This is a genomic window from Pseudonocardia sp. ICBG601 (genome assembly GCF_020496245.1).
Genome location: NZ_JAHLJA010000044.1, coordinates 1 through 56,856 on the forward strand (window position 1 = coordinate 1; position 56,856 = coordinate 56,856).

Annotated in this window: 53 protein-coding genes and 5 pseudogenes (1 of these 58 only partly in view); 33 read left to right on the plus strand and 25 right to left on the minus strand. The window is 72.8% G+C overall.

Translation table 11 applies throughout. The features are described from left to right. From KPL57_RS15975 to KPL57_RS16025, 11 genes are all read right to left on the minus strand, one after another. Positions 1–237: MlaD family protein (locus KPL57_RS15975; protein WP_226352225.1), on the minus strand; the 237-nt coding region annotated here is incomplete at its 3' end. A 184-nt stretch (positions 238–421) separates the two neighbouring features. Next, positions 422–1,762 (minus strand): MlaD family protein, encoded by a 1,341-nt coding sequence (locus tag KPL57_RS15980; protein ID WP_226352226.1) that lies wholly within the window; start codon positions 1,760–1,762, stop codon positions 422–424. Beyond that, positions 1,759–3,123, minus strand: a complete 1,365-nt coding sequence (locus KPL57_RS15985) for an MlaD family protein (protein ID WP_083695460.1) — start codon at positions 3,121–3,123, stop codon at positions 1,759–1,761. The genes KPL57_RS15980 and KPL57_RS15985 overlap by 4 nt, the downstream gene beginning before the upstream one ends. Beyond that, complete coding sequence (locus KPL57_RS15990) at positions 3,123–4,511, minus strand: MlaD family protein (RefSeq protein ID WP_226352227.1); 1,389 nt, start codon at positions 4,509–4,511, stop codon at positions 3,123–3,125. The genes KPL57_RS15985 and KPL57_RS15990 overlap by 1 nt, the downstream gene beginning before the upstream one ends. Continuing rightward, a complete protein-coding gene (locus KPL57_RS15995) occupies positions 4,508–5,794 on the minus strand; it encodes an MlaD family protein (RefSeq protein ID WP_226352228.1) in 1,287 nt (428 codons plus the stop codon). Before KPL57_RS15995 ends, KPL57_RS15990 begins: the two co-directional genes overlap by 4 nt. 3 nt (positions 5,795–5,797) lie before the next feature. Then, complete coding sequence (locus KPL57_RS16000) at positions 5,798–6,544, minus strand: ABC transporter ATP-binding protein (RefSeq protein WP_226352275.1); 747 nt, start codon at positions 6,542–6,544, stop codon at positions 5,798–5,800. Positions 6,545–7,015: 471 nt separating this feature from the next. Beyond that, on the minus strand, positions 7,016–7,897 hold the full coding sequence (locus KPL57_RS16005) for an ABC transporter permease (protein ID WP_226352229.1): 882 nt from the start codon (positions 7,895–7,897) through the stop codon (positions 7,016–7,018). 16 nt (positions 7,898–7,913) lie between these two features. Further along, positions 7,914–8,783 (minus strand): ABC transporter permease, encoded by an 870-nt coding sequence (locus KPL57_RS16010; RefSeq protein ID WP_020623112.1) that lies wholly within the window; start codon positions 8,781–8,783, stop codon positions 7,914–7,916. Then, on the minus strand, positions 8,780–9,433 hold the full coding sequence (locus tag KPL57_RS16015) for a hypothetical protein (protein ID WP_226352230.1): 654 nt from the start codon (positions 9,431–9,433) through the stop codon (positions 8,780–8,782). Before KPL57_RS16015 ends, KPL57_RS16010 begins: the two co-directional genes overlap by 4 nt. A gap of 41 nt (positions 9,434–9,474) precedes the next feature. Beyond that, positions 9,475–10,731: a LuxR C-terminal-related transcriptional regulator gene (locus KPL57_RS16020; protein ID WP_226352231.1), complete on the minus strand. Its 1,257-nt coding sequence runs from the start codon at positions 10,729–10,731 to the stop codon at positions 9,475–9,477. A gap of 453 nt (positions 10,732–11,184) precedes the next feature. Then, the gene (locus tag KPL57_RS16025) at positions 11,185–12,222 is read right to left on the minus strand and encodes an alpha/beta hydrolase (protein WP_226352232.1); all 1,038 of its coding nucleotides are present in this window, start codon (positions 12,220–12,222) and stop codon (positions 11,185–11,187) included. Positions 12,223–12,399: 177 nt separating this feature from the next. Between KPL57_RS16025 and KPL57_RS16030 the strand changes: the two genes are divergently transcribed. Next, on the plus strand, positions 12,400–13,239 hold the full coding sequence (locus KPL57_RS16030) for an SDR family oxidoreductase (protein WP_226352233.1): 840 nt from the start codon (positions 12,400–12,402) through the stop codon (positions 13,237–13,239). Between the two features lie 70 nt (positions 13,240–13,309). Further along, entirely contained in the window at positions 13,310–14,971 is a 1,662-nt protein-coding gene (locus KPL57_RS16035) for an NAD(P)/FAD-dependent oxidoreductase (protein WP_226352234.1), read from the plus strand. A gap of 139 nt (positions 14,972–15,110) precedes the next feature. Here the strand turns inward: KPL57_RS16035 and KPL57_RS16040 are convergent. Continuing rightward, positions 15,111–16,020: pseudogene (locus tag KPL57_RS16040) on the minus strand (IS5 family transposase); the annotation flags it as partial. Between the two features lie 72 nt (positions 16,021–16,092). Between KPL57_RS16040 and KPL57_RS16045 the strand changes: the two are divergent. The 6 genes and pseudogenes from KPL57_RS16045 to KPL57_RS16070 all read left to right on the plus strand — a co-directional run bounded on the left by KPL57_RS16045 (position 16,093) and on the right by KPL57_RS16070 (position 23,486). Further along, complete coding sequence (locus KPL57_RS16045; protein ID WP_226352235.1) at positions 16,093–17,403, plus strand: MFS transporter; 1,311 nt, start codon at positions 16,093–16,095, stop codon at positions 17,401–17,403. A 69-nt stretch (positions 17,404–17,472) separates the two neighbouring features. Next, positions 17,473–18,384, plus strand: coding sequence for a LysR family transcriptional regulator (locus tag KPL57_RS16050; protein ID WP_226352236.1), 912 nt, complete (start codon positions 17,473–17,475; stop codon positions 18,382–18,384). Positions 18,385–18,485: 101 nt separating this feature from the next. After that, positions 18,486–19,418 (plus strand): annotated as a pseudogene (kdgD, locus tag KPL57_RS16055) (5-dehydro-4-deoxyglucarate dehydratase). Between the two features lie 188 nt (positions 19,419–19,606). Then, positions 19,607–20,620 (plus strand): annotated as a pseudogene (locus tag KPL57_RS16060) (mandelate racemase/muconate lactonizing enzyme family protein); the annotation flags it as partial. Positions 20,621–20,652: 32 nt separating this feature from the next. Next, a complete protein-coding gene (locus tag KPL57_RS16065; RefSeq protein ID WP_226352238.1) occupies positions 20,653–22,161 on the plus strand; it encodes an aldehyde dehydrogenase (NADP(+)) in 1,509 nt (502 codons plus the stop codon). Beyond that, positions 22,158–23,486, plus strand: coding sequence for an enolase C-terminal domain-like protein (locus KPL57_RS16070; protein WP_308187902.1), 1,329 nt, complete (start codon positions 22,158–22,160; stop codon positions 23,484–23,486). The genes KPL57_RS16065 and KPL57_RS16070 overlap by 4 nt, the downstream gene beginning before the upstream one ends. Positions 23,487–23,558: 72 nt before the next feature. Here KPL57_RS16070 and KPL57_RS16075 read toward each other — a convergent pair whose 3' ends face one another. The 3 genes from KPL57_RS16075 to KPL57_RS16085 all read right to left on the minus strand — a co-directional run bounded on the left by KPL57_RS16075 (position 23,559) and on the right by KPL57_RS16085 (position 27,045). Continuing rightward, complete coding sequence (locus tag KPL57_RS16075) at positions 23,559–24,818, minus strand: acyl-CoA dehydrogenase family protein (RefSeq protein ID WP_226352239.1); 1,260 nt, start codon at positions 24,816–24,818, stop codon at positions 23,559–23,561. A 39-nt stretch (positions 24,819–24,857) separates the two neighbouring features. Further along, positions 24,858–25,880 carry a helix-turn-helix domain-containing protein gene (locus tag KPL57_RS69745; RefSeq protein WP_226352240.1) on the minus strand — a complete coding sequence of 341 codons (1,023 nt, stop codon included), beginning with the start codon at positions 25,878–25,880 and terminating at the stop codon, positions 24,858–24,860. A 205-nt stretch (positions 25,881–26,085) separates the two neighbouring features. Continuing rightward, positions 26,086–27,045 (minus strand): LysR family transcriptional regulator, encoded by a 960-nt coding sequence (locus KPL57_RS16085; RefSeq protein ID WP_226352241.1) that lies wholly within the window; start codon positions 27,043–27,045, stop codon positions 26,086–26,088. A 136-nt stretch (positions 27,046–27,181) separates the two neighbouring features. Between KPL57_RS16085 and KPL57_RS16090 the strand changes: the two genes are divergently transcribed. The 7 genes from KPL57_RS16090 (at position 27,182) to KPL57_RS16115 (ending at position 32,196) form a co-directional block, all read left to right on the plus strand. After that, positions 27,182–27,958 (plus strand): MBL fold metallo-hydrolase, encoded by a 777-nt coding sequence (locus KPL57_RS16090; RefSeq protein WP_308187903.1) that lies wholly within the window; start codon positions 27,182–27,184, stop codon positions 27,956–27,958. 267 nt (positions 27,959–28,225) lie between these two features. Further along, entirely contained in the window at positions 28,226–29,161 is a 936-nt protein-coding gene (locus KPL57_RS16095; protein WP_226352242.1) for a fumarylacetoacetate hydrolase family protein, read from the plus strand. Further along, positions 29,158–30,297, plus strand: a complete 1,140-nt coding sequence (locus KPL57_RS16100; protein ID WP_226352243.1) for an FAD-dependent monooxygenase — start codon at positions 29,158–29,160, stop codon at positions 30,295–30,297. Before KPL57_RS16095 ends, KPL57_RS16100 begins: the two co-directional genes overlap by 4 nt. After that, entirely contained in the window at positions 30,294–31,079 is a 786-nt protein-coding gene (locus KPL57_RS16105) for an amidohydrolase family protein (protein WP_374203732.1), read from the plus strand. The genes KPL57_RS16100 and KPL57_RS16105 overlap by 4 nt, the downstream gene beginning before the upstream one ends. Next, the gene (locus KPL57_RS72210; RefSeq protein ID WP_374203733.1) at positions 30,965–31,306 is read left to right on the plus strand and encodes an amidohydrolase family protein; all 342 of its coding nucleotides are present in this window, start codon (positions 30,965–30,967) and stop codon (positions 31,304–31,306) included. Before KPL57_RS16105 ends, KPL57_RS72210 begins: the two co-directional genes overlap by 115 nt. Continuing rightward, positions 31,306–31,782, plus strand: a complete 477-nt coding sequence (locus KPL57_RS16110) for a VOC family protein (protein ID WP_226352244.1) — start codon at positions 31,306–31,308, stop codon at positions 31,780–31,782. The genes KPL57_RS72210 and KPL57_RS16110 overlap by 1 nt, the downstream gene beginning before the upstream one ends. A gap of 87 nt (positions 31,783–31,869) precedes the next feature. Continuing rightward, positions 31,870–32,196, plus strand: coding sequence for a VOC family protein (locus KPL57_RS16115; RefSeq protein WP_264198181.1), 327 nt, complete (start codon positions 31,870–31,872; stop codon positions 32,194–32,196). 28 nt (positions 32,197–32,224) lie between these two features. Here KPL57_RS16115 and KPL57_RS16120 read toward each other — a convergent pair whose 3' ends face one another. Then, positions 32,225–33,022 (minus strand): transposase family protein, encoded by a 798-nt coding sequence (locus KPL57_RS16120; RefSeq protein ID WP_226350737.1) that lies wholly within the window; start codon positions 33,020–33,022, stop codon positions 32,225–32,227. Between the two features lie 163 nt (positions 33,023–33,185). Here KPL57_RS16120 and KPL57_RS16125 point away from each other — a divergent pair, with 163 nt between their 5' ends. Further along, on the plus strand, positions 33,186–33,350 hold the full coding sequence (locus KPL57_RS16125; RefSeq protein WP_226352245.1) for a hypothetical protein: 165 nt from the start codon (positions 33,186–33,188) through the stop codon (positions 33,348–33,350). Between the two features lie 25 nt (positions 33,351–33,375). Here KPL57_RS16125 and KPL57_RS16130 read toward each other — a convergent pair whose 3' ends face one another. Together KPL57_RS16130 and KPL57_RS69750 are read right to left on the minus strand one after the other, a co-directional pair. Further along, entirely contained in the window at positions 33,376–34,083 is a 708-nt protein-coding gene (locus tag KPL57_RS16130) for an AAA family ATPase (protein WP_308187899.1), read from the minus strand. Further along, entirely contained in the window at positions 34,035–34,310 is a 276-nt protein-coding gene (locus KPL57_RS69750; RefSeq protein ID WP_226352247.1) for a hypothetical protein, read from the minus strand. The genes KPL57_RS16130 and KPL57_RS69750 overlap by 49 nt, the downstream gene beginning before the upstream one ends. Positions 34,311–34,434: 124 nt before the next feature. Here KPL57_RS69750 and KPL57_RS16140 point away from each other — a divergent pair, with 124 nt between their 5' ends. The 9 genes from KPL57_RS16140 to KPL57_RS16180 all read left to right on the plus strand — a co-directional run bounded on the left by KPL57_RS16140 (position 34,435) and on the right by KPL57_RS16180 (position 43,189). Continuing rightward, positions 34,435–34,851 carry a hypothetical protein gene (locus KPL57_RS16140; RefSeq protein ID WP_226352248.1) on the plus strand — a complete coding sequence of 139 codons (417 nt, stop codon included), beginning with the start codon at positions 34,435–34,437 and terminating at the stop codon, positions 34,849–34,851. 19 nt (positions 34,852–34,870) lie between these two features. Then, a complete protein-coding gene (locus tag KPL57_RS16145; RefSeq protein ID WP_226352249.1) occupies positions 34,871–35,260 on the plus strand; it encodes a hypothetical protein in 390 nt (129 codons plus the stop codon). 157 nt (positions 35,261–35,417) lie between these two features. After that, positions 35,418–36,962 carry an acyl-CoA synthetase gene (locus KPL57_RS16150; RefSeq protein ID WP_226352250.1) on the plus strand — a complete coding sequence of 515 codons (1,545 nt, stop codon included), beginning with the start codon at positions 35,418–35,420 and terminating at the stop codon, positions 36,960–36,962. 172 nt (positions 36,963–37,134) lie between these two features. Beyond that, the gene (locus KPL57_RS16155) at positions 37,135–37,542 is read left to right on the plus strand and encodes an SCP2 sterol-binding domain-containing protein (protein WP_075308978.1); all 408 of its coding nucleotides are present in this window, start codon (positions 37,135–37,137) and stop codon (positions 37,540–37,542) included. A gap of 37 nt (positions 37,543–37,579) precedes the next feature. Next, entirely contained in the window at positions 37,580–38,635 is a 1,056-nt protein-coding gene (locus KPL57_RS16160; RefSeq protein ID WP_226352251.1) for an alcohol dehydrogenase catalytic domain-containing protein, read from the plus strand. Then, positions 38,632–40,155, plus strand: a complete 1,524-nt coding sequence (locus KPL57_RS16165; protein ID WP_226352252.1) for an aldehyde dehydrogenase — start codon at positions 38,632–38,634, stop codon at positions 40,153–40,155. Before KPL57_RS16160 ends, KPL57_RS16165 begins: the two co-directional genes overlap by 4 nt. Before the next feature lie 191 nt (positions 40,156–40,346). After that, positions 40,347–41,690 carry a cytochrome P450 gene (locus KPL57_RS16170; RefSeq protein WP_226352253.1) on the plus strand — a complete coding sequence of 448 codons (1,344 nt, stop codon included), beginning with the start codon at positions 40,347–40,349 and terminating at the stop codon, positions 41,688–41,690. Further along, positions 41,690–41,890 (plus strand): ferredoxin, encoded by a 201-nt coding sequence (locus tag KPL57_RS16175; protein WP_020627742.1) that lies wholly within the window; start codon positions 41,690–41,692, stop codon positions 41,888–41,890. Before KPL57_RS16170 ends, KPL57_RS16175 begins: the two co-directional genes overlap by 1 nt. 81 nt (positions 41,891–41,971) lie before the next feature. Beyond that, on the plus strand, positions 41,972–43,189 hold the full coding sequence (locus KPL57_RS16180; protein WP_226352254.1) for an NAD(P)/FAD-dependent oxidoreductase: 1,218 nt from the start codon (positions 41,972–41,974) through the stop codon (positions 43,187–43,189). Here KPL57_RS16180 and KPL57_RS16185 read toward each other — a convergent pair. Then, complete coding sequence (locus tag KPL57_RS16185) at positions 43,186–43,878, minus strand: TetR/AcrR family transcriptional regulator (RefSeq protein WP_075308972.1); 693 nt, start codon at positions 43,876–43,878, stop codon at positions 43,186–43,188. The two genes, KPL57_RS16180 and KPL57_RS16185, sit on opposite strands and share 4 nt — an antisense overlap. A 191-nt stretch (positions 43,879–44,069) precedes the next feature. Here KPL57_RS16185 and KPL57_RS16190 point away from each other — a divergent pair, with 191 nt between their 5' ends. Both KPL57_RS16190 and KPL57_RS16195 read left to right on the plus strand, forming a co-directional pair. Next, complete coding sequence (locus tag KPL57_RS16190) at positions 44,070–44,474, plus strand: hypothetical protein (protein WP_226352255.1); 405 nt, start codon at positions 44,070–44,072, stop codon at positions 44,472–44,474. Between the two features lie 51 nt (positions 44,475–44,525). Further along, positions 44,526–45,338 carry a GntR family transcriptional regulator gene (locus KPL57_RS16195; RefSeq protein WP_226352256.1) on the plus strand — a complete coding sequence of 271 codons (813 nt, stop codon included), beginning with the start codon at positions 44,526–44,528 and terminating at the stop codon, positions 45,336–45,338. A gap of 6 nt (positions 45,339–45,344) precedes the next feature. On the opposite strand, the gene KPL57_RS16200 is transcribed toward KPL57_RS16195, so the two are convergent. Continuing rightward, positions 45,345–46,496: a TDT family transporter gene (locus tag KPL57_RS16200; RefSeq protein WP_226352257.1), complete on the minus strand. Its 1,152-nt coding sequence runs from the start codon at positions 46,494–46,496 to the stop codon at positions 45,345–45,347. Between the two features lie 70 nt (positions 46,497–46,566). Here KPL57_RS16200 and KPL57_RS16205 point away from each other — a divergent pair, with 70 nt between their 5' ends. Further along, entirely contained in the window at positions 46,567–47,457 is an 891-nt protein-coding gene (locus tag KPL57_RS16205) for a LysR family transcriptional regulator (protein WP_308187898.1), read from the plus strand. Positions 47,458–47,529: 72 nt separating this feature from the next. Here KPL57_RS16205 and KPL57_RS16210 read toward each other — a convergent pair whose 3' ends face one another. Beyond that, positions 47,530–47,943: an STAS domain-containing protein gene (locus KPL57_RS16210; protein WP_020627735.1), complete on the minus strand. Its 414-nt coding sequence runs from the start codon at positions 47,941–47,943 to the stop codon at positions 47,530–47,532. Between the two features lie 174 nt (positions 47,944–48,117). On the opposite strand from KPL57_RS16210, the gene KPL57_RS66585 reads away from it, so the two are divergent. Together KPL57_RS66585 and KPL57_RS16215 are read left to right on the plus strand one after the other, a co-directional pair. Next, a complete protein-coding gene (locus KPL57_RS66585) occupies positions 48,118–48,243 on the plus strand; it encodes a hypothetical protein (RefSeq protein WP_255677151.1) in 126 nt (41 codons plus the stop codon). Positions 48,244–48,297: 54 nt separating this feature from the next. Beyond that, positions 48,298–49,263 carry a TIGR03557 family F420-dependent LLM class oxidoreductase gene (locus tag KPL57_RS16215; RefSeq protein ID WP_149663612.1) on the plus strand — a complete coding sequence of 322 codons (966 nt, stop codon included), beginning with the start codon at positions 48,298–48,300 and terminating at the stop codon, positions 49,261–49,263. A gap of 125 nt (positions 49,264–49,388) precedes the next feature. Here the strand turns inward: KPL57_RS16215 and KPL57_RS16220 are convergent, their stop codons facing one another. The 3 genes and pseudogenes from KPL57_RS16220 to KPL57_RS16230 form a co-directional block, all read right to left on the minus strand. Further along, on the minus strand, positions 49,389–50,801 hold the full coding sequence (locus KPL57_RS16220; RefSeq protein WP_043282049.1) for an APC family permease: 1,413 nt from the start codon (positions 50,799–50,801) through the stop codon (positions 49,389–49,391). 400 nt (positions 50,802–51,201) lie between these two features. Continuing rightward, a pseudogene (mscL, locus tag KPL57_RS72215) lies at positions 51,202–51,573 on the minus strand (large conductance mechanosensitive channel protein MscL); the annotation flags it as partial. A 128-nt stretch (positions 51,574–51,701) separates the two neighbouring features. Continuing rightward, positions 51,702–52,472, minus strand: a complete 771-nt coding sequence (locus KPL57_RS16230; protein ID WP_226352258.1) for a FadR/GntR family transcriptional regulator — start codon at positions 52,470–52,472, stop codon at positions 51,702–51,704. A 49-nt stretch (positions 52,473–52,521) separates the two neighbouring features. Here KPL57_RS16230 and KPL57_RS16235 point away from each other — a divergent pair, with 49 nt between their 5' ends. The 3 genes from KPL57_RS16235 to trpA all read left to right on the plus strand — a co-directional run bounded on the left by KPL57_RS16235 (position 52,522) and on the right by trpA (position 55,982). After that, positions 52,522–53,766 carry an MFS transporter gene (locus tag KPL57_RS16235; RefSeq protein ID WP_020623503.1) on the plus strand — a complete coding sequence of 415 codons (1,245 nt, stop codon included), beginning with the start codon at positions 52,522–52,524 and terminating at the stop codon, positions 53,764–53,766. A gap of 159 nt (positions 53,767–53,925) precedes the next feature. Beyond that, positions 53,926–55,188, plus strand: a complete 1,263-nt coding sequence (gene trpB / locus KPL57_RS16240; RefSeq protein WP_226352259.1) for a tryptophan synthase subunit beta — start codon at positions 53,926–53,928, stop codon at positions 55,186–55,188. Then, positions 55,188–55,982, plus strand: a complete 795-nt coding sequence (gene trpA, locus KPL57_RS16245) for a tryptophan synthase subunit alpha (protein WP_226352260.1) — start codon at positions 55,188–55,190, stop codon at positions 55,980–55,982. The genes trpB and trpA overlap by 1 nt, the downstream gene beginning before the upstream one ends. Before the next feature lie 230 nt (positions 55,983–56,212). Here the strand turns inward: trpA and KPL57_RS16250 are convergent. Next, positions 56,213–56,856 (minus strand): annotated as a pseudogene (locus KPL57_RS16250) (IS5 family transposase); its annotated part runs 266 nt beyond the window's last position; the annotation flags it as partial.

Genomic DNA, 56,856 nt, shown 5'->3' on the forward strand with positions numbered 1-56,856 from the left:
TACATCTCGTTGAGCGGGCTCTTGCGGCCGCAGGACCACGGTGGCGTTGTCGTAGACGGGGCCGTCGTAGTCGTTGCGGTCGATCGCCAGGAGCACCCGGGCGGTGCCCTCCGGCGTGAGCTCGGAGGAGCGGATGTCGCCGACCGGGACGCCGGACATCCGGACCTCCTGGCCGCGGCCGGGAGCGAGCGCCGGGGTCTCGGAGAAGGTCGCGTAGACCATCCGCCGTTCGCCCACGGCGGCACGAACCGCTGCTGGGACAGGATGTAGCCCCCGCAGACCAGGCCGAGCACCATCACGACGCCGAGGGCGATCACGTTCCGGCCCAGACCGGGCTCGTTGCGGACGCGGTCCAGTCCGGACCGGAACCTGGCCCGGAACCCACGGGGGGCCTCCGGTGCAGGTGTGGGAGTTGCCGCCATCACCGACCACCCGTCCCGTGGAAGATCTGCTGGAACATGTTCTCCAGGCTCACCGAGCCCAGGCCGGGCACGGTGCCGAGGCCGGGACCGGGGTGGAAGGACACCGCGTGCCCGTTGGGGTCGACGTAGGCGCCGGTCCTGCTGAGGTTCGAGAACATGTGACCGACCTCGTCCTTGAGGGGGACACCGCGGCTGTCGACCGCGGAGTACGGGCCCTCGCCGACGAACGGGGTGTTCAGCGAGTCGAGGACCGGTCCGCCCAGTCGCTCGAGCGGCGCCGGCAGGTCGTCGAGGACCCGCGTCGCGCCCTCGCTCGCCGGGACCAGGCCCTCGACCAGCGGGCGGGCGTCGACCAGCGCCGCGCGCAGGTCGGACACCAGCGGGCGGGCGTCGGCCAGCACCGGCTCGGCACGGCCCAGGAGCTCGTCCAGCTCCTGGACGGTGGGCCGGGCCGGGCCCGCGGTGTCGCGCAGCTTGTCCAGCGACACGTTCAGCCGCTTCAGGCCGGCGTCGGTGGTGTCGAGGACGCCGGGCAGCCTGGAGACCGCGTCGGCGACCGGACCGGAGGTCTCGGCCAGGACCTGCGTGGTGTCCTGCAGGTTCGCGACGATGCCGTCCAGCTGCCCCGGCTCGCGGTTCAGCGTGCCGGTGGTGCGCTGCAGGCCCCGCACGACCTCGGTCAGGTCCCTCTCCGGCTGGGTGCCGCGCAGCGACTCGACGACCCCGGCGGCCGGACCGAGGGTCCCCGGCGCCGTGGCGAGGAGCTCGTGGAGCGCCTCGTTGCCGCCGGCGTTGCCGAGGGTCTCGTCGAACTGGGTGACCGCGGCCTTCGCGCCCTCGAGGGCGTCGGGCTGGAGACGCTCGGCGACGTCGTCGACCTCGGTGGGGAGCCGGGTGCGGTCCACCGGGATCTGCTCGGTCCACTCCGCGGAGCGGTCACCGCCCGGGACGAGGTCGATGTAGAACAGGCCGGACAGCAGGGTGGTGGGCCGCAGCCGTGCCGACGGCTGGTCGCCGACGGTGTCCACGACCTCCGGGTCGACGACGACGGTCACGATCGCGCCGCCGTCGGGCGCCGGGTCGACCGAGCTCACGACACCGGAGTCGACACCGGCGACCTTCACCTTCGAGACGTCCTCGAAGAGGAACTGGTTCGCGGTGAAGTGCACGGTCCGGGTCGAGGCGCCGGTCAGCTTCATGAGCAGCGTCGTGACCTGCGGCTTGAGCAGGCCCAGGACCAGCGACAGCAGCATGATCCCGATGACCGCGAGAGCGGCCACCCAGAGCGGGAGCCGCCGGCGCAGCCGTGGCGTGCCGGTGCCCTGTGCGGGGGCGGTCATCGGTTACCTCCCAGAAGGCCGCCGCCGGCGGCGCTGTCGCCCTGGCCGGGCTGCTCCTGGGGCGTCCGGTTGGACGGGCCCGGGGCGGGCAGCAGGCCCAGCGATGCGTCGTTCGGTGCCTGGCCGGGGGCCGGGTACGGGTTGCTCGCCGCGGTCGGGTCGGGCAGACCCGCCGCTCCGACGAAGGACTCCGGCCGGACCATCAGGGTGAACCGCAGGTGGTGGCCCGCGGCGTCGCCGTCGGACAGGCCGGACGAGGCGCTGGTGAACCACTGCGCGATCTCCGGCGCGTAGGGCGCCAGGACCTGCAGCGGGGTGTTCGCGAAGCCGACTCCCTGGGTCACCTTCGGCGCGACGGGGCGCGCATCGGCGACGGCGGGGGTCAGCGAGCCGAGCGCGGGCTCGGCCGAGTCGGAGACGCCGGGCAGCTTGTCCAGCGGCTGCGGGGCCTCGACCAGCACGCCCCGCAGGTCCGGGGTGGCGTCGCCGAGCGAGCGGGACCCGGTCTGCAGCTGCGTCATCGCCGAGTTCGTCGACGCCAGCGGCTGCTGCAGGTCCTCCAGGGCCTTGCGGGCGGCCGGCAGCGCCTCGGGGGCGATGTCGAGGGTGTCCCCCAGCGCCGTGCCCTTGTCCGCGTCGATCGCCGCGAACGTGGTGTCGAGCTGCCCGACCAGCGAGGAGATCTCCTGCTCCCGTCCGGCGAAGCGCGAGGACAGGCTCTCCAGCGACTGCAGCATCCCGGTCAGGTCGCGGCCGCCGTCGACCGACAGCGACCGGGCGGTCGTGCCGAGCGAGGGCAGGATCTGCGGGCCGGCCTTCGCCACGTCCGCCAGGTCCTGGCCGTGTCCGGCCGCACCGTTGCCGAGCTGCTGCAACGCGGAGCGGGTGGAGTCCTGGGTGGCCGGGTCGAAGACCTTGGCCAGGTCCAGCAGCTGCACCGCGCCGCGGGAGCGCTGGACCGGGAGCACGTCGTCCTCGCCGAGGACGCCGGCCTGCTCGGTGCCGATGTCGAGGTCCAGGTACTGCTGACCGAGACCGGACCGGCCGGTCACCGCGGCCGAGCCGTCCTTGAAGACCTTCGTGGCGGCGTCGTCGAGCTGCATCCGGACCTGCGGGACGCCGTCGGCGAGGGTGATGTCGTCGACGCGTCCGACGCGGACCTGGCCGACCCGGACGTCGTTGCCGACGGCGAGGTCACCGGTGTCCGAGACGGCCGCGGTGCGGAACTCGTGCTGGGCGAAGGGCAGACCCTTCTGGGCGGTCAGCGCGACGTAGAGGAAGAACCCCGCCGCGACGAACATCAGCAGGCCGATCACACCGGATCGGAAGCGCGCGCCGCGCTTGGGCTTGGCACTCGCCATCACTGGCCTCCCAGCAGGGTTCCGAGCGCGCCCTGCTCCTGCTCCGGGCTGAGCCCGGTGGCGCTGCTCTCGGGGGTGGGCTGGCTCTGCAGCAGGGTGTTGGAGTCCTGGCCCGGCTGGGCCGCGGTCCCCGGCCCCGGCTGGGACGGGGCGGGCTCGTTCACCTGCGGGTTCGGGCTGGCGTCCGGTCCGGGCGCGGGCGCGGAGTCCGGCACGCCACCCGGCAGGAATCCGGTGACCGGGTCACCGTTGAGCACGTAGCTGGCCCGGAAGTAGTGGGACAGCCCGTCCTTCTGGTTGGTGGTCAGCGCCCAGTTCCGGATGAAGCCGAGCACGTTGCCGAGGTTCCCGTTGAGCTCCCGGACGATCGGCTCGGCCCCGGTGACCGTGTGCTGCAGGTCCGGGCCCGCGGCCCGGAGCTCCGCGGCGACCGGCCGGGCCTGGTCGAGCAGCTCGCTCGCCCGGTCCAGGACCGGGTCGGCCGAGGCCAGCGCCGGGTCCGCCGAGTCGGCGAAGCGCTGCAGCTCACGGCTGATGTCCACCAGGTTGTCGGTGGTCGGCCGCAGGTTGCCCAAGGTGACCGCGGTGGACTGCGCCGTGCCGGCGAGCTCGCCGAGGGTGGCGCGGGCAGCGGCCAGGGTGCCGGGGAGCTCCTGCAGGGTGCCGCGCAGCTGCGCGTCGCGGGCGGCGGTGGTGTCGAGCAGCGACGTGGTCGAGGCGACCAGGCCGTCGAGCCGCCTGCCCTGGTCGACGGCGAGTGCGCCGGTGACCGGCTCGACCTGGTCGATGACCCGGCCGAGCAGCTCGTTCTGGTCGGACAGGACGCCGACGAGCTGGTGGGTGTCCTTCATGGCCGGGGCGAGCGCGGCGAGTGTCTTCTGGATGTTCTCGCCGTTGTTCGCGGTGCCCTGGCCCAGCGTGGTGACCAGTGCGGCGAGCGCGCCCGCCGTCGGGTCGTCCAGGGTGTCGAGGATGTTCTGCAGGTCGGCCTCCTGGCCGGTCCGCTCCACCCCGATGGGCTGGTTCATGGGCAGCTCGGGCGAGCCCGGGGTGCCGGTGTTCAGGTTGAGGAAGCGCTCCCCGAGCAGCGACACCGGGGCGACGGTCACCTTCGCGTCGGCGTGGATCGGCAGGGCGCGGGCGTCGACGCGCAGCGGGACCTCGGCGACCTTGCGCTGCGGGTCGAACTGGAGCTGCCCGACCTCCCCGACCGTGACGCCGTTGATCTTGACCTGCTGGCCGGCGAGGATCGGGCTGACGTCGGCGAACTCCGCGATCAGGATCCGGCCGGACTCGGCGTTGGAGAGGCCGGCGGCGGCACCGGTGCCCGCGAGCAGCGCGACCAGGCCGACGGCGAGGACCCGCCAGCGGGAGACTCCGAGACTCATCGCGGACCCTCCCCGCTGGCGTCGCCGAGCTGCGGCAGCAGCGGGGCGCCGGGCCCCTGCTCCCCGTTGCCCGAGGTCTGGTCGGCGGAGCCAGGGGCCGGGTTCAGGTTCGGGACGATCCCCGGCGGCGTCACGCCCGGCGGGTAGATGACCGGCGTGGCGGGGCCGGCCTGCGCGAAGATCCGCATGTAACGGCCGTTCGAGTCGAAGTTCTGCGCGGCGGATCCCCAGGTAGAGAGGAATCCGACGACATCGGGGGTGTAGGGGCGCAGCGCCTCGAGCACCGGCGCGTAGCCACCCACGGTCTCGGCGAGGCCCGGCAGCGCCCGGTTCGACGAGTCGAGGAGGCCGGGGGTGCGGTCGAGCAGCGCCGAGGCCGCCTCGAGCGTGGGCTTGAGGTCGGCGACCAGTGGCCGCAGGTCCTGCAGCAGCGGGGCGAGCTGCTCGGACACGCCGGGAAGCTTCTCGGTCGCCGGGCGCAGGTCCTCCAGCAGCGGCAGGGCCTCGTCGGTGACGCCGGGGACCTTGTTCAGCGTGCCCTGGGCGGTGCGCAGCGTCGGGGGCAGCTTGGCCAGCGCGGAGCGGAGCTGCTCGCGCTGGGCGGCCGGCGCCCGGGCGCTGGTGCCCAGCTCGTCGACCACCGAGCCGAGGTCCTGCTGGCGCCTGGCCAGGGTGTCCACCGTGCCGTTGAGGTCGGTGACCAGCTTGGAGATCGCCGGACCGTCGGTGCCGATGCCGCGCAGCACGTTGCCGACCGCGGCGAGCGCCGGTCCGGCGGTGTTCACGGTGGCGTTGAGGTCCTGCTCGTGCCCGGTGACCGTGTTCTGCAGGGTGCCGACCAGGCTGGTCAGCCGCGCCCGGGTGGGCTCGTCGAGGGCGGCGAGCACGTCCGCGACCTCGGTCGGCTTCGGGAAGTCGCCCTGCACCATGCCGCCGCTCGGGATCTCGGCGTAGTCCTTCGGGCCGTCCTGCACGAACAGCAGGCGCTCACCGACGACGGCCTTCCACTGCACGTGGACGAACGCGCCGGCGTGCAGCGGGGCCAGTCCGTCGTCGACGGTGAAGTCGACGACCGCGTGGCCCTCCTCGGGCCGCACGGACCGGATCTCGCCCGCCTGGAAGCCGTCGATGTAGATCGGTGCGCCGGGGATGAGGTTGGGGTTGCCGGCGGGCAGGACCGCGCTGACCGTGTACGGCTGCGTGCCGCCGACGGCGACGAACACACCGCCGACCACGAGCAGCGCCACCAGACCGGCGGCGATCTTGCCGAGGAGTCCGCTCATCGCTCAGTCCATCCCGAGCGGGCCGGCGGACTGTCCCGCGAGGAACTGCTTGACGAACGGGTCCTGGTGCTCGAAGGCCTCGTGCGCCGGTCCGTAGTGGACGACCTCGCCCTTCCAGATCAGGCCGACGTAGTCGCTGACCTTGCGGGCGGTCTTGATGTCGTGCGTGACCAGCAGGTACGTGCCGCCGTGCTGGTTGTGGACGTCCATGATGATGTCGCAGAGCAGCGAGGTGCGGACCGGGTCGAGACCGGAGTCCGGCTCGTCGAACAGCACGATGTCGGGGTTCATCACCAGCGCGCGGGCGAAGCCGGCGCGCTTCTTCATGCCGCCGGAGACCTCGTTGGGCGCCTTGTGCGCGGCCTTGGCCAGACCGACCTCGTCGAGTGCGGTCATGACCGTCTTCTCGACCTCCTTCTCCGACATCCGCGTGTGCTTGCGGAGCGGGAAGGCGACGTTGTCGTAGAGGTTCATGGAGCCGAACAACGCGCCGTCCTGCCAGCAGACGCCGAACCGGGTCCGCATGTCGTAGCGCTCGTTCTCGCTCATCGACCAGATGTCGACACCGCCGACGTAGACCGCGCCGCGGTCCGGGGCGAGCAGCCCGACCAGGTGCTTGATGAGCACCGACTTCCCGGTGCCCGACGGGCCCAGCACGGTGGTGATGGCGTCGTGCTGGAAGTTGAAGTTGATGTTCTTCAGGATCTGGGTGCTGCCGAACGACTTCACGAGGCCCTCGACCTGCAGGATCGGGTCCGTTCCGTACCGGAACTCCCGGGTCTCGGTCGACCAGCCGGGTCCGCGGGTGGCCGCGGCCTGGGTCCCCCCGTCGTGGACGGGTGGAATCTGCTGGGTGGGGTACTCGGAGCCCGGTCGAGTGTGCCGGGGCTGGTTCGGCGAGGTCACTGATCCTCCTGGACGACCTGGCGCGTGCCGGCGCGGGGGAACCGGCACGCGGATCACGTGCTGAGGGGAGCGGCCCCGGAGGCTTCCGGGGACCGTGGACGCGGGGGACGCGTCCGGCGGGACTGCGAGCGGGCACCTCGGTCCCGGGGAGCGGGCGCGGTGCGGCGGACCGGGCGGCGGGGAGCGACGTCCGGACCGTGGCCGGCTGGGGAGGGCCGGGACCGTGGCGGGGGGCTGTCGTCGGGGTTCGGGGGTTGTCGGGGCGGGGAACTCCGGGGCCGGCCGCCGGGGATGAGCGGCACGACCCCGGAGAGGTCAGTTGGCGATCGGAGAGTTCGTCTCGAGCCCCCAGAAGGCCAGCGTGCCGATGGTCCCGATGACCGAGATCAGCACCAGGTTGATGATCATCGACTTCGCGGTGGCACGGCCGACGCCGACCGGCCCGCCGCTGGCGTTGTAGCCGTAGTAGAGGCCCACGCCGACGATCACGATGGACTCGGTCATGATCTTGACCATCACCGCGAACATGTCGTACGGGCTCTGGTACAGCCAGAACAGGTAGAGGAACCCGCCGGGTGAGACACCGCCGAGGTTCACCACCGTGACCAGGTACATCGCCACGTAGAGGATGGCCAGGCCGACGAAGTACATGAACGGCACGGCGATCACGGTGGCCGCGATCCGGGTACCGACCAGGAACGACTTGGACTTGATGCCCATGACCTCCATGGCGTCGATCTCGTCGGAGATCCGCATGGAGCCGATCTCGGCCACGTAGCCGCAGCCGACCTTCGCCGCGAGGATCCAGCCCCACATGTAGACCGAGAGCTCACGCAGGCCGCAGTAGGCGTCGAACACCGCGGAGTACAGCGGGGCGCCGATCTGCTTGAGCGTGTAGCTGGCCTCCAGGCCGCACTGCCCGCCCATGATGAACATCATGAACCAGATGATCAGAGCGGAGCTGAAGATCAGGATGCCCGCCTGGCGGAACACCTCGGGCACGTAGCGGCGGAACATGTCCGGGAAGTCCCGGACGACGTCGGCGGTGAACCGGCCGATGTCGCCGGCCTCGGTGAGGCCGGTCTTCAGCTTCGCGGTGATCGAGGAGAAGCTGACGTCCACGCCCTGCTTCTCGGGTGCCCGGAGTTCGGTGCGGTCGGGGTCGCCCTGCGGCCCCCGGTCGTCGAGCTGCGTCATGTCCGTGACACCTCCCTTACTTGTAGACGCTCATCTGCGGGTTCAGGCCGAGCATGGTCAGCGTGAACACGAAGTTGATGACCCAGATGCCGGCGAAGGAGATGACGACGGCCTGGTTGACCGCCTTCCCCACACCGATCGGACCGCCCTTGGCGTTGAGCCCGACGTAGCAGCAGACGACGCCGATGATCAGCCCGTAGATCGCGCACTTCACGACGCTGCCCCACAGGTCGACCGTGTTGAGCAGGTCGAACAGGGAGCCGTAGTAGCCCGCGTAGCTGGCGTCGAAGATCGGACCTGCCGCGACGTAGCCGCTGACCAGACCGACGACCAGCGCCAGGATGTCCAGGACGGCGGTCATGATCGTGCAGGCCAGGACCCGCGGCAGCACCAGCGTCCGCATCGGGTCGACGCCGAGGACCTCCATGGCGTCGATCTCGTCGCGGATGCGGCGGGCTCCGAGGTCGGCCGTGATGGCCGTTCCGACGACACCGGCGACGACCATCCCGTTGATGAACGGGGCGAACTCGCGGACCGACGCGAACTCGAAGAACGCTCCGAGCCGGTACGGGATGCCGAAGGTGTAGAAGATGGCGCCGCCGGTGAGCCCCGGCGCACCGAACCCGAACCCGAACGCCGCGAGGGACATCGGGAGCCAGGTGAGCTTGAGGATGTCGAAGCACTGGTCGCGGGTGTCGGCCCAGAAGCCGACCGGCTTGCGGACGGCAAGGACGAACACCTTGACCATCAGCTGCCACATCTCGCCCGCGGTGACGAACGGGTCGGCGACCTGACGCAGCACGCCCGCCCCGCCGGAACCCGCCGTCCTGCGCGGTACCTCGACGGTCTCGTCGGGCGTCTGGGTGAGGGTCCCAGGCGTGGTCATAACTCTCCTTCGAGTGCGGGGCCGGAACAGTCCGGGTCCACCGAGCTGAAGTCTCGCTCCGCGGAGGCGGGGGTCACACCTCCCGTGGGGGGCGGATCACCCTCCCCCTGGGGGGGATCGGTGGTACGGGCGACCGGCTCCGCGGCGTGCTCCGTACGGATTTCCCTGCGCTGGGCCCGGCGCTGGATCAGCAGCACCGCACCGAGGACGAGCGCGGCCGTCGGGGCTCCCGCTCCGAGGCCGCCGAGCAGTGCTCCGGCGGCCGGGTGGATCCCGGTCACCAGGGGAAGTGCGACGGCACCGGCCACCACCAGGACGGTGGCGGTCAGCGCGTCGCGGACCGGCCAGGTCGGCGAACGCCAGACCCGGACCAGCCCGATCAGCCCGGTCACCCCCACGGTCAGCAGGGAACAGCCGAGCAGGTGCACGACCGCGGGGTCGCGGGGGGCATGCGGGGCACCCCCCACGGGGGAGGGCACGAGGGCCTCGGGCGGGCCGAGGCGTTCCAGGGCGCGGACGAGCTGCTCCTCGGCCGGCGCGGGACCCGCCGTGCGCGCCAGCTCGGTCCAGACGTGGGACCGCAGGTCCTGGCGGGCGGTGAACGTGAGGTGGCGGGTGGCCGCGTCGAGCCGGCCCAGGTAGTCCCGCAACGGCGGGGGCAGCGCTCCGCGGGACGAACCCGCGCGAGCGGTCACCGGTAGCCGGCCGGACCCGCGGGCGTCCGGACCGCCCGGTCGTGCTCGGCCCGCAGCCAGTGCGAGACGGCCTCGGCGCGGTTCGCGGCGCCGAGCTTGCGCAGGATGTGCTTGACGTGCGACTTCACCGTGCCCTCGGAGATCACCAGGCGGGTGGCGATGCGGGCGTTGGTGTCGCCGGTGGCCATCAGCCGCAGGACCTCGACCTCGCGACGGGTGAGCGACGGGTCGACCGGCGCGGAGCGCAGGAACCCGTCGACGATGCTGCGCTGCGGACCGGTCTGTCCGCCCGGGACCCCCTCGGTGACCCGGCCGTTCTCGCCGTGGCCCCACCAGCCGTCGCCGAGGTCGCCTTCGCGGGCGTCGGTGATCCGGCGGGCGAGCCGGTCGGCGTCGGCGCGGATCTGGTCCATCTCGTCGAGGACCATCGTGCGGGTCAGCGCCTGGCCGAGTCCCTGCGCGTAGAGGGTGAGCAGCTGGCGGTCGAGCGGGTCGACGTTGCGCTGCTGGTAGTAGCAGTCGGCGTGGACGAACCCGGCGACGACGCCGTGCACGAGGATCGGCGCCGCGCAGTAGCTGCGCGACATCGAGGCGTCGGCGATCGGCCGGTTGACGCCGGGGCGTTCCTGCACCTCGTCGACCAGCAGCGAGGTGCGGCGCCGGACCATCTCGGTCTCGACGATCCGGCCGTCGAGGGTCTGCGGGTGACAGCGCCCCAGCTCGAGGATCTCCTCGGCCCAGGCCGGGTCGCGTTCCACGTGCACGCGCTCCGGGATCCACAGCGAGTCCGCGACCCGGGAGATGATCGAGCGGTCGAAGCCGAGGCTGCAGGCGGTGGAGGCGGCGGTGTCCAGCAGGGTGGTGCTGGTGCGGGCCTCACCGAGCTGGGCGAGCGCGGTGCGGACGCCCTGCAGCGCACGGTCGGAGTGGGCGAGCTCGTCGAGCAGGAGCTGCTCGTCGAGCTCCTTGACCTCACCGAGCATGCTCACCAGGTCCGGCGACGGGACCGAGCCCGACCCGAGCGAGGACATGGCCTCGGCCCACACCGTCCGCAGCACCACGCGGGCCGACCCCAGGTCGACGACGTGCTCGGGGTGCGGGAGGCGACCGTCGTCGAGGAGGCGGCGAGCGGCCAACAGCAGGTCCACGACGCGTGAGGACTGGGCCCGCGGCATCCGGCGCCCCTGGCCGGGCCAGCGGCCGCCGGTGTCGCAGCGACGCATGAACGCCACGCGGCTCGTGCTCTCGCCCATACCGTCCTCCTCCTCGTTGAGGCGGTGTCGACGTCACCATCGACCCCGGGGTGTGTTGCTCTCCCCTGCAACGAGGTGGGGACGCCCGGGTTGCGACCGCCCGGATCCTCGGATCCGCCTCACTTACGGTCATCATTGACTGTTTTACAGTGCGACAGAAGTCACGTCCACCGCAAATCAACCGGGGTGCTGCCACCCGAACACGCAGGTGAATGCCCCTCCCGGAGGCATGATTCGGTCACGAAGAGTGCAGATTCCGAGCGGTCGGACCGTTTTCGGTCGTGGCGCGCTCAGGCCGGTCGCGCGCCGCGAGGTTCACCCGATGGGACTAGTCAGCGAGGACGCCGTCGAGCCAGTCGAAGACGACCTGGTGGAACCGCAGGGTGGCGCCCTCGTGACAGTGTTCGCCGCCGCCCTCGTCCTCCGGGAACAGCACGAGGTCCTTGGGGCAGGTCAGCGCGTCGTGGACCCGCTGTGGCTGGCCACGGAAGAACTGGTCGTTCTCGGCTTCGAGCACCAGCGTGGGGCAGGTGATCCGGTCGGCGACGCCGTCGAGGGTGTAGGCCCTGGTGGCCTCGAGCAGGTCGTCGAAGGTCGCCACGCCGTAGGTCCAGCGCCCGTTGTCGACCAGCCAGCGCGCCGAGGTGCTCGTGGCCACGAGTGCCTCGATCCCACCGGCGTCCGCTGCGGCGGCGGCCACGCCTGCCACGGTCTCGTACATGTCCCAGACGCCGTCGTGGAGCACGCAGGCGGCGAGGCGGTGCTCGAAGGCGGCGGCGCGGGCCGCGAGGTAGCCACCGAGGCTGGTGCCGACCAGGGCGATCTTCGCGGTGTCGACCTCGGCAGGGTGACCGCGACGTCGACCACCGGGGTGACCACGGCCTCCCAGTCGGGGCGGAAGTGCAGCCCGGCGCGCACGGTCGCGCCCTGGCCGGGGCCGTCGAAGGCGAGCACGTTGTAGCCGCGCCGCAGCGCCCCGGCGGCGAGGGCGAAGTAGTCCTCCTCCAGGGTGGAGTCGTAGCCGCCGTGGTAGATCACGGTCGGGCGCGGGACGCCCGAGCCGTCGACGGTGAACAGGTACGCGGGCAGCGTGGTGCCCTCGTAGGGGATCTCCAGGGCGCGGGCCGGGGTGTCGAGCAGCGCGGCGGCGTCGGCGAAGGTCCGGCGCGACGCGGTCTGCAGCCGGACGGACTCCTGGTCGCGGGCCGGGTCCTCGCGGCGGTAGAAGTCCGCGGTCCGGTAGTAGTTCGAGGCCCGCAGCAGCGCCTCACGGGCACTGACCCGGTGACCGTCGGCCAGTGCGTCGCGCCCGATGCGCTCGACCCGCGCGGCGGTGGCGGCCCACCGGGTCGACCACGCCACCTCGTCGCCCTCGGGGATCGCCCGGCAGGTGACCAGGACCTCCCCCAGCTCGGCGCCGCCGTAGGGGGCGTAGCCCGCGGCCCGCAGCGCCTCGAAGGAGAAGGACTCGTCGTCGTAGAGGAACTTCATCGGAACCTCCCAGTTGAACGAGACGGAACCGTTCCGTCTCGTTCGAAGCTAGCAGACGGAACGGTTCCGTTCCGTGGGCTCGGTCGCCCGGTGGGTGGTGCCGATCACCCGGACCTGAGGAGTCGGCCGTCGTCGGATTAGGGTCTCCGGCACACCCGTAGGAGGGGGAGCTCGACGATGAAGTCCTTCACCGGTCGTACCGCCGCGATCACCGGAGCCGGGTCCGGCATCGGGCGCGCGCTGGCCCTGCGCCTCGCGGGCGACGGCTGCCACCTCGCCCTGGCCGACCGGGACGCCGCGGGCCTCGCCGAGACCGCCGCGCTCGCCGGGCCGCAGGTGCGGGTCACCACCGCCGAGCTCGACGTCGCCGACGAGAAGGCCGTCTACGGCTGGGCCGACGCCGTCGTCGCCGACCACGGCGCGGTGCACATGATCGTGAACAACGCCGGGGTCGCGCTGTCCGGGACCGTCGGGGGCCTGTCCCTCGAGGACTACCGCTGGATCATGGACATCAACTTCTGGGGCGTGGTCCACGGGACCAAGGCGTTCCTGCCGCACCTGGAGGCCGCCGGGGCGGGGCACGTCGTCAACCTGTCGAGCATCTTCGGCGTGGCCGCGCAGCCCCTGATGAGCGGCTACAACGCCTCCAAGTACGCGGTCCGCGGGTTCACCGAGTCGCTGCGCCAGGACCTCGAGCTCACCGGCTCCCCGGTGTCGGCGACCTGCGTGCACCCCGGCGGGATCCGCACCAACATCGCGAAGGCCGCCCGGGTCGACGACAGCGTCGCCACCGCCACCGGCAAGCCCGCCGCCGCGGCCACCGCGGAGTTCGAGCGGATGCTGAACACGACCCCCGACCGGGCCGCGAAGACCATCCTCGACGGCGTGCGGCGCAACCAGCGCCGCGTCCTCATCGGACCGGACGCCTGGGCGATCGACTCCATGGTGCGGCTGCTGCCGACCACCTACCAGCGGATCGTCACCGGGGCCGTGCGCTCGCGACGCGGAAAGGGCTGATTCCCCGGTGGGCCCTGACTAGGGTCGTAGGGCCGGGTGACCCCCGGCACACGACCCGAGGAGCCCACCCATGAGCCCCGAGCAGCCACCCCTCACCGCGTTCGGCCCGGACTTCCCCTTCCCCTACGACGACTGGCTGGCCCACCCGGCCGGTCTCGGCCGGGTCCCACCGGACCGGCTGGGGTCCGAGGTCGTGGTCGTCGGGGCCGGGATCGCCGGGCTCGTCGCCGCCTACGAGCTGATGCGCATCGGGCTGCGGCCGGTCGTGTACGAGTCCTCGCACCTGGGTGGACGGCTGCGCTCACAGCCCTTCGAGGGGGCCGACGGGATCGTCGCCGAGCTGGGCGGGATGCGCTTCCCCCGCTCCTCGACCGCGTTCCACCACTACGTGGACCTGCTCGGGCTGGAGACTGCGCCGTTCCCGAACCCGCTGACCGAGGCCGCCGGCAGCACGGTGATCGACCTGCACGGGCGGACGTACTACGGCCGGACCCTGGCCGACCTGCCGCCGTTCTTCACCGAGGTCGCCGACGCCTGGGCGAGCGCGCTGGAGGAGGGCGCGGGCTTCAGCGACCTGCAGCAGGCGATCCGCGAGCGCGACACCGCGCGCATCCGGGCGCTGTGGGCGGAGCTCGTCGAGGTGTGGGACGACCGCACCTTCTACGACTTCGTGTCCACGTCGAAGGCGTTCTCCGACCTGTCCTTCGCCCACCGCGAGGCGTTCGGCCAGGTGGGGTTCGGAACCGGTGGCTGGGACTCGGACTTCCCGAACTCGATGCTGGAGATCCTGCGGGTGGTGCTGACCGGCTGCGAGGACGACCAGCAGCTGGTCGTCGGCGGGGTGGAGCAGGTGCCGCAGGGACTGTGGACGCGCACCCCCGACGACCTGGTGCACTGGCCCGCCGGGACCAGCCTGTCGTCGCTGCACGGGGGCGGGACCCGCCCGGGCGTCGCCCGGCTGCACCGGCTCGACGCGGACACGATCCGCGTCACCGACGTCTACGGCGGCATCCGCGACGTGTCCGCAGTGCTCACCACCTGCCAGAGCTGGCTGTTGTCCACCCAGATCGACACCGACGAGTCGCTGTTCGGCCAGGACGTGTGGATGGCCCTGGACCGCACCCGCTACATGCAGTCGACCAAGACGTTCGTGATGGTGGACCGGCCGTTCTGGCGGGACATCGACCCGTCGACCGGCCGCGAGGTCATGTCCACCACGCTGACCGACCGGCTCACCCGCAGCACCTACCTGTTCGACAACGGACCGGGCCGGCCCGGGGTGATCTGCCTGTCCTACTCGTGGATGAGCGACTCGCTGAAGATGCTGCCGTACCCGGTGGAGAAGCGGGTCGAGCTGGCGCTGGGCGCGCTGCGGCGGATCTACCCGTCCGTCGACATCGGGGCGCACGTCATCGGCGACCCGATCACGGTGACCTGGGAGTCCGACCCGCACAGCCTGGGTACGTTCAAGGGCGCCCTGCCCGGCCACTACCGCTACAACCGGCGGATGTACTGCCACTTCGTGCAGGACGACCTGCCGGCGGCCGAGCGCGGGATCTTCATGGCGGGCGACGACGTGTCGTGGACCCCGGCCTGGGCGGAGGGTGCCGTGCAGACCGCGCTCAACGCGGTCTGGGGGATCGTCGCGCACCTGGGCGGGGCGACCCCGCCGGAGAACCCCGGCCCCGGGGACCGGTTCGCCGAGCTCGCGCCGCCCGCGCTGCCCGGCTGATGCGCGTCGCCCCGCCGGGCCCGGACCGGGCCCGATACCCCGTGGGCATCACGTGATGCCGTAGTGGTGTTGGACCGGTATCGGTGCGGGTTCCTACCGTCTCCGGCAACCCCGCCGGAGGAGGACACCGATGTCTGAGAGCGTGTTTGGAAATTCTAGTGGGTTGAGGGTGTCGTGTGTTTCTGCTGGCGGGTGGCGGGGTATCCACGGGCGATGCGGCGGGTGATGGTGTTGATCGCGGCCCAGCGGATCATGGCTTCGGATGTGGTGGGGTGGCGTTCGTAGTCTCGGGCCAGGCGTCGGTGTGCGGTGAGCCAGGCCAGGGTCCGTTCGACCACCCACCTTCGTGGGAGGACGGTGAATCCGCGCTGCTCGGGTGGCTTGCGGATGATCTCGATCGTTGTCTGCAGGATCGTGGCGGCCCAGTCGAGCAGTCGCCCGGCGAAGTCGGCGTCGGCGTAGACGAACCGCACCCTGGTGCGCAGGTAGAGGTTGAGCAGGATCGGCTTGGCGCCGTCGCGGTCCTGTACCGAGGCCGAGCACACCATCGTGGTCAGCAGCAGACCGAGGGTGTCGGTCACGATGAACCGTTTCCGTCCGCCTGTCTTCTTCCCGGCGTCGTAGCCGCGGGAGTCCTGGCCGACGGTGTCGGCGCCCTTGACCGACTGGGAATCGATGATCCCCGCACTCGGCTCCGGATCACGGCCCTCGGCGATACGTAACTGCCCCCGCACGACCGGGAGGATCTTCTCGGTGACCTTCTGCTGTTCCCACTGGTTGAAGTACCAGTAGACGGTCTGCCAGGGCGGGAAGTCCACCGGCAACGCCCGCCAGGCACACCCGGTCCGCACGACATACAAGATCGCGTCCAGCACGTCCCGACGAGCATGAGCAACAGGCCGCCCCCGCCGCGCGAGCGGCGGTAACAACGGCTCGATCACCACCCACTGGGCATCACTGGTGTCCGAGGGGTACCGGCGCGGTCGTTCCTGCATGCCGACCACGATGGAGCACCCCAGCCGTGTCGACCATCCCGACACACCCACCATTTCCAAACACGCTCTGAGAGCGACCTGGCCCCGAGTACCGGGAGGACCCCGACCCGCGCGGCCGGGCGGCGCGTGCCGACCCGCTTCCTCGTGCTCGGGCTGATCTTCATCATCACGGCGGTCAACTACGCCGACCGCAGCAGCCTGTCGATCACCGGCAGCACCATGCAGGACGAGCTCGGCTTCGACTCCGTGCAGCTCGGCTACATCTTCTCCGCGTTCAGCTGGGCCTACGTCGTCGGCCAGCTGCCCGGGGGGATCCTGCTGGACCGCTACGGTGCCCGGCGCATCTACGCGGTCAGCATCGCGCTCTGGACCCTGGTGACGTTCTCGATCGCGTTCGTCGGCCTGGTCAGCATGTCGGTGCTCGCCGTCGTCTCGGTGATCTTCGGCCTGCGGGTGCTGCTCGGGCTGTTCGAGTCGCCCGCGTTCCCGGCCAACGCCCGGGTGGCGACGACCTGGTTCCCCACCGCCGAGCGCGGCCGCGCCTCGGCGGTGTTCAACTCCGCGCAGTACTTCGCGACCGCCCTGTTCGCCCCGCTCATGGGCTGGGTGACCTCGGAGTTCGGCTGGCGCTGGGTGTTCGTCGGGCTCGGGGTGCTCGGCTTCGCGCTGGCACTGCTGTGGCTGCGCTGGATGTTCCCGCCGGCGTCGCACTCGCGGGTCACCTCCGACGAGCTGGCCGTCATGCGCGACGGCGGCGCCCTGGTCGACCTCGACCGCGCGACCGACGACACCTCCCCGCGCGCCCGCTCCGCGCTGAGTCCGGCGACCATCCGGGAGATCTTCTCCTCCCGTGCACTGTGGGGCGTCTACGTCATGCAGTACGCGGTCAACGCGCTGACCTACTTCTTCATCACCTGGTTCCCGGTCTACTTGATCCAGGGCCGCGGACTGTCGCTGCTCGAGGTCGGGTTCGTCGCCGCGCTGCCCGCGCTCTGCGGCCTGCTCGGCGGCCTGGCCGGCGGGTTCCTCTCCGACGGCATGCTGCGCCGCGGCCGGTCCCTGACCACGGCCCGCAAGCTGCCCTCGGTCGTCGGGATGGCGCTGGCCACCGCGATCGCGCTGTGCAGCCTCACCGACAGCACCGTACTGATCGTCGCGCTGATGACGATCGCGTTCTTCGGCAAGGGCCTGGGCGCCCTGGGCTGGGCGATCACCACCGACATCGCGCCGCGGGAGGCGTCGAGCTTCGTCGGCTCGACGATGAACGCCTTCGGCAACATCGCCGGGATCGTCACCCCGATCGTCATCGGCTACACCGTCCAGACCACCGGCTCCTTCGACGTCGCGCTCTGGTTCGTCGCGGCACACGGCGTCGTCGCGTTGGCCGGGCTCGCCCTGATGGGCACCATCCGGCGCATCCACCTGACGACCGTCTGAGCAGGGCACCCGGCCGGGGCCCGCTGCGCGTGCGGCGGGCCCCGGCCGCGTCGTTGCTACCTTCCGCGCATGGCCTTCACGCTCGAGCAGCTGCGCGGCTTCGTGACCGTCGCCGACGAGCTGCACTTCGGGCGGGCCGCGGCCCGGCTCTCGATGACCCAGCCACCGTTGAGCCGCCAGATCCAGAAGCTGGAGCGCGCCGTCGGCGCCCAGCTGCTCGACCGTGACAACCGCAGCGTCGCCCTGACCCCCGCCGGGGCCGCGTTCCTCACCGAGGCCCGCCGGCTGCTCGCCCTCGCCGAGGCCGCACCGGGTCTGGCACGGCGGGTGTCGTCGGGGTCGGCCGGGCTGCTGCGCATCTCCTTCACCGCCGCGTCGGCCTTCGGCGGGCTCGGCGCGCTGCTCAACGCGTTGTCCGGGCACCTGCCCGACGTCGAGCTGGTCCTGTCCGAGCGGGTCACCCGCGACCAGGTCGCGGCCCTGCACAACGAGGAGATCGACCTCGGGATGGGCCGCCCGCCCGTCGACGCCGACGTGTTCGACTCGCGCCTGCTGTCCCGCGAGGCGGTGCTCGTCGCACTCCCGGCGGGGCACCCGCTGCTCTCGGCCGGGCGGCCGCTGACCGGCGCCGACCTCGCCGGCGAGCCGGTGATCATGCACTCGCCGCTGGAGGCGCGGTACTTCTACGACCTGGTCGTCCGGCTGGTGCACCTCGACCACCAGAACGTCGTGCACACCGTCAGCCAGATCCTCACGATGCTGTGGCTGGTCGAGGCGGGGCGCGGACTGGCGTTCGTCCCGGCCTCGGCGCGGCGGCTCGGCATCGACGGTGTCGGGTTCGCCGAGCTGGCCGTCCCCGCCGACGTGCCCGCCGACCCGGTCGAGCTGCACCTCATCTGGCGGCGGGACTCCCGTAACCCGGCCCTGTGGTCAGCCCTGCGCGCGCTCGGCGATGTTCCTGAAGCATCACGCGATGCCTAAGCAGTCCTGTACAGGCATCACGGGCCGTTCCTAGCGTGGGTCTCGCCGTTCCGTGCCGCCGCCCTCGCGGCGCGGCCGCCGAGACACGAGGACGAACCACCGTGGCGACGATGCACCCCGACGAGCTGGCCGGCCGCCTGGCCGCCGGCCTGCTGTCCTTCCCCGTGACCCACTTCGACGACGCGCTGGCCGTCGACGAGGAGCGCTACCGCGCCCACCTGGCCTGGCAGGCAGGCCACGACGTGGCCGGGCTGTTCGCCGCGGGTGGCACCGGGGAGGGCTTCTCCCTGACACCGGCCGAGATCGACCGCGTGGTGCGCGTCGCCGTCGACGAGGTCGGCCACCGGGTGCCGGTGCTGGCCCGGCGACCGGGGGCACCGCCGCGGCCGTCGCCCAGGCCCGTGCCGCGCAGGAGGCCGGCGCCGCCGGAATCCTGCTGTTGCCGCCGTACCTGACCGAGGCGTCCCAGGAGGGGCTGGCCGCGCACGTCGACGCCGTCTGCGCCGCCACCGACCTGGGCGTGATCGCCTACAGCCGGGCCAACGCCGTCCTGGAGGACGTCACCGTCGCCCGGATCGCCGACCACAACCCGAACCTCATCGGACTCAAGGACGGCGTCGGCGACATCGAGCGGATGACCCGCACCTACGCCCGCCTCGGCGAGCGCCTGATCTACATCGGCGGGCTCCCCACCGCCGAGACGTTCGCGCTGCCGCTGCTGCAGCTCGGCGTGTCCACCTACTCCTCGGCGCTGTTCAACTTCCTGCCCGAGTTCGCCCTGCGGTTCTTCGCCGCGATACGCGCGCAAGACCGGCCCGAGGTCTACCGCCTGCTCAACGCCTTCGTGCTCCCCTACACCGAGATCCGGGACCGCCGGAAGGGCTACGCGGTGTCCATCGTCAAGGCCGGGCTGAGCGCCGTCGGCCGCGACGGGGGGCCGCGTGCGCCCCCCGCTGACCGACCTGACCACGGACGAGCGCGAGGAGCTCACCGCGCTCGTCGAGAAGGTCGCGCCGGTCGCGACCGCAGCCTGAGCAGCCACACCCGCACCGTTCGCGAAGGAGCAACCGTGTCCGCAAGCCTCGCCCTGCCCGCATCCGCCCCGGCCGTCCTCGACCGGATCTCCTCGGTCACCCTGTCCTCGGTCACGCTGCCCCTGCCGAACCCGATCTCCGACGCCAAGGTCTTCACCGGCCGCCAGCGCCCGATGACCGAGGTGGCTTTCCTGTTCGCCGAGATCCGCACCGAGGCCGGGTACGAGGGCATCGGGTTCGGCTACTCCAAGCGCGCCGGCGGCCCCGCGCAGTTCGCGCACGCGAAGGAGATCGCCCCCGACCTGATCGGCGAGGACCCCAGCGACATCGGCCGGATCTGGACCCGGCTCGTCTGGTCCGGCGCCTCGGTGGGACGCAGCGGCGCCGCCACCCAGGCGCTCGCCGCGATCGACGTCGCGCTGTGGGACCTCAAGGCCAAGCGGGCCGGGCTGCCGCTGGCCAAGCTGCTCGGCGCGCACCGTGACTCGGTGCGCTGCTACAACACGTCCGGCGGCTTCCTGCACGAGACGATCGACCAGGTCAAGGCCAACGCCACGCGCACCCTGGACGAGGGCATCGGCGGCATCAAGATCAAGGTCGGGCTGCCCGACTCCGCGGAGGACCTGCGCCGGGTCGCCGCCGTCCGCGAGCACCTGGGCGACGGCGTGCCGCTGATGGTCGACGCCAACCAGCAGTGGGACCGCCCGACCGCGATGCGCGTCGGCCGCGCGCTGGAGGAGTTCGGCCTGGTCTGGATCGAGGAGCCGCTCGACGCCTACGACGCCGAGGGCCACGCCGCACTGGCCGCGTCGCTGGACACCGCGATCGCCACCGGCGAGATGCTGACCAGCGTCGACGAGCACGTCCGCCTGATCGACGCGCGCGCCACCGACATCCTGCAGCCCGACGCCCCGCGGATCGGCGGCGTCACCCAGTTCCTGCGGCTCGCCACCCTCGCCGAGCACCGGCACCTGCAGCTCGCGCCGCACTTCGCGATGGAGATCCACGTCCACCTCGCCGCGGCCTACCCGCACGAGCCGTGGGTGGAGCACTTCGACTGGCTGCACCCGCTGTTCGAGGAGCGCCTCGAGATCCGCGACGGCCGGATGTACGTCTCCGACCGTCCCGGCCTCGGAGTCACCCCGAGCGCCCGACTGCGCGAGTGGACCGTCGACAGCGTCACCGTCGACGCCCCGCACTGAGCCCACGCACCCACCCCGAACGAGGAGTACGCATGACCGACGTCGTGAGCGTCGAACCGCGGACCGGCGGGACGGTCGAGGTCGTCGCGCCGGAGACCACCCCGGCCGAGGTCGACGCCCGGTGCGCGGCGGCCGCGGCCGCCGCGCCCGGTCTGGAGGCGCTGGGCCGCGACGGCCGGGCGGACCTGCTCGACACCCTGGCCGACGCACTGGAGGCGCGGCGGACCGACGTCGTCGGCGTCGCGGACCGCGAGACCGCGCTGGGGCAGGCCCGGCTGGACGGCGAACTCACCCGGACCTGCTTCCAGCTGCGGCTGTTCGGCGAGGTCCTGCGCGAGGGCTCCTACGTGGAGGCCACCGTCGACCACGCCGGGGACACCCCGATGGGCCCGCGGCCGGACCTGCGCCGGATGCTCGTGCCGCTCGGCCCGGTCGCCGTGTTCGGGGCGAGCAACTTTCCCCTCGCCTTCTCGGTGCCCGGCGGGGACACCGCCGCCGCGCTCGCCGCGGGCTGCCCGGTCGTGGTGAAGGCCCACGGCTCGCACCCGGCGACGTCCGCGCTGGTCGCGGAGATCCTCGCCGCGGCCGCGTCGCAGGCGGGTGCCCCGGACGGCACGATCGGCCTGGTCCACGGCCTCGCCGCCGGCGCCGCGCTGGTCGCCGCCCCCCAGATCCGGGCGGTCGGGTTCACCGGTTCACCCACCGGCGCGACGGCGCTGATGGAGATCATCGACCGCAGGCCCGAGCCGATCCCGTTCTTCGGGGAGCTGGCCGGGCTGAACCCGGTCGTCGTCACCCCGGCCGCCGCGGCGGAGCGGGGCGCCGACCTGGGCGCGGGGCTCGTCGGGTCGTTCACCCTGGGCGGGGGGCAGTTCTGCACGAAGCCCGGGCTGACCCTGCTCCCCTCCGGCCGGGACGGCGACGCCGTGCTCGACGCGATGGCCGTCGCCGTGCGGGAGGCGCCCGCCCCGGTCCTGCTGAACGAGGGTATCGCCGGGAGCTACCGGAGCATCTCGGCACGCCTGCGCGCGCTGCCCGGGGTGTCGACGGTCGCCGAGGGCGCCCCGGCCGAGACCACCGACGGGTTCACCGCCACACCGCTGCTCCTCGCCGCGGACGGGTTGCACGACGGCCTGACCGACGAGTGCTTCGGGCCGCTCGGCGTCGTCGTCCGCTACGACGGCGAGGCCGCGCTGTCCTGCCTGCTGGCGGAGCTGCCGTCCTCGCTGACCGCGACCGTGCTGCGCGGGGCCGGTGAGACGGAGCTGCCCGGCGCCGTCGCCGACACGCTGCGGCCGCGGGCCGGCCGGATCCTGTTCGACGCGTTCCCGACCGGGGTCGCGGTGTCCTGGGCGCAGACCCACGGCGGGCCGTGGCCGTCGACGAACACCCAGCACACCTCCGTCGGACCGACCGCGATCCGGCGCTTCCTTCGCCCGGTGACCTGGCAGGACGCCCCGGCAGAGCTGCTGCCGCCGGAGCTGGCCGAGGGGCCGGCCGGGCTCCCCCGCCGGATCGACGGCCGGCTGGTCCTGCCGTGAGCACCGGCCCGACGATCGCCTCCGTGCGCGCCGTCCCGGTCGCCGGGCACGACAGCATGCTGCTGAACCTGAGCGGCGCACACGGGCCGTTCTTCACCCGGACCGTCGTGGTCGTCACCGACTCCGACGGCCGTACCGGGCTCGGCGAGGTCCCCGGCGGCGAAGCGATCCGGGCCACCGTCGAGGAGGCCGCCGCGCTGCTGCTGGGCGCACCGGTCGCCCGGTACGGCTCGTTGCTGCACGCCGTCGCGGGCCGCGTCGCCGGCCGCGACGTCGGCGGGCGCGGCCCGCAGACCTTCGACCAGCGGGTCGGCGTGCACGCGGTGACCGCGCTGGAGTCGGCACTGCTCGACCTGCACGGCCGCTACCTGGGCGTGCCGGTGTGCGAGCTGCTGGGCGGGGGCCGACGCCGCGACGACGTCCCGGTCCTCGGCTACCTGTTCTTCGTCGGCGACCGCACCCGCACCGACCTCCCCTACGACGACGGCGCCGGCCCCGCCGACCGCTGGGAGTCCCTGCGCCGGGAGGAGGCACTCGACCCGGCCGCGGTCGTCGCGCTCGCCGAGGCCGCGCAGGAGCGCTACGGCTTCGCCGACTTCAAGCTGAAGGGCGGGGTGCTCGCGCCGGAGGAGGAGCTGGCCGCGGTCCGCGCGCTCGCCGACCGCTTCCCCGACGCCCGGATCACCCTGGACCCGAACGGCGGCTGGTCGCTCGACACCGCCGTCCGGCTGCTCCGCGACGCGCACGGGGTGCTGGCCTACGCCGAGGACCCGTGCGGTGCCGAGGGTGGGTACTCCGGCCGGGAGGTGCTGGCCGAGTTCCGCAGGCGCACCGGGCTCCCGACGGCGACGAACATGGTCGCCACCGACCCGCGCCAGCTCGCGCACGCGGTGCGGGAGCACGCCGTCGACATCCCGCTGGCCGACCCGCACTTCTGGACGATGCGCGGCTCGGTCCGCGTCGCCGGGCTGTGTGAGGACTTCGGGCTGACCTGGGGCTCGCACTCCAACAACCACTTCGACATCTCGCTGGCGATGTTCGCCCACGTCGGCGCGGCCGCACCCGGGGAGATCACCGCGCTGGACACGCACTGGATCTGGCAGGACGGCCAGGCGCTCACCACCGACCCGTTCCGGATCTCCGGCGGCCGGATCGCCGTGCCGGACACCCCCGGGCTCGGCGTGACGCTCGACGAGGACGCGCTGGCCACCGCCCACCGCCGCTACCTCGACCACGGCCTGGGCGCCCGCGACGACGCCGCCGCGATGCAGTACCTCGTGCCGGGGTGGACGTTCGACCCGACGACGCCCTGCCTGGTGCGCTGAGCGGGGGACGGGGACGGCCGTCCCGGCGAGCCCCGCGACCGACCGGGGAGCAGCCGGCCGCGGGGCGCGGGGTCAGGCGCCGGTCGCGAGCCGGTTCTCGGCCGACGCCAGCGGGTCGTAGCTCGGCTCCATCAGCATCTCGTGCAGGTGCCGGCGGCGGACGCCCATGTTGCCGCCGTCGTAGACGGGGAAGCACAGGACGTCCTGCATGATCCCGGCGATCGGCGTCTCGGTGGTGTAGGCGTCCACCCCGACCAGGCGCATCGCGTCGTAGACGACGTCGACCGACCGCTCCGAGGCGTAGATCTTCGTGATGTTCGCGAGCTCGCGGTCCTTGCCCCCGGTGCGGTCGAAGTGGTCGGCCGCCTTCCACGACAGGTAGCGGGTCGCCTCGATGCGGATCTTGATGTCGGCGAGCATGTACCCGGCGTTCTGGTACTCGATGACCGGGTGCGGGCCGGAGCGGCTGTCGGTCTTCGCGAACTCGTAGGCGTAGTCGAAGGCCGCCCGCATCCGCCCGACACAGGCCGCGCCGATCGGCGCACAGGTCCAGGTGAACGCGGTCTTCACCATCTCCATGCCGTCGCCGGGGCCGCCGATCATGTTCGCCAGCGGGACCCGGACGTCGTGGAACTCGACCCGCCGCGAGTTGGTCGCGCGGTGACCGATGGTGTCGAGCATGCCGGTGATCTCCACACCGGGGGTGCCCCGCTCGACGACGACGATCGCGAGCGACTCCTGCGGCGGCAGCGCGGGGTCGGTACGACAGACGACCGAGATGAGGTCGGCGCCGCGGCCGTCGAAGCCGGAGCCGTTGGTGGTGTAGTGCTTGGCGCCGTTGAGGACGATCTCGTCACCCTCGATCCGGGCGAAGGTCTGGACCCCTACCTTCGGGTCGGGCGAGTCGTAGTTCGCACCGCCGGTGACCTCGGTGTAGGCGATCGCGGCGAGCTTGGGCTCGGACCCGCAGAACGCGGGCAGCCACCGCTGCTTCTGCTCCTCGGTACCGAAGTGGACGATCGGGTGCAGCCCGAGGCCGGTGCCGAGGATCGCGGAGGCGACGTTGACGTCGACCCGGGCGATCTCCTCGACGGCGAGCACGAACTGCAGCGAGGTGAACTTGCCGCCGCCGTACTCGGCCGGGATCAGCGCCTTCACGAACCCGGCCTCGGCCATCTGCCGGTAGAACGGCTCGATGGCGTAGAACCGCTCCGCGGGCTGCGGGAACGGCGCGATCGCCGCCTCGACACCGGTCAGGACGGTGTCGGCGAACTGCCGGGCCTGCTCACGCAGGCCGAGCTGCTCGGCGTCGAGGGTGAAGTCCAGTGTCATCGTCGGATGCCTTCCGCTCGGGCCCCGACCCGACCCGGGTCAGGGACGCCGGGCGATCGTGGCCGCCGGAGGCCGCCCCGGGATCGAACCGGTGCGCACCGCGGCCGGTACCGGCGTGCACGGTCCGGCCGGTTCGCGGTCGCCGAACTCCGACGGCAGACAGCCGTGGTGGGCGCGGAAGACCCGGTTGAGGTGGGACAGGTCGGCGAAGCCCCAGCGGGCGGCGAGCTCGGTGAGGGTCCCGGCCCGTGTCGGTGCGGTGAGCTCACGGGTGCACCCGTCGACGCGCAGGGCCATGACGGTGCGGGAGAAGCTGCGGTCGGTGCCCTCGTAGAGCTGGTGCAGCTTGCGGACCGAGATGCCGAAGCGCGCGGCGACCGCCGCGGCCGAGGTGTCGCCGGTCCGCAGGTGCGCCGCCAGGTAGCGGTTGACCGCGGCCCGCAGGCCCGCGTCGAGATCCGCGCGTCCGGTGTCGCGCAGCCGGTCGGAGCCGCCGGCCGGGTCGAGTGCGTCGAGGCCGTTCCAGGTGGACAGCATGGTGGAGGCGACGATGCGGGCCAGACCGGGCGAGGAGCCGTCGTGGGTGGTCGCGGTGGCGGCATCGAGGTCGGCCACCAGCGGCAGCAGCCGGGCGCGGGGCACCCGGAACGACACGCAGCGCCACTCCTGGGACCGGTCGTCGGCGACGAACTCCAGCCCGTACTCACGGGTGGTGTCGAACAGCGCGAAGCCACCCGGCTCCACGACGCAGCGGCGCCCGGCCTGGGTACCGATGCAGTGCCCGCTGATCTGCAGGTTCACGAACACGTGGTCGGTGACGGTGCGGCGCACCTCGGCCGGGCCGTGGGTGATGAGCTGGGTCGCCGACGACACCTCGGCGCAGTTGGTCGCGGTCAGTCTGCTGGAACGCACCCAGCTGCGGATCTCGTGTGCGTACGCCCGCCCGGTCCGCCGGGCGCCGGGCAGCTCCGCGGCGAGCGGGGTGAACGCCTCGCAGATCACCTCGCGCCAGTAGCTGAACTGCTCGCCGGCCGGGCGGTCCTCAGTGGTCCAGTAGCGCACTCGGGGCCTCCTCGACGGCTCGCATCGGCTCCGATGGCGTCGTCGCCGTGAGCCAGGACACTATCGAGGTGGCGCCTCGGAACCCAGGTCCCGGCGGGGGTGCGCGGGGTGACCGAAGCATGACCGCTCCAGGGCACATCAGTGTTTCCGCCGGTGAACTCCGGATCACGGCCCGGCTCCCGCCGGCACGACGCCGCGGCGCCGGTCACGACGTGACCGGCGCCGACGTCCGCGGCCCGGGGGGACCCGGGTCCCCGGCGAGCTCCCCCGCCGCCTCGCCGAGGAGCTCCCGGAACCAGACGTGGTCGTGGTCGTAGGTGTGCACCGGGTGCCACCACAGGGTCTCGGCAATGGGGACGACGTTCCACGGACACGCCAGCACGCGCAGTGCCCCGTTGGTGGCGAGCGCACGGGCGAGGTGCCGCTGCACCATGGTCAGGCGCGAGGTCCCCGCCAGGTAGAACGGCAGCGCCAGGAAGCTCTCGACGACCGCCTCCACCCGGGGCTCGACGCCCTGGAGCTGGAGCTGGCGGACGGCCGCGATGAACCGGCTCGGGCCGTGGTAGGTCAGGACCCACGGCAGCCGCACGACGTCGTCCATGGTGAGGCTGTCCCCGATCTCCGGGTTGCCGCGGTCGGTCAGACAGACCCACTCGTCGGTGAACAGGTCGACCGACGGCAGGTCGAAGACGAACCCGCGCGGCAGGATCATGCCGTCGACCGCGCGCAGCCAGTCGGTGCTCATGTCGCCGTTCACGACGACGGAGTGGTTCTGGAACCGGATCCGGACACCCGGAGCCCGCTCGGCCGCGATCCGGGCCACCCGCGAGCCCAGCACCGCCATCGCGTAGTCCGAGGTCTGGACGGTGAAGGTGCGGCGCGAGGTCGCCGGGTCGAACTCGGCCCGGCTCGTGAACACGCGCTCGACCTCGTCGAGGGCCCGCGACGCGCGCCCGCGCAACGTCCGGGCCAGCGGGCTGAGCTCGTAGGTGTTGCCCGAGCGCACGAGCAGCGGATCACCGAAGTGCCGGCGCAGCCGGCCCAGCGCGGCGGACAGTGCCGGCTGGGAGAGGCCGAGACGGGCGGCGGCCCGGGTCACCGAACGTTCCTCCAGCAGGACGTCCAGTGGGACGAGCAGGTTGAGATCGAGACCGGCGAGGTTCACGACGTCCTCCGCCCTCCGTTCCGATACTCACGACGCCTATTCACGGCGCTGATGGGAGTCATCAGTGATCTCAGCTTCCCTGATGAGCTGCACAGGTCGCAGAGTAGCTGGAGTCACATCGGCGAGGAGGCCACGGATGAGTCGCACCCACCCGGACCCGGGACCACCCCGGGTCGAGGACCTCGGTGGCGGGCTCTTCGCCTACGTCCAGCCCGACGGCGGCTGGATGATCAACAACACCGGCTTCCTCGTCGGCCGGGACGGTGTCGTCGCCATCGACTCGTGCTCCACCGAACGACGCACCCGCGCGTTCCTCCACACCGTCGGTCGTCACTCGTCCGCACCGGTCCGGACGCTGGTCAACACCCACAGCCACCCCGACCACACGGCGGGCAACGGCTGGTTCCCCGGCGCGACGATCGTCGCGCAGGAGCAGACCCGCTCCGAGATGCTGGCCATGGCCGCGCTCCCGCCGCTGGAGGGGGTCTTCGAACCGGTCGACGAGGGCGATCTGCCCGCCGCGCGGCCGTTCCTGACCTACCGCGACGGCGTCACCCTGTGGGTCGACGACCTGCGCTGCGAGGTCACCCACGTCGGCGTCCCGGCCCACACCACGAACGACTCGGTGGTCTGGGTACCGGAGCACGCCGTGCTGTTCGCGGGTGACCTGCTGTTCGCGGGCGGGACACCGTTCCTGCTGTCCGGCTCGGTCGCGGGTTCGGTGGCCGTACTGACCGATGTCGTCGCCGGGCTCGGCGCCCGCACGATCGTGCCGGGTCACGGCCCGGTGTGCGGCCCGGAGGTCATCGGACGGACGCTCGGCTACCTGCGCTTCGTCCAGGACGTCGCGCGCCGGGGCGTCGAGGCCCGGGGTCAGCCCGCTGGAGGCCGCCCGCGGCACCGACCTCGGTGAGTACGCGGACTGGCTGGACAGCGAGCGGATCGTCGGCAACCTGCACCGCGCCTACGCCGAGGAGCGCGGCGCCGAGCCGGGAGCACCGATCGACGTGCCCGGCGCCTTCGCGGACATGGTCGCCTTCCGGGGCGGACGCCTCCTGACCTGCCGCGCCTGACCGGCGCGGCGGCCGCGTCACCGACCACCACGTCGGCTACGCGGCCCTCCCCCACCCGCACGGCGGCCCGACCACGGCGCCGCCACACCCGACGGAAGGAACCGTTCGTGGCCGTCCCCTTCGCCCTCGCCACGGTCGCCGCGGCCGACGGCGGTGAGCGCCCCGTGCTCGTCGCCGACCCGCTGGGCGACCCGCGCGTGCGCGACCTCTCCGACCTCGCACCGACGGTGCACGCCCTGTTCCGGGACTGGGCAGCCGTCCTCCCGACGCTGGACGGGCTCGCCGCCACGGCCGACGCGCCGCTGGACCCCCGATCGCTGCGCGCGCCGTACGTCCCGGGGCAGATCCTGCAGGCCGGCGCCAACTACCGCACCCATGTCGTCGAACTGGCGGTGAAGCACGCCGACGGCGACCGGCCAGAGGACGAGGTCCGCGCCGAGGCCGCCTCGATGATGGACCGCCGCAGCGCCGAGGGCGAGCCGTACTTCTTCATCGGGCTCCACTCGGCCCTCACCGGCCCCTACGACGACGTCGTGCTGCCCGCCTACTCCGAGCAGCACGACTGGGAGCTGGAGCTGGCCGTGGTCATCGGCCGGGAGGCGTTCCACGTCGAGCCGGGCGACGCCCTCGACCACGTCGCCTGCTACACGATCGCCAACGACCTGACCACCCGCGACCTGGTGTTCCGCCGCGACATGCCCGCGATCGGCTCCGACTGGTTCCGCGCCAAGAACGCCCCCGGGTTCACCCCGCTCGGCCCCTACCTGGTGCCCGCCGGGTTCGTCGCGCCGGACCTGCGGATCACCCTGTCGCTGAACGGCGACACCATGCAGGACGAGTCCACCGCGGACATGATCTTCGACGTCGCGGCGCTCGTCTCCGCGGCGTCGCGGACGGCCCGGCTGCGGCCCGGGGACCTCCTGCTCACCGGCAGCCCCGCGGGCAACGGCATCGCCCACGGCAGGCTGTTGCGCGCCGGTGACGTCATGACCGGCACGATCACCGGCCTCGGGACGCAGCGCACCCGCGTGGTCGCGCCGTGAGCGCCCGGACGGGTCCGGCCGTCGAGCGGGTCGGTGTCGTCGGCGGTGGCGTCGCCGGTCTCGGTGTGGCGATCCTGCTCGCCGAGGCCGGGATCGCCGTCGAGCTCGTCGAGGCCACGCCGGACCTGTCGGCGCTGGGCTCGGGCATCACCCTGCAGCAGAACGCCCTGCGCGTGCTGCAGCGCCTCGGCGTCCTGGACGAGGTGCAGCGCCTGGGCTACGGCTTCAGCTCGCTCGGGATGCGCGCGCCGGACGGCACGCTGCTCGCCGAGGTCCCCGACACCCGCGCCGACGACGGGGGTCTGCCCGCCACCGTCGGGATGTACCGGCCCGACCTGGCCCGGCTGCTCGCGGAGCGGGCCGTGTCGGTGGGGGTCGCCCTGCGCGGCGGCGTCCGGGCCACCGGTCTGGACCAGGACGCGACGGGGGTCGTGCTGAGCTGCTCCGACGGCACCCGCACCCGCTACGACCTGGTGATCGGCGCGGACGGCGTGCGGTCGTGGACCCGCGGCGAGCTCGGCATCGACCTGGAGCCCGAGCCGGTCGGGATGGGGATCTGGCGCGCGTTCACCCGCCGTCCGGCCTCGGTGACCCGCACCGACCTCTGCTACGGCGGCGCGGCGCACATCGCGGGCTTCTGCCCGACCGGCGAGGACAGCCTCTACGCCTACCTCGTGGAGGACGCCCGGGACCGCAGCACGCTCGGCCCCGAGCAACGGCTGGCCACGATGCGCGAGCTGGCCGAGCACTACCACGGCCCGTGGGACGAGATCCGCGACGACCTCGTGGACCCCTCCCGGGTCCACTACACCTGGTTCGAGTGGCACCTGCTCGACGGCCCGTGGCACCGCGGCCGCACCGTCCTCATCGGCGACGCAGCGCACTGCTGCCCGCCGACACTCGCCCAGGGCGCGGCCCAGGCGCTGGAGGACGCCCTCGTCCTCGCCGAGCTGCTCACCACCCGCCCCGCTCTCGACGACGCCCTGTGGGCGGACTTCGGCGCACGCCGGCTGCCTCGGGCGCGCGCGGTCGTCGAGGGCTCGGTGCAGCTGTGCCGGTCGCTGCGCGACGGCGACCAGGCGGGTGTCCCACAGCTGATGGGCCGGATGAGCGCGCTGATCGGCCAGGCCCCGTGAGCGCCCCGGGTCCGGTCGTCGACGTCCACGCCCACTGCCTCGTCGGCGCGGTCGAGGAGCTCGTCGCCGGTCGACCCGAACTCGCCGAGCAGCAGGCGCTCGACGTGCTCCGCAGCGGCGCCGACTCGCTCGGCCCGACGGCCGCGATGATCCGTGTCGCGCTGCCCGCGCTGACCACCGTGCCGCGCAGGCTGGCCGACATGGACGCCGCGGGCGTCGACGTGCAGGTCGTGTCGCCGTCGCCGTCGCACTACCACTACTGGGCGGACCCCGAGCTCGCCCGGGCCGTGTGCGGGGCCGCGGGACAGGGGGTCGCCGACGTCGTCGCGCAGGCGCCGGACCGGCTCGTCGGGCTCGGCCTGGTCCCGCTGCAGCACCCGCAGCTGTGCGCGGACGCCCTCGACGAGGCGCTCGACCGGGGGCTCAGAGGGGTCGAGATCTCCTCCGCCGCTCCCGGGGTCGAGCTGTCCGACCCCCGGCTGGCCGGCTTCTGGGCGCGGGCGGAGCAGACCGGCGCGGTGGTGTTCCTGCACCCGTTCGGTTGCTCGCTCGACGAGCGCCTCGACCGCTTCTACCTGTCCAACACCGTCGGTCAGCCGGTGGAGAACGCCGTCGCGCTCTCCCACCTGATCTTCGCCGGGGTGTTGGACCGGCACCCGGTCTGCGCGTGCTCGCCGCCCACGGCGGCGGCTACCTGCCGACCTACCTGGGACGGTCGGACCACGCCTGGCAGGTACGGCCGGAGGCCCGGGGATGTGCCCTGCCGCCGTCGTCCTACCTGAAACGCCTGTGGTTCGACTCGCTGGTGCACACCCCGGAGGCGCTGCGGGCGCTCGTCGCCGCCGTCGGCGCCGACCGGGTGCTGCTCGGTTCCGACCATCCCTTCGACATGGGCGTGCCCGACCCGGTGGCCCGCCTCGACGCCGCCGGGCTCCCGCCCGGCGACCGCGCCGCCATCGCCGGCGGCACCGCGCAGACGCTGGGGCTCGTCCCCGGGAAGGACTCCTGATGACTCCGCCCACCCCACCGACCACGACCACGGCACCGGCCGCCGAGCGCCTGATCACCCACCTGCGCCATGTGGACCTCGCGGTCCCCGACCTGGCCGCCCAGCAGGCGTTCTACACCGGCGCATGGGGGCTCACCGAGGTGCACACCGACACCGGGCTGTCGTTCCTGGCCGCCGAGGGCAGCCCCGAGCAGTACATCGTCCGGCTGCGCGAGGCCGCCGACAAGCGCATCGACCTGATCGCCTTCGGGGCCGCGACCGCCGCCGACGTCGACACCCTGGCCGCCCGGCTGGGCCGGGCCGGGGTACGGCTGGTCTCCGAGCCCGGCGCGGTCCCGACCCCCGGCGGCGGCTACGGCTTCCGGTTCTCGACAACGAGGGCCGCACCGTCGAGATCTCCGCCGACGTCGCGATGCGCACGCACCGCAGGATCGAGGAGGGCGAGTCCATCCCGGTCCGGCTGTCCCACGTCGTGATCAACTCGGCGGACCCGGAGGGCACCGTCGCCTTCTACGAGCAGCACCTCGGGTTCGCCCTGTCCGACATCCTGACCCACCCCCCGGATGGGCCACATGATGTGGTTCCTGCGCTGCAACGCCTGGCACCACAGCTTCGCCGTCGCCCGCTGCCCGCACCCGTCGTTGCACCACACGAGCTTCGAGATGCGCGGGCTCGACGAGTACATGCGCGGCACCGGGCGGCTCCTGCGTGCCGGGGTGGAGAAGATCTGGGGGCCCGGTCGGCACCTGGCCGACGACAACACCTTCTCCTACTTCCTCGATCCTCAGGGCAACACCGTCGAGTACACGACCGAGCTGCAGATCCTCGACGAGGACACCTGGCACCCCGGGCTGCACGACTTCACCGACCCGCAGGTCTCCGACCAGTGAGCCTTTTTCAACCTGACGTTTGTGCTGGTCAGGTAGCTGTGATCATGAGGGTCTGGACCGCGGCGACGAGCTGGGTGGCCTGGTTGGGGCTGGAGCGGATCTTGCGGAGGATCTTCCAGTTCTTCAGCTCGGCGTTGACCCGTTCACCGGGTGCCCGTCGTCGGGCGTGGGCGGCGTTGACCGCTTTCTGATTCGCTGACAGGGGCCGGTACCGGCCGGTGTCGAGGTCGCGGCGGCGGCGTCGGTGGGGGACGGTGATCGCGGGCCCGCCGCCTTGGTAGGCGGTGTCAGCGATCGCCCGCACCCCGGCGGTGTTGACCGCGTCGATGATCCCGTGGGCGCGGGCGGCACCCATGTCGTGCCGGGCTCCGGGTAGCGGTGGGGAGATCCACACCAGCCTGCCGACGGGGTCGGCGATGACCTGCACGTTCAGGCCGTGGCACTTGTGTTTGCCGGAGTAGAACGCCCGGTCGTAGCCGGATGTCATGCCGACCCGGTCGATACGCAGCAGCGTGCCGTCCAGGATCACGAACGCCTTCCCAGCGGCGACGGTGATGGCCTGTTCCAGGGTCGGGGCGAGCGCGGCGAGCAGACCGATCGCCTCGGTCAGGTACCGGTACACCGTCGCGGTGCTCACCGCGAACCCGCAGGCCAGGGCAGCGTAGGTCTCGCCCTTACGCAGGTAGGCGAGCACCAGCAAGGCCTGCCGACCGGCTGAGAGCCGGCGCCAGCGTGTTCCACGCTGACGCCGATGCCCCCGGAGAAGATCAGCAAGATCACGGACGCTACGGCTGGACACGTTCATCCCGGATGGGTAGGACAGCACACGGGGCTCCTGGCAGACGACGGTTCGACACCCATCCGTCTACCAGGAGCCCCACCCCGGCCGGCCTTCACGCCCCTGACCAGCACAAACGTCAGGTTGAAAAAGGCTCAGTCCCGCCTGGACCGTCCTGACCTTCGCGGGCCTCGGTGTCCTGCTCGCCCTCATGGGGTGGGCGGGACGCCGGCACGCGGCGGGCCTCGGCGCCGTCCCGGGGATGCCCGCCGAGCTGCAGCGGCACCGGGTGGCGGTCATCCGCCGCGGTGCCACGGCCTGCCTGGTGGTCGGCGTCGCGTTCGTCGTGGTCGGGGTGCTGGCACCGCTGCTGTGAGGCTCATCGGGTCACCAGCAGGTCATCAGCGGGTCAGCAGCAGGAACAGGCAGTACGAGGTGACCAGCGCCAGCACCACCAGCGCGGGCACCACCAGCCGCGGGTCGAGCTCGACGGTCCGGGAGCGCCGGCGCGGCCCCTCCAGCTCGGCGCGGGTCGCGTCCGGGTCGGGCGGGCCGAGGAGGTCCGAGATCCGGAAGCGGCGCTCGACGTCGGAGGCGGCGTCGACGCCGTGCAGCAGCTCCGCGGGCGGGCCGCAGGCCACGATCCGGCCGTGGCACAGGATCGCGACGACGTCGGCCAGCTCTCGGGCCAGCGCGACGTCGTGCGTGGTGACCAGCACCGTCGCCCCCGACCGCTCCTGCTGCTCGCGGACCGCCGTGACCAGCGTGTCCGCGTGCGCGGCGTCCAGCCCGGTCTCCAGCTCGTCGAGGACCAGGACCGGCGCCTCCACGGCGAGGGTGCGGGCGATCGCGAGCCGTTTGCGTCCGTGGGCCGGCAGCTCCGCGGGGAGCGCGTCGGCCCGGTCGTGCAGCCGCACCTCGCGCAGCCGGTGCATCGCGATGCGCTCCACCCGCTCCGCGGACAGACCGCGGCCTTCGAGGGCGTAGGTCAGGTTGTCGTAGGCCGACAGGGATCCGAACAGCGACGACTCGAAGACCGACGGGCCGCCGAACAGCACGCTCATGCCGCGGCGCAGGCGTCGCAGCTCGGTCTCACCGGCCGCGTGCACGTCGACACCACCGACGGTGACGGTGCCCCGGCCGGGCGCGACGAGCCCGGCGAGATGACGCACCTCTTGCCCGAGCCGGACGGGCCCATCAGCACCGTCACGGTGCCGGGCGCCAGGTGCAGCCCGAGCCGGAACAGCACCGGGGTGTCGTCGATCATCGTCGTCACGTCGGTGAAGTCGACCGCCGGCCCGCGGGGCGGCCTGCCGCCGGACACGGGACCCGTCATCGCACCAGTGGACGCCCCGGGCTCCGCAGGCTCGTCTCCCGGCGGTGGTGACTCCCTCTCCCGTAGTGGGTGTCCCTGCGTGCGGAGAGGGCTTACGCCCGGGCGGTCCCTCTAGCCTGCGGTCATGACGCAGGTGCGGAGCCGGTCCACGATGCCGTGGGCCCTGGTCCTGTCGGCCGCCGCGTGGATGCTGACCGCGGTGCTGCTGGCCGTCGCGTGGGCCGGGCTGCGGCCGGAGCCGACGGTCGACGAGGACACGGCGAGCACGCTGGCGGGCCAGGGCGCCCCGGTCGTGGCGTCCGGGGCGACGGCGCCGTACCCGACCTGGCTGCTGCTCGTCCTCGCGGTGCTGCTCATCGCGGCGGGCGCCGCCCTGGCGCTGCGCCGCCGCGTCGCCCGTTACCCCGCGGTCGTCCTGTCCGTTGTGTCGGTGGTGCTCCTCGCCGTGGCGGGGCGCTGGGAGACCATCCCGGCGATGGCCCTGCTGGTGGTCGGGACCGTCCCGCTGCTGACGCCCTCCGCGCTGCGACACCTGCGCTGAGCGACCGAAGGGAGACCTCGTGGCCGTCCCGGGGTTCGACTGGTTCTCCGACCGCGTGGACTGGGTCAGCCTGGTCCGCGGCGCCTCGCTGGCGTTCAGCGTGCTCGTGATCGGCGGGCTCGCCGCGCCGCTGGGCTCGCAGATCCCGGTCGTCGGGCCGGCCTGGCTGATCATCACCGCGATCGTCGCGTTCGTGCTGGCGGGCTACCGGATCGGCGACGCCGTCGACCCGCGGGTGCACGGCGCCGGCGCGGCCGTCGCCGGGTACCTGCTCGTGCTGCCGCTGGTGGTGCTGGGCACCGGTGGGCTCGACCCGACCCAGCTCGTCCTCACCCTGCTCACCGCCGTGGTCATGGGCGCGATCGCCGGGCATCTCGCGGGCCGGAACCGGGACCGCCGCACCGTGTGACGACGCGGCCGGCCGGCGACCGCGCCGCACCCGAGCGGGGGAGGAACCACCCTCTCGGGAGGGATGCCGGGTCACACAGCGTGCCGACACGATGCGGGCTGCGACGGCGGGCCACGCCCGGCGCCGCTCCACCCACTCTCGAAGGGGAGAGCAGCTCGTGTTCCCAGGGACCCATGCGCGCACCCGGCCCGACCACCCGGCCGTGGTCCAGCCCGAGACCGGCGCCACCACGACCTACGCCGAGCTCGACGACCGCTCGCGCCGGATCGCCCACGTCCTGCGCGACGCCGGGCTGCGCCGCGGCGACCACGTCGCCTTCCTCTCCGACAACGCCCCCGAGGTCTTCGAGATCTACTGGGCGGCGATGCGCTCGGGCCTGTACATCACCGGCATCAACCACCACCTCGCCGCGGACGAGGCCGCCTACATCGTGGACGACTGCGGTGCCCGGGTGCTGTTCGTCTCGGCCGCGAAGCGCGAGCTCGCCGAGGCGCTCGTGGCGCGGACCCCCGGCGTGGAGCGCCGCTTCGCCTTCGGGGGAGCGGTCGAGGGCCACGAGTCCCTCGGTTCCGCGATGGAGCTCGCCGCCGACGGGCCGCTGCCCGAGCAGCCCCGCGGCGCGGACATGCTCTACTCCTCGGGCACCACCGGACGCCCGAGGGGCATCAAGCCCGCGCTGCCGACGATCCAGGTCGACGAGCCCGGTGACCTCTACACCGCGGTGTTCGGCCCGATGTACGGCTTCGGCGAGGACACCGTCTACTACTCGCCGGCGCCGGTGTACCACGCCGCGCCGCTGCGCTTCGGCGGCATCGTGCACGCCCTCGGCGGGACCGTGGTGATGGCGCAGAAGTTCGACGCCGAGGCCGCGCTGGCGCACATCGCGCACCACCGGGTGACCCACGGCCAGTTCGTCCCGACGATGTTCGTCCGGATGCTCAAGCTTCCCGACGCCGTCCGGACGTCCTACGACGTCTCCTCGCTGCGGGTGGCCGTGCACGCCGCCGCGCCGTGCCCGGTCGACGTCAAGCAGAAGATGATCGACTGGTGGGGCCCGGTCCTGTACGAGTACTACTCCTCGACCGAGGGCAACGGTGTCACCTTCATCGACCCGGCGGCGTGGGCGGACAAGCCCGGCTCGGTCGGCAAGGCAGGCCTCGGCGTCATCCACGTCTGCGACGACGACGGCCGCGAGCTGCCGACCGGCGAGGTCGGCACCGTCTACTTCGAGCGCGACGTACCGCCGTTCGAGTACCACAACGACCCGGAGAAGACCCGTGCCGGCCGCCACCCCGAGCACGACAACTGGTCCACCACCGGCGACGTCGGCTACCTCGACCCCGACGGCTTCCTGTTCCTCACCGACCGCAAGGCATTCATGATCATCTCCGGCGGGGTGAACATCTACCCGCAGGAGGTCGAGGACGTCCTCACCCTGCACCCCAAGGTCTACGACGTGGCCGTCATCGGCGTGCCGGACCCGGAGATGGGCGAGCAGGTCAAGGCGGTCGTGCAGACCCCCGACGGCGTCGAGGGCTCGCCCGAGCTGGCGGCCGAGCTCCTCGAGTTCGTCCGCGAGCGGATCGCCCGCTACAAGGCCCCGCGCAGCGTGGACTTCACCGACCAGCTGCCCCGCAGCGCCACCGGCAAGCTCGTCAAGGGCGAGCTGCGCGCGCGGTACGCGGAGCCGGCCACCGCCTGACGGCCCACGGCGGTCACTCCCCGGGCAGCCGGTCACACACCGTGCCTCCGTAGGGAGTACGGAACCACCCCCCGGGAGCGATGTGACCCCCCTCGCTCCCCGGCCACCATCTGGTCCGACGGCAGCGCCCGGCCCCCGGACGTCTGCCCCTGCACTCAACGAGGAGATCACCATGGGCTTCTTCGCCGACAGCAACGAGGTCGACACCTACATCGGCGGCGTCTTCCGCGCGGCCAACGACCACCCCGAGTCCGGCCCGAAGATGCGTGCCGCCGGCATCAACCTCCGCGTGCTCTACACCGACCCGGACACCGAGATGTGGGTCAAGATGCGTGAGCCGGCGATGGAGGTCCACACCGGCGCCGACGACGACAAGGCCGACATCACCCTGATGATGCGCGCCGACACCGGCGACAAGTTCTGGCGCGGCGAGTACAACCTCGCCGTCGGTCTCGCCAAGGGCGAGGTCAAGGCCAAGGGCCCGGTCAACAAGATCCTGAAGCTGGTCCCGCTGACCAAGCCGATGTTCCCGATGTACCGCGAGCTGGTCGCCGAGAAGGACGCGACCGCGAACGCCTGACCGCCCCGTCCCAGAGCAGAGGAAGGACGCCGATCCGATGGCGACCATGAAGGCGGTCGTGCTCCGCGAGCCGCACAAGATCGAGGTCATGGAGGTCCCCAAGCCGGAGATCACCGACCCCGGTGACGTCCTGTTGCGGGTCGACCTCACGGCGATCTGCGGGACCGACCTGCACCCCTACGAGGGGCGCATCGTGATCGAGGACGACGTGGTGCTCGGCCACGAGTTCCTCGGCACCGTCGAGGCCGTCGGATCCGCGGTCAACCTCGTCTCCGAGGGCGACCGCGCCGTCGCCTCCTGCGTCGTGAGCTGCGGCAACTGCTACAACTGCCGCCGCAACCGGCCGGGCCAGTGCTTCGGCACGATGATCTTCGGGCTCGGGGTGACCTTCGGCAGCCTGTCCGGCGGCCAGGCCGAGTACGTGATCGTGCCGAACGCCGACCGCACGCTGCGCAAGCTCTCCGACGAGGGCAAGGGCAACGACGAGGACAAGCTGTTCGTCGGCGACATCATGGCGACCGGCTACGAGGCCGTCCGCAAGTTCATCCAGCCCGGCGACACCGTCGCCGTGGTCGGGGCCGGCCCGGTCGGGCTGTGCGCCGCGATGTCGGCGAACGTGCTCGGCGCCGCGCAGACGATCGTGGTGGACAAGGTCCCGGCCCGCCTCAAGGAGGCGGAGGCCATCGGTGCCGTCCCGGTGAACGCCGACGAGACCGACCCGGCCGACGCCGTGCAGGACCTCACCGACTGGCGGGGCGCCGACGTCGTGGTCGACGCCGTCGGGCACCCGTCGGCGCTGCTGTCGGCCTGCACCCTGGTCCGCTCCGGTGGCGCGATCTCGATCCCCGGTGTGTACACCGAGGACAGCATCGAGCTGCCCTTCGGCGACCTGTACCTGAAGGGCGTCACCATTGCCCAGGGCGTCGCGAACATCACGAACTACATGGACGAGACGCTGGCGCTCATCGCGGCGGGCAAGCTCGACCCGAGCCGGTTCATCTCGCACCGCATGCCGATGTCGCAGGCGACCGAGGCGTACCGGATGTTCGAGGAGCGCGAAGCCACCAAGATCGTCCTGGACCCGACCGCATGACCGCCGGGACGACCGTCCGCCACTTCCCGATGCGGATCGGTGGCAAGGACGTGGACTCGAACGACCGCCTCGAGATCCGTGACCCGCAGAACGGTGAGCTGGTCGCCACCGCCGCCTCCGGTGGCGCGTCGGCGATCGACGCGGCCGTCGACGCGGCCCAGGCCGCCTTCGACGACGGCGGCTGGTCGCGAGCCACCCCGGCGCACCGCGCCTCGGTGATGCGCGCGATCGCCGACCGGCTCGGCGAGCGGCTCGACGAGATGGTCGAGCTGGAGATCATGGCCAACGGCGCCACCGTGCGTCAGGCCACCGGCTTCCACGTCGGCTACTGCGCCCCGCACCTGGAGTACTTCGCCGGCCTGGCGGAGCGCTACGAGTTCGAGACGCCCATGCCGCGGGCCACGTTCCCGGTGCTCGGCCAGTCGACGCTCCGCAAGGAGCCGATCGGCGTGGTCGGCGCGATCGCACCGTGGAACTTCCCGCTGCTGCTGAGCCTGTGGAAGTTCGCCCCAGCCCTGGCCGTCGGCAACTCGGTGATCCTCAAGCCGGACGAGAAGACCCCGCTGTCGGCGCTGGAGTTCGCGGCCATCGCCGAGGAGTGCGGGCTGCCGCCGGGTGTGTTCAACGTCGTCCCGGGCCCCGGCCCGGACGCCGGCGCGCGCCTGGCCAGCCACCCGGGCGTCGGCAAGATCGGCTTCACCGGATCCACCGACGTCGGACGCGAGATCATGCGCCTGGCCTCGGGCACGGTCAAGGCCGTGACCCTGGAGCTCGGCGGCAAGTCGCCGGCGCTGGTCCTCGACGACGCCGACCTCGACATCGCCGTCGACGGGGTGCTGTACGGCTGCATGCTGTACTCCGGTCAGGTCTGCGAGTCGATGACCCGGCTGCTGCTGCCGGACTCGCTGCACGACGAGTTCGTGGAGCGCATGGTCGCCCGCGCGTCCACCATCCGGCTCGGGGACACCCGGGACTGGGAGACCGACATGGGCCCGGTCGTCTCGGCGAAGCAGAAGGACCGGATCCTCGAGCTGATCCGGTCCGGCAAGGACGAGGGCGCCACCGCCGTCCTGGGCGGCGACGAGGCCCACGTCGAGGGCTACGAGGGGGGTCACTGGATCCAGCCGACCATCTTCACCGGCGTCCGCAACGACATGCGGATCGCCCGCGAGGAGATCTTCGGTCCGGTGCTGTCGGTCATCCGCTACGGCTCGGAGGCCGAGGGCGTCGCCCTGGCCAACGACACGCAGTACGGGCTGGCGTCGTCGGTGTGGAGCCGGGACAACTCCCGGGCCCTGGACGTCGCCGAGAAGATCAAGGCCGGCTCGGTCTGGATCAACGACGCGCACCAGATCAACTGCGAGGTGCCGTTCGGCGGGTACAAGCAGTCCGGCGTCGGCCGTGAGCTCGGCCCACGCGCGCTGGCCCCCTACGTCGAGGAGAAGAACGTCCACCTCGACCTGTCCGGCACCCGCGAGGCGCGTCCGTACGACGTCCTGCTGAGCCACGCCGACGACTGAGGCCTGCCCCGCCATCGGCCCCGTCCCCCGGTACCCCCTCACCGGGGGACGGGGCCGCCTCTCCCGATGGGGGTACGACCTCCCCCTCCCGGGGAGACGACCGTCCCCACGTCTCTCCGCACACTCGTCAGTGACCCCGTGTCACCAGCTTTCCGCCCGCGGAGCACCCCGCCGGGCTCGGAGGAGATCCGATGACCGCCACCTTCGACGCCACCGACTTCGAGTCGGAGATGTACGACCCGGATGCCGTGGACATGATCCCGGCCACCAGCGAGGGCAAGCCCGAGCACTACCCGATCGACATCTCCACCAAGGCGTTCTGGAACCAGACCTCGGAGCAGCGTGAGGAGACCTTCAAGGTCCTGCGCCGCGAGCAGCCGGTCTCCTGGCAGCGTCCGGTCGACGACGCCGTCACCCCCGACCCCGACGACCCCGGCTACTGGGCGGTGGTCAGCCACGCCGACATCGTCACGGTCAGCCGGGACAACGACACCTACATCTCCGGGCAGGGTGTGCTGTTCGACCTGCTCCCGCCGATCTTCCTCGAGCTGACCCAGTCCTTCCTCGCGATGGACAACCCCAAGCACGACCGGCTCCGCAAGCTCGTCGCCTCGGCGTTCACGCCCAAGCAGATCAAGCTGATCGACGACCGGATCGCGCTGGCCGCGAAGGAGATCATCGACGACGTCGTCGCCGAGCCCTCCGGCGAGATCGACTTCGTCCAGCGGGTCGCGAAGGTGCTCCCCACCCGCATCTTCTGCGACATCATGGGCGTCCCCGAGCACCTGCGCGAGGCCACTGAGCGCAACGCCGCCGACATCGTCGCCTGGGCCGACGACGAGGTCCTCGCCGGCCGCGCCGCCGACGAGGTGCAGGTGCAGGCCGCGACGAACCTGCACGACATCGCCGCCGAGCTCATCGAGCTGAAGACCGCGGAGCCGTCCGACGACCTGATCACCTCGCTGATCAACGCCGAGGTCGACGGCCAGAAGCTCGACGAGTTCGAGATCGGCTCGTTCTTCGTGCTCATGGCGGTCGCCGGCACCGACACCACCCGGCACACCTCGGCGTTCACCGTCCGCGCCTTCACCCACTTCCCCGAGCAGAAGCAGTGGCTCATGGAGGACTTCGACGGCCGGATCAACAACGCGATCGAGGAGTTCGTCCGGTACGCCTGCCCGGTCATGACCTTCCGCCGCACCGCGGTCGTCGAGACCGAGCTGGGCGGCAAGAAGATCGTCCCCGGCGACAAGGTCGTCATGTTCTACCCGTCGGGCTGCATGGACGAGAAGGTCTTCGACGACCCGGAGAAGTTCGACCTGTCCCGGGAGAACGCGAAGGCGCACCCCGGCTTCGGCGGCGGCGGCGTGCACTTCTGCCTCGGCAACCAGCTCGCGAAGTCCATGCTCAAGGCGCTGTTCCGCGAGCTGCTGTTCCGCATCCCGCAGTTCGAGGTCGGCGAGCCCGAGCTGCTGGGCACCAACTTCATGCGCGGGGTGAAGCGCATGCCGTTCCGATTCTCCCTGGAGAAGTGATGGGTCTGCGTATCGAGCTCGACGAGGGCAAGTGCAGCGGCCTGGGCCTGTGCGAGGCCGAGGCGCCGGAGCTCTTCGAGGTCCGCGACGACGGTTCGCTCGCGGTGCTGGACGCCACCCCGGCCGAGGAGCACCGGGCGGCCTGCGAGGCGGCGATCGCCTCCTGTCCGACCGAAGCACTGCGCCTCGTCGAGAGCTGACCGCACGCACCCCCTCACCGCGGGGACGCCGGGAGACCGCCACTCCCGGCGTCCCCACTCCCTTCTCCGGAGGAGCACACCGTGGAGCACCTCGTCGTCGTCGGTGCGTCGCTGGCCGGCATCCGGGCCGTCGAGGCGGCGCGCAAGGCCGGCCACCAGGGCGCCGTGACCCTCGTCGGGGCCGAGCGGCACCTGCCCTACGACTGCCCGCCGTTGTCGAAGGCCTTCCTCGACGACACCGGCGAGGAGCCGGCCGACCCGCGGTTCCGGACCGAGGAGCACCTGCGCCACGAGCTGGGGGGGGGGGAGCTGCGCCTCGGCGTCCCGGCGACCTCGCTGGACACCGCGTCGAGGCTGGTCGGGCTCGGCAACGGCTCCGAGCTGGGCTACGACGCTCTGGTCGTCGCGACCGGCGGGGCGGCGCGGACGCTGCCCGGCACCGAGGACCTCTCCGGGGTGCACGCACTGCGGACCTGGGACGACGCGCTCGCCGTCCGCTCCGCGCTGGACGCGGGTGCCCGCACCGTCGTCATCGGTGCGGGGTTCATCGGCTCGGAGGTCGCGAGCTCGGCGCGCAAGCGCGGCCTGCCCGCGACGATCGTGGAGACCCTGCCGGTCCCGCTGGTGCGTTCGGTCGGCGAGGACATGGGCAAGGCCTGCGCCGACCTGCACCGCGCGCACGGCACCGACCTGCGCTGCGGAGAGACCGTCGACGGGCTGGAGTCCTCCGGCGGCGCGGTCACCGGGGTCCGCCTGGGGTCGGGCGAGATCGTCCCGGCGGACCTGGTCGTCGTCGGGATCGGGGTGTCCCCGTGCACCGGCTGGCTGGAGGGCTCGGGCGTCGAGCTGCACGAACGCGACCGCGGCGTGGTCGCCGACGCCACGCTGCGTGCCGCCGACGGGGTGTACGCCGCGGGCGACGTGGTGCACTTCCCGAACCACCTGTTCGACGGCGAGGTCATGCGGCTGGAGCACTGGACCACCGCCGCCGAGCAGGGCGCGGTGGCCGCCAGGAACGCGCTGGACCCGGCGAACGCCACCGAGCTCGGCACCGTTCCGTACTTCTGGTCGGACTGGTACTCCAGCCGGATCCAGTTCGTCGGCCGGCCCGCGGCCGACGAGATCCGGGTGGTGTCCTCCGAGCAGGGTGACGACCGCTTCCTCGCGCTCTACCGGCGCGGCGACCGGCTGGTCGGGACGATCACGATCGACCGGCCCACCCAGATCATGAAGTACAAGCGGCTGATCTCGAAGCGGGCGAGCTGGGCCGAGGCGCTGCAGTTCGCCGGGGTGGGCTAACCGTTCCGCTGGCCGTGCTGACCCGAGGCGTCCGCGGCATCGCCGTCGTCGACCTCGAGCATCCGGCGGGCCAGGCGCTTCCAGCTCGCGAGGTGCGGCTCGGTCTCGTGGTCGCGGGGGTTGATGGCGTAGGTCATCGCGACCCCGCGCATGCTGGTGAACAGCAGCTCGCGGCACTCGTCGAAGGCCGGGTGGCTGGACAGCGCGGGGCCGAACAGGGTGGCGACCACGTGGGCCACCGCGGTGCCGAGGCGCCGCTCCGCGGGGAGCAGCTCGGCACGGATGTCGTCGTTGGTGCGGGCCGCGACCCACAGCTCCATCGACGCCCAGAAGTACGGCTGCATGAACGTGCCCCACAGCAGCTCCACGGCCCGCTCACAGCGGGCGGTGCCGGTGGTCCCCCCGTACTCCGAGTCCACCACCCACTGCTCCATGTCGGCGATCCGCTCGGCGGCCAGGTGCTGCGCGGCCGCGATGAGCAGCGACTCGCGGCTCGGGAAGTGGTGCAGCAGCCGCCCGCGCGACACCCCCGCACGCCGCTGCACGGTCACGGTCGTCGAGTGCGCGTGGCCGTGCTCGTACAGCTCGTCGAGGGCGGCCGCGAGGATGATGGCCCGGCTGCTGGCCCGGCGTTCGTCCTGCGTGCGGCGGGGGCGGGGCGAATGCGGTCCGCCCGCGGGGGAAGCCATGCCGGGGAGGGTAGCCCTCGGCGGCGTGACGGACGGCCGTACGTGCTGCTCCACCCGCCCCCGGGGTTCGTCGTCCGAGGGGGTGTCGATGATCGACGACGACACTCGTCCGCTCACATCGTGGGACGGGACGTAACACTCTCGGGTATCCGCTTCGATCACCAGAGTGACGTCGGACGTGAGGCGGGTGGATGGACAGCACCGGACCGTACGGGCGGTACTACGCGGAGCGCGCCGCGGCGGGTCAGCGCACCGTGCTGTGGCCGTGGCTGCTGCTGGCGCTGGTCGTACCGGTGGTGCTGCTGGGCGGCGCGTTCGTGAACGGCGACGACCGTGCCGAGGCGACCACCGTCCACCAGGCCGCGCCCGTCCCGGCGCGGGAGGCGACCGAGGGCGTGTACCGGGCCGGTCTCGACCTCGCACCGGGCACCTGGGCCACCGACGGTCCGACCCCGGGCCGGGAGTGCGGCTACACGCGCACCGGCGTGGACGGCACCGAGGTGTCCCGCGGGGTCCTGCACGGTCCGGCCGCCGCCCGGATCCTCGACGGCGAGTCGGTCGTCCTGACCGGCTCCTGCACCTGGTCGCTCCGCTGACCCGTCGGTCGGGATCGCCCGTCCGCGTGCCCGGTCCGTACATTCAGCGGGGTGCGTGACGCCGAGTCGGGACCGGTCCCCGGACCTGCCGTGCTCCGTCGCGAGCCGGGGCGGCTGCTCTGGGAGCAGCTGCTCGAGGACCTGCGCCGCCGCCTGGACTCCGACGCGTTCGCCCACGGCTTCCCCGGCGAGCTCGCCCTGGGCCGGGAGTACGGCGTCAGCAGGCACACCGTCCGCCAGGCGGTGAAGGTGCTGCGCGACGAGGGCCGCGTCGTCGGGACGCGGGGCCGGCCGTCGCGGCAGGCGGCGCCGGTCGAGACCGCCCAGCGCCTGGGCGCGCTGTACAGCATCCACGAGTCCGTCCGGGCCATGGGCCTGGAGCAGCGCAGCGTCGTGCGCTCGCTGGACGTCCGCGCCGACGGCGTGGTCGCGGCGCGGCTCGGTCTGGAGGAGTCGACACCGCTGGTGCACCTGGAACGGCTGCGGCTGGCCGGTGGGGAGCCGCTCGCGCTGGACCGGGTGTGGCTCCCGCACGACCTGGCCGCGCCGCTGCTGCACGCCGACTTCACCGGGGTCGCCCTCTACCAGCGCTACGCCGAGCTGTGCGGCGTGGTGCTCACCGGCGGCCACGAGACCATCGCGCCGATCCTGCCCACCCCCGCCGAACACCGGCTGCTGGGCGGGAGCCCGTCGACCGCCGCGTTCTCGGTGTCCCGGCTCGGCAGCGCGAAGGGGCGCCCGGTCGAGTGGCGCCGCACGCTGGTGCGCGGGGACCGCTTCGTGCTGCGGGCCGACTTCTCCACCCGCGACGGCTACCAGCTCGACTTGCTCAAGGACCCCGACCGCAGCGACCCGCGTCGCTGAACGCCCCTATGCGGGGCGAGCAGGTTCGGAGCGGGCGAGCGCACCGTGCACGGTCCGGGCCCCGACGAGGAGCCAGGCCGCCACCAGCAGCACGTACAGCGCTGTCGCGACGACGGCGAGCGCCGGCGTTTCCAGCCGTTCCACCAGCAGGTTCGTGCCGGTCACGCAGGTCCCCAGCGGGAAGGTGAAGCTCCACCAGGTCAGCGTGAACGGCAGTCCCCGCCGGATGGTCCGCAGGGTCACTGCGGCCGCGAGCGCCAGCCACAGCATCGCGAACCCCCACACCGGGACTCCGTAGACCACCGCGATCACCGCCGCGGCGCCCGCGTACGGCTCCGGCACGCTGCCGGGCGCGGCGTTCGCCAGGAGCCCGGCCGCGGTGACCGACTGGCCGAGCGGGCCGAGCACGATCCACAGGGTGGGGACGGCCGCCGCCGGTCCGGTCCCGTGCACGACGAGCCGGTGCCAGATCTGCGGGAGCAGGGCCAGCGTCGCGAACAGGCTCATCCCGAACAGCGCGACGCAGGCGAGCAGCAGCGTGGTGCGGCCCTGGCCCGGCGCCAGGTGCACGACGAGCAGCGCCCCGTCCGCGGCCGACACCATCGGCGGCACCACCGGCAGCAGCCACGCGGGGGACACCGCGTCCGGCCCGACCGTGTGCCGGGTGATCATCAGATACGGCACGCCGACCGCGGTGACCAGCCCGAACACCGTCCCGACGAGCCACAGCACCGCGCTCGTCGCGAGCGCGGCCGGAGCGCCGAGCACGGCAGGGCCGAACTGGACCGCGCCGGCGCCGACCGTCATGAAGGCCATCGCGACCGCGCCGTAGGACTGCACGGCCACCGGGTCCGCGGCGTGCGCGCGGGCCCGCTCGGGGGAGCGCACCCGGTGCGCCACCGCCGCGGCCACGAGCACCACCAGCAGTGCCGAGGCCAGGCCCCACACCCCGGTCGCCCACGCGGTCAGCAGCGGGGAGCGGAACGGCAGCGTCGCGGCGGCCCCGCCGACGATCCCGGTGCCCATCACCGCGGCGAACCAGTTCGGCCCGAACGAGCGGACCGCGTCGCCAGGGGTGTCGAGCCCGCGCAGCAGCCCGAGGCGGACGAACGCGTGCGGCGGAGCGGCCGCGGCCGGGGGACGGAGGTGCGTGGTCATGTCCCCACGGTCGGCCGGTCGGTGACCGGGCGGTACCCGTCGCGGCGTTGCGGAGTCACAATCAGAGGTTGTGACCCTGTCCCCGCGCGTCGCCGACCTCGTGCCCTACGACCTGCTGGTCTCGGTCGCCACCCTGGGGAGCATGGGCAGGGCCGCCGCGGCCCACGGCATCTCCCAGGCCGCGGTCAGCGCCCGGGTCAGGACACTCGAGGCCGCACTCGGGCTGACCCTGCTGGAGCGGTCGCCGCGCGGTACCCGGCTCACACCGGACGGGGCGCTCGTCGTCGAACGGGCGCGGGCCGTGCTGGACGCCGCGCACGCCCTGGACGAGGGCGTCGCCGCGCTGCGCACCGACCGGGCGGCCCGGCTGCGGGTGGCCGCCAGCTTCACCGTCGCGGAGTACCTGCTGCCCCGCTGGCTGGTCGCGCTGCGCGCCGAGCTGCCCGGCACCGCGGTCACGCTGACCTCGCACAACACCGCCGAGGTGGTCGACGACGTCCGCTCCGGCGACGCCGACCTCGGGTTCGTCGAGGGCCCGGACCTGCCCGCCGACCTCGACGGCCAGGTCGTCGGGCGGGACCGGCTGGTGCTCGTCGTCGCGCCGGACCACCCGTGGGCCCGGCGCCGCGCGGTGGACGCGTCGCGGCTCGCGACGACGCCGCTGGTGGCCCGCGAGCCCGGCTCGGGCACCCGGGAGTTCCTGGAGCGCGCCCTCGGGGACGTCGCGCCGCCGGTGCTGGAGCTCGGCTCGACGACGGCGATCAAGAACGCGGTCGCGGGCGGCGCGGGCCCGGCGGTGATCAGCGGTCTGGCGGTGGCGGCCGAGGTGGCGGCCGGAACGCTGCGGACGGTCCCGGTGCGCGGCGCCGACCTGCAGCGACGCCTGCGCGCCGCCTGGCGGCGGGGCCGCGCGCCGTCCGGGCCCGCGCTGGTCCTGGTGCGGCTCGCGGCTCACCGATGACCGGTTCCGGGGCACCGCAGGTTCCCGGCCGCGCCGGACGGGCGCCGCGGACGGGACCGTCGAGGTGCAGGCTCAGCAGGCAGCCAGGGCCGTGTCGAGGTCCGGGTACCAGGTGATGACCTGGTCCAGCCCGGTCATCCGCACCGGTCGGATCACCGCCCGGTTGTCCGGGCCGGTGACCCCGTCCAGGCGGACCCCGGCCTCGCCGGCCGCCCGCGAGGACCGGACCACCGCCGTCAGACCGTGCGACCCGAGGAACCCGACGCCGGACAGGTCCAGCAGGGCCCGCGCCGGTCGCGTCTGGTGGAGCATCTCCGACATCCGCACCCGGATCGCCTCGGCCTCGGCGAGGTCGACCTCGCCGATCACCTCGAGGACGGTCACCCCGGGCGCCGGGGTGTGCTCGCGCAGGCTCACCCGGGAGTGCGGTTCCGGCCAGCTGCCCGTGTGGCCGAGCCGCCGGCGGTCGGGCTCGGCCGCCGTCACGACGGCCGCCCGACGCCGGGCACCCCTGGCCGGCGACCCCGCCTGCCCGATGGGGCGGGGCCGCGTGTCCGGGGACGTGCGGCCGAGTTTCCGATGGGCTCACCGTACCGGGCCCGGGTCGGTTGTCCACCGGTCGACCTGCAGGATCCCGGCCCGAGGGACAGTCTTCACCGGGTGACCACCTCCGCATCACCGCGGCCGGAGGACCCGGCCGGCGACGGGGCCGTGACCGTCGTGCGGCGCGGGCCGGCGGGCGCCGGCACACCCGCCGGGACGATCGTCCGGCCGCCGCAGGAGTGATCCGCCGCCCGCCGGGAATCCCGTCGGGGCACACCCGAGGAGAGGACACCCGTCGTGCAGATCGGCTTCAAGCTCTTCGCCGAGGCCTACACACCGCAGGAGATGGTCCGTCAGGCCGTCCGTGCCGAGGAGGCCGGTTTCGACTTCGTCGAGATCTCCGACCACTACCACCCGTGGCTGGAGAGCCACGGCCACTCCGGGTTCGCCTGGTCGATCCTCGCCGCCATCGCGATGCGGACCGAGCGGATCGGCCTGGCCACCGGGGTGACCTGCCCGACGATCCGCTACCACCCGGCGATCATCGCCCAGGCCGCGGCGACGACCGCGCTGCTGTCCGAGGGCCGGTTCACCCTCGGCGTCGGCTCGGGCGAGCAGCTGTCCGAGCACGTCACCGGACATCCGTGGCCGGTCGTCGGCGTGCGGCACGTGATGCTCCGCGAGGCGCTGGAGATCATCCGGCTGCTGTGGACCGGTGGCTACCGGACCTACCGCGGCACCCACCTGTCCGTCGAGGACGCGCGGGTGTTCGACCTGCCGGAGACGCTGCCGGACATCGTCGTCGCCGCGGGTGGGCCGAAGGCGGCCCGGATCGCCGGTGAGCTGGGTGACGGCCTGTTCGCCACCGAGCCCCGCACCGACCTGATCGACGCCTACACCGCCGCAGGCGGCACCGGTTCCCGCTGGGCCGAGGTCCCGCTGGCCTACGCCGGAACCGTCGACGCGGCGCTGGAGTCGGCGCACCGGCTGTTCCGGTTCGGCCCGACCGGCTGGAAGATCCAGGCCGAGCTGCCCAACGTGCGCAACTTCGAGGCGGCGACGGCCTTCGTCCGTCAGGAGGACATGGCCGACGCGTTCGGAGCGGGCCCGGACGTCGAGGCCCACGTCGCGACGGTGCAGGGCTTCGCCGACGCGGGCTACGACCGGCTCGCGCTGATCAGCGCCGGACCGGACGTCGACGAGTTCTTCACCTTCTACGAGGAGCAGCTCGCCGGCCGCCTGCGCGACCTCGCCGGCCGGTGACCACGGATCGGGCACCGGACGGGTCGGCGTGCGACGTGTCCGGTGCCCGACCGTGACCACGGCCGGTCGGTCCTACGGTCCCGGTGACCGCGCCGCGGCAGGCACCGGGACGAGCGGGCCCCTCGTCAGCCGTCCAGCTTCGACGGGTCCAGGGTCGCCGTCTTCACCCCGAGGCTGCGGTTGAGCAGCAGGGTGATCCCGTAGAGGACCAGGCCGAGCAGGAGCAGCAGCCCGGCCAGCTCGTACTGGATCGCGTCCCGCCCGGAGAAGGGCAGGACCAGGTACAGGCTCGCGACCGCGCCGACGATCGGCAGTCCGGGCGGGGCCCGGAAGTGGTCCTCGGCGATCCGGTCGCGGCGCAGCACCAGCACCGCGATGTTGACGATCGTGAACACCGCGAGCAGCAGCAGCGACGTGGTGCCGCCGAGCGCGGAGACGACGTCGGAGTCCGAGTCGAGCGACACGTAGCTGATCAGGGCGAACGAGATCAGCGTCGTGAAGATGATCGACACCCACGGCGTGCGGCGGAACGGGTGCACCCTGGCCAGCGGCTTGGGCAGCACGGCCTGGTTGGCCATCCCGTAGAGCAGCCGCGATGCCATCAGCATGTTGATCAGGGCCGAGTTGGCGACGGCGAACATCGAGATGAACGGCAGCACGACGTCGGCCGGGATGCCGGGGGCGCCGGCGCGGACGACCTCGACCAGCGGCGTCTCGCTCGCGGCCAGCGGGCCGACCGGGACCAGCGCCACCGAGCAGATGGCGACGAGCACGTAGATGATCCCGGTGACGGTCAGGCCGGTGATCATGATCTTGGGGAAGATGCGGCGCGGCTCGTGGCACTCCTCGGCCATGTTCACCGAGTCCTCGAAGCCGACCATCGCGAAGAACGCGAGCGAGGTCGCCGAGGTGACGGCGAGGAACACCCCCTTGTCCTCCGGGGTGTCGAAGGCGACCACGCGCGACCAGTCGGCGTCGCCGCCGGCGATGGCGTAGATCCCGATCAGGATCACCAGGAGCAGGCCGGACAGCTCGACCAGGGTGAGCACCACGTTGAGCTTCACGCTCTCGCCGACGCCGCGGAAGTTCACCAGCGCGACCAGCAGCATGAAGCCGAGCGCGATCAGGACGATCCCGCCGTTGCCCAGGTCCAGCCCGAAGCCCTCGTTCAGGTTCGCCGCGAACGCCCGTGACGCCGTCGACGCCGAGGTGATCCCCGAGCTCATCACCACGAAGGTGACCATGAAGGTCAGGAAGTGGATGCCGAACGCCTTGTGCGTGTAGAGCGCCGCACCCGCCGCCTGCGGGTACTTGGTGACGAGCTCCAGGTAGGAGAACGCGGTGATCATGGCGACGGCGAAGGCGACCAGGAACGGCACCCACGCCGCCCCGCCGACCTCCTCGGCGACCTGACCGACCAGGGCGTAGATCCCGGTACCCAGGATGTCGCCGATGATGAACAGCAGCAGCAGCTTGGGCCCCATGACGCGCTTCAGCCCGGGACCGTCCTCCGCCACCTGCGTCGTGGCTTCCGCCATCGTGCCGTGCTCCCCTCCGCGGCGGCCCGGTGCCGCCCGCGACCGGGCCAGCCTGGTGGGGGGTTCGTGCCGTGTCGAGTCGAAAGGGCGGCGTGTTTCCTCCGGAACGAGTGTGTGTGCCGTCGGCCACCGGACGGCCACCCTCCGATGTCTGCTCGCGGGCCGTCGGGCGGCGCCCCGGAGAGGATCGGGCTCAGCCGCGGTGGCGGGGCCGGCGCGGAGTGTCCGGGTAGGGCTCGGGGTGGCCGTCGTCGACCGGGCCGGGCCGGGGTGCCGGCGGCGGAGGCAGCGGACGGCCCTGCGGCGAGCCGGGCGGCACCGGCGGCGCCGGCGCCGTTGGCTGCCCGACGGCACCGGGCGATGGCGCGAGGGTCCGCTCGCGGTCCCGCTCGGCCTGGTCGCGGAGCAGGTCGCGGATCTCCTTGAGCAGGTCCAGGTCGGTCTCGAGGGCCGGGTCCTCCGCGTCGCGCCTGCGGCGGTCCTGGAGCCACTTCATCGGGAAGACGACCAGGAAGTAGATGACCGCGGCGGTGATCAGGAAGGTGATGACGGCGTTGAGGAAGCTCGCGTAGTCGAGCTGCACCTCGTCGGTCAGCGGGATCGTGCCCGGGGGCACGGCGTTCTCCCCGCCGGAGAACAACCGGAGCAGCGGCTCCAGGAACGCCTTGGTGAAGGCGGTGACCACGGACGTGAACGCCGCACCGATGACGACGGCGACGGCCAGGTCGATCACGTTGCCGCGCAGCAGGAATTCCTTGAAGCCCTTCAGCACGCCGGAGCACTCCTCGGGGTCGGGGGCGGGGTGGGTCCGGCGCAGGAGGGTAACCGGACCGGGACCGCCGCGCCGGGCCTGCGGCTGCCCGGTGCCGCCCGGTGCAGCACCGGCCCGGGCGGTGGGGGTCAGGCGGTGGGGCCGGCCCCGGCGGCCGGAGCGTCCGTGCGGGAGGGGGCGTCCGGGACGCCCGGGCGGGCGGCGATGAGCCGGTCCAGGAAGTCCCCGGCCTCGCGGGCGGCGCGGTCCACGTCGCCGTCGGCGATGGCATCGACGATCCCGGTGTGCGAGATGTCGTCGTCGGTGCCCGCGGTGCCGGGCATCGTGGTCTTCACGCTGTCCGCGACCGCCTCCACCACGCCCCGGTAGAGCTCGACGAGCAGGCTGTTGCCCGCACAGCGGACGACGGCGACGTGGAAGTCGGTGTCGGCGCGCGCGGCGAGCTCCACGTCCGCGGTGTCCGGCTCCTCACCGCGACGGCCGCACTCCGCGACGGCGGCGACGGCCCGGTCGCGCTCGGCCAGCGCGGCCCGCAGGACGGTCAGGTCGGCGTCGGTCCGGCGGGCGGCCGCCATCCGGGCCGCCTCGACCTCCAGGGTGCGGCGGACCTCCAGCACCTCGCGCAGCTCCGGGCCGCACAGCGTGCGCAGCGCCCCGGACAGCTCGGTGGTGGCCCGCACGTAGGTGCCGTCGCCCTGGCGCACCTCCAGTAGACCGCCGTGGGAGAGGGCACGGACGGCCTCGCGGACGGTGTTCCGGCCGACCTCCAGCGACGAGGCCAGCTCCGACTCCGGCGGGATCCGGGCGCCGACCGGCCACTCACCGCCGGTGATGGCGGAACGGAGCTGGCCGATGACCTGGTCGACCAGGCCACCGCGGCGCGCTGTGACGAGAGGCACCGGAACAGCCTTCCATCCGAACATCCTACGTCTGTAACAATACTGTTTCGTGAGCATTGCTGAGCAGGAGACACGCGCGGAGGAGACCATCGCCACCGGACGGGCCGAGGACATCGGGCCGTCGCGCCGTGGTGCGCTCGTCGGGACCCCCCTGCTCGTCGTCGGGGTGGCGCTCGCCGCCGCGAACCTCCGCCCGGCCGTGACCTCGATGTCCTCGGTGCTCGGCGAGGTCCGCGACGGCCTCGGTGCCTCGGCGATCTGGGCCAGCGTGCTCACCGCCGTCCCCACCATCTGCTTCGGTCTCGCCGCGATCGCGGCCCCGCTGCTCGCCCGTCGCCTCGGCACGGCCCGCGCGATCGGCCTGGCGATGGCGGTCCTGACCGCGGGGCTCGTGCTGCGCGTCGTCGACGGCCCGTGGGTCGTGCTCGGCGGCACCTTCGTCGCCGCGGCGGGCATCGCGATCGGCAACGTGCTGATCCCGGTGGTGGTCAAGCAGTCCTTCCCGCACGCCGTCGGCCGGGTCACCGGCATCTACACCGCGGCGCTGGCCGCGGGTGGCGGGATCGGCGCGGCGTTCACCCCGCCGCTGGAGCCGCTGCTCGGCGGCTGGCGCGGCGCGGTCGGGGCGTGGGCGCTGCTGTCGCTGGCCGCACTCGTCGTGTGGGCCGCCGGGGCCCGGCACGGCGAGCCGGAGCCGGTCGTGCGCACCGCGGAGGCCGTGGAGCGACGCCCGATGGTGCGCCGCCCGCTGGCCTGGGTGGTCACCGCGTTCTTCGGGCTGCAGGCCTGCGTCGCCTACGTCGCGATGGGCTGGCTGTCGGAGCTGTTCGTCTCGGTCGGGGTGACCCGCACCGACGCCGGCCTGATGCTCGCCCTGATCAACCTCATCGGCATCCCGCTGAGCTTCATCATCCCGCCGATCGCGCTGAACCGGCCGTCGCAGTCGGGCTGGATCGTCGGGCTCGCCTGCTGCTCGCTGGCCGCCGTCGCCGGGCTCGCGATCGCCCCGGCCGCCGCGCCGTGGCTGTGGACGGTCCTGCTCGGCACCGGCATGGCGGTCTTCCCGCTGGGGCTCGGCGTGATCGCGCTGCGCACCCGCGAGTCCGCCGAGACCACCGACCTGTCGGCGATGGCGCAGGGCTTCGGCTACCTCATCGGCGCGGCGGGTCCGTTCCTGTTCGGGGTCCTGCACGGCGCCACCGGTTCCTGGACGCCGTCGCTGGTGCTGCTCGGCGTGGTGATCGTCGTCGAGATGGTGCTGGGCTGGGTCGCGGGACGCCCGCGACTCGTCTGAAGGCCGGCCGCGCGGCACCGTCGCGGTGATATATGAGAGCCCCCGGTGCCGCGTCCGGCGTCGTGGGCCCGGTGTACCGTCGTGGACGTCCGATCTCCCGGCGCATCCCCGCCCGGCGGCGGCCCGAGATCGGGGTCCTCGATCCGTCAGGGAGTACTCGTGACCGACACCGCCCTTCCCCCGGCCGGGGACACGGCGCGGCTGGTCGACCAGACCGGCCCGTACTTCGGCCGCTTCGGCGGCCGCTACGTCCCGGAGGCGCTGGTCGCCGCGCTGGACGAGCTCGAGCAGGCCTACCACGCGGCGATGACCGACGAGGCCTTCCAGGCCGAGCTCGCCGAGCTGCACCGCACCTACTCGGGGCGGCCCAGCCTGCTCACCGAGGCGCCGCGGTTCGCTGCGCACGCGGGCGGTGCACGCATCCTGCTCAAGCGGGAGGACCTGAACCACACCGGCTCGCACAAGATCAACAACGTGCTGGGCCAGGCTCTTCTCACCAAGCGGATGGGCAAGACCCGGGTCATCGCGGAGACCGGCGCCGGGCAGCACGGTGCCGCCTCGGCCACCGCCGCGGCCCTGATGGGGCTGGAGTGCGTCGTCTACATGGGCGAGGTCGACACCGAGCGCCAGGCGCTCAACGTCGCCCGGATGCGCATGCTCGGCGCCGAGGTCCGCCCGGTCACCTCGGGCACGCGCACCCTCAAGGACGCGATGAACGAGGCGATGCGCGACTGGGTCACCAACGTGGCCGACACGCACTACCTCATCGGCTCGGTCGCCGGGCCGCACCCGTTCCCGGCGATGGTGCGCGACTTCCAGCGGATCATCGGGGTCGAGGCCCGCCAGCAGGTCCAGGACCTGACCGGTGCGCTGCCCGACCTGGTGTGCGCCTGTGTCGGCGGCGGCTCCAACGCGATGGGCATCTTCCACGCCTTCCTCGACGACACCTCGGTCGAGCTGGTCGGCTTCGAGGCCGGCGGCGACGGCGTCGACACCCCGCGGCACGCGTCGTCGATCGGCGGCGGCGACGTCGGGGTCCTGCACGGCTCGCGCAGCTTCATCCTCCAGGACGAGGACGGCCAGACCCGCGACTCGCACTCCATCTCCGCCGGTCTGGACTACCCGGGCGTCGGCCCGGAGCACTCCTGGCTGCACGACATGAAGCGCGCCCGCTACGAGTCGGTCACCGACGCCGAGGCGATGGACGCCTTCCGCCTGCTCTGCCGCACCGAGGGCATCATCCCGGCCATCGAGAGCGCGCACGCGCTGGCCGGTGCGCTGCGCGAGGCGAAGCGCCTGGGCGAGGGCAAGGTCGTGCTGGTCAACCTGTCCGGCCGTGGCGACAAGGACGTCGACACCGCGGCGAAGTACTTCCAGCTCATCGACGACGAGGGCAACGCCGTGACGGACGGAGCGGTCTGATGGCCAGCGTGCAGCAGCGGATCGAGGCGGTCCGGGCCGAGGGCCGCGCCGCACTGGTCGGGTACCTGCCGGTCGGCTTCCCGACCGTCGAGGGCTCGGTCGAGGCGATGCGGGCGATGGTCGCGGGCGGCGTCGACGTCGTCGAGGTCGGACTGCCCTACTCCGACCCGCTGATGGACGGCCCGGTCATCCAGCGCGCCACCCAGCAGGCGCTGGACAACGGCGCCCGCTCCCGCGACGCGTTCACCGCCGTCCGCGGGGTCGTCGACGCCGGCGCGCCGGCGCTGGTCATGAGCTACTGGAACCTCGTCGACCGCTACGGCATCGAGCGGTTCGCCGCCGACCTCGCCGAGGCGGGCGGCTCCGGTCTGATCACGCCCGACCTGCTGCCCGACGACTGCGACGAGTGGCTCGCCGCGTCGGAGAAGCACGACCTCGACCGGGTCTTCCTGGTCGCCCAGACCACCACCCCCGAGCGGATGCGGATGACCGTCGGCGCGAGCCGTGGCTTCCTCTACGCCGCGTCGCTGATGGGCGTCACCGGCGTCCGCTCGGTCGGCGTCGAGGCCCGTGACCTGGTCACCCGCGCGCGGGAGCACGCGACCCTGCCGGTGTGCGTCGGCCTGGGTGTGCGGACCGCGGAGCAGGCGGCCGACGTCGCCTCCTACGCCGACGGCGTCATCGTCGGCACGGCGTTCGTGCAGGCCTTGGAGTCCGGTGGGCCGTCCGCGGTCGAGTCGCTCGCCCGCGAGCTCGCCGAGGGCGTGCGCGCGGGGGAGCGCGTCTCCGCCTGACGGAGTCACCCGGCCGCGCCCCGGCCAGGGGCGCGGCCGTGCCGTCCGACCTGCCGTCCGACCGCGGCGCCACGAGGGTGTTCCGTGGTCGACCGCCGGGCTCGGGCCCGCCGCGGCCGGGCGCGGACGTGCCGCCGCCGTCGGCCCCGTCCTCGGCCCTGCGCGTGCCGTCGGAGGCCGATCGGACGGGACCAGCGGTGGTCGCGCGCGGTGAGCGTGAGGTCCCTGAGAGCGTGTTTGGAAATTCTAGTGGGTTGAGGGTGTCGTGTGTTTCTGCTGGCGGGTGGCGGGGTATCCACGGGCGATGCGGCGGGTGATGGTGTTGATCGCGGCCCAGCGGATCATGGCTTCGGATGTGGTGGGGTGGCGTTCGTAGTCTCGGGCCAGGCGTCGGTGTGCGGTGAGCCAGGCCAGGGTCCGTTCGACCACCCACCTTCGTGGGAGGACGGTGAATCCGCGCTGCTCGGGTGGCTTGCGGATGATCTCGATCGTTGTCTGCAGGATCGTGGCGGCCCAGTCGAGCAGTCGCCCGGCGAAGCCGGCGTCGGCGTAGACGAACCGCACCCTGGTGCGCAGGTAGAGGTTGAGCAGGATCGGCTTGGCGCCGTCGCGGTCCTGTACCGAGGCCGAGCACACCATCGTGGTCAGCAGCAGACCGAGGGTGTCGGTCACGATGAACCGTTTCCGTCCGCCTGTCTTCTTCCCGGCGTCGTAGCCGCGGGAGTCCTGGCCGACGGTGTCGGCGCCCTTGACCGACTGGGAATCGATGATCCCCGCACTCGGCTCCGGATCACGGCCCTCGGCGATACGTAACTGCCCCCGCACGACCGGGAGGATCTTCTCGGTGACCTTCTGCTGTTCCCACTGGTTGAAG

Excerpts from the sequence above, each read along its gene's own strand:
- KPL57_RS15980 (WP_226352226.1), bottom strand. The coding sequence starts at position 1,762 with ATGACCGCCCCCGCACAGGGCACCGGCACGCCACGGCTGCGCCGGCGG.
- KPL57_RS15985 (WP_083695460.1), bottom strand. The coding sequence starts at position 3,123 with ATGGCGAGTGCCAAGCCCAAGCGCGGCGCGCGCTTCCGATCCGGTGTG.
- KPL57_RS15990 (WP_226352227.1), bottom strand. The coding sequence starts at position 4,511 with ATGAGTCTCGGAGTCTCCCGCTGGCGGGTCCTCGCCGTCGGCCTGGTC.
- KPL57_RS15995 (WP_226352228.1), bottom strand. The coding sequence starts at position 5,794 with ATGAGCGGACTCCTCGGCAAGATCGCCGCCGGTCTGGTGGCGCTGCTC.
- KPL57_RS16005 (WP_226352229.1), bottom strand. The coding sequence starts at position 7,897 with ATGACGCAGCTCGACGACCGGGGGCCGCAGGGCGACCCCGACCGCACC.
- KPL57_RS16010 (WP_020623112.1), bottom strand. The coding sequence starts at position 8,783 with ATGACCACGCCTGGGACCCTCACCCAGACGCCCGACGAGACCGTCGAG.
- KPL57_RS16020 (WP_226352231.1), bottom strand. The coding sequence starts at position 10,731 with ATGGGCGAGAGCACGAGCCGCGTGGCGTTCATGCGTCGCTGCGACACC.
- KPL57_RS16025 (WP_226352232.1), bottom strand. The coding sequence starts at position 12,222 with ATGAAGTTCCTCTACGACGACGAGTCCTTCTCCTTCGAGGCGCTGCGG.
- KPL57_RS16030 (WP_226352233.1), top strand. The coding sequence starts at position 12,400 with ATGAAGTCCTTCACCGGTCGTACCGCCGCGATCACCGGAGCCGGGTCC.
- KPL57_RS16035 (WP_226352234.1), top strand. The coding sequence starts at position 13,310 with ATGAGCCCCGAGCAGCCACCCCTCACCGCGTTCGGCCCGGACTTCCCC.
- KPL57_RS16050 (WP_226352236.1), top strand. The coding sequence starts at position 17,473 with ATGGCCTTCACGCTCGAGCAGCTGCGCGGCTTCGTGACCGTCGCCGAC.
- KPL57_RS16065 (WP_226352238.1), top strand. The coding sequence starts at position 20,653 with ATGACCGACGTCGTGAGCGTCGAACCGCGGACCGGCGGGACGGTCGAG.
- KPL57_RS16075 (WP_226352239.1), bottom strand. The coding sequence starts at position 24,818 with ATGACACTGGACTTCACCCTCGACGCCGAGCAGCTCGGCCTGCGTGAG.
- KPL57_RS16090 (WP_308187903.1), top strand. The coding sequence starts at position 27,182 with ATGAGTCGCACCCACCCGGACCCGGGACCACCCCGGGTCGAGGACCTC.
- KPL57_RS16110 (WP_226352244.1), top strand. The coding sequence starts at position 31,306 with ATGACTCCGCCCACCCCACCGACCACGACCACGGCACCGGCCGCCGAG.
- KPL57_RS16115 (WP_264198181.1), top strand. The coding sequence starts at position 31,870 with ATGGGCCACATGATGTGGTTCCTGCGCTGCAACGCCTGGCACCACAGC.
- KPL57_RS16125 (WP_226352245.1), top strand. The coding sequence starts at position 33,186 with ATGGGGTGGGCGGGACGCCGGCACGCGGCGGGCCTCGGCGCCGTCCCG.
- KPL57_RS69750 (WP_226352247.1), bottom strand. The coding sequence starts at position 34,310 with ATGACGGGTCCCGTGTCCGGCGGCAGGCCGCCCCGCGGGCCGGCGGTC.
- KPL57_RS16140 (WP_226352248.1), top strand. The coding sequence starts at position 34,435 with ATGACGCAGGTGCGGAGCCGGTCCACGATGCCGTGGGCCCTGGTCCTG.
- KPL57_RS16155 (WP_075308978.1), top strand. The coding sequence starts at position 37,135 with ATGGGCTTCTTCGCCGACAGCAACGAGGTCGACACCTACATCGGCGGC.
- KPL57_RS16160 (WP_226352251.1), top strand. The coding sequence starts at position 37,580 with ATGGCGACCATGAAGGCGGTCGTGCTCCGCGAGCCGCACAAGATCGAG.
- KPL57_RS16165 (WP_226352252.1), top strand. The coding sequence starts at position 38,632 with ATGACCGCCGGGACGACCGTCCGCCACTTCCCGATGCGGATCGGTGGC.
- KPL57_RS16170 (WP_226352253.1), top strand. The coding sequence starts at position 40,347 with ATGACCGCCACCTTCGACGCCACCGACTTCGAGTCGGAGATGTACGAC.
- KPL57_RS16175 (WP_020627742.1), top strand. The coding sequence starts at position 41,690 with ATGGGTCTGCGTATCGAGCTCGACGAGGGCAAGTGCAGCGGCCTGGGC.
- KPL57_RS16185 (WP_075308972.1), bottom strand. The coding sequence starts at position 43,878 with ATGGCTTCCCCCGCGGGCGGACCGCATTCGCCCCGCCCCCGCCGCACG.
- KPL57_RS16190 (WP_226352255.1), top strand. The coding sequence starts at position 44,070 with ATGGACAGCACCGGACCGTACGGGCGGTACTACGCGGAGCGCGCCGCG.
- KPL57_RS16200 (WP_226352257.1), bottom strand. The coding sequence starts at position 46,496 with ATGACCACGCACCTCCGTCCCCCGGCCGCGGCCGCTCCGCCGCACGCG.
- KPL57_RS16220 (WP_043282049.1), bottom strand. The coding sequence starts at position 50,801 with ATGGCGGAAGCCACGACGCAGGTGGCGGAGGACGGTCCCGGGCTGAAG.
- trpA (WP_226352260.1), top strand. The coding sequence starts at position 55,188 with ATGGCCAGCGTGCAGCAGCGGATCGAGGCGGTCCGGGCCGAGGGCCGC.